Annotated in this window: 44 protein-coding genes (1 of these 44 only partly in view); 27 read left to right on the top strand and 17 right to left on the bottom strand. The window is 48.6% G+C overall.

Translation table 11 applies throughout. The features are described from left to right. Positions 1 to 3: 3 nt before the first annotated feature. From NG796_RS14460 to NG796_RS14450, 3 genes are all read right to left on the bottom strand, one after another. Positions 4 to 471 carry a VOC family protein gene (locus NG796_RS14460; RefSeq protein WP_261207540.1) on the bottom strand — a complete coding sequence of 156 codons (468 nt, stop codon included), beginning with the start codon at positions 469 to 471 and terminating at the stop codon, positions 4 to 6. A 169-nt stretch (positions 472 to 640) separates the two neighbouring features. Beyond that, positions 641 to 1,339: a Uma2 family endonuclease gene (locus NG796_RS14455; RefSeq protein ID WP_261207539.1), complete on the bottom strand. Its 699-nt coding sequence runs from the start codon at positions 1,337 to 1,339 to the stop codon at positions 641 to 643. A gap of 75 nt (positions 1,340 to 1,414) precedes the next feature. After that, positions 1,415 to 2,740, bottom strand: a complete 1,326-nt coding sequence (locus tag NG796_RS14450) for a hypothetical protein (protein ID WP_261207538.1) — start codon at positions 2,738 to 2,740, stop codon at positions 1,415 to 1,417. Positions 2,741 to 3,168: 428 nt separating this feature from the next. On the opposite strand from NG796_RS14450, the gene NG796_RS14445 reads away from it, so the two are divergent. Continuing rightward, the gene (locus NG796_RS14445; RefSeq protein ID WP_261207537.1) at positions 3,169 to 3,711 is read left to right on the top strand and encodes an SPFH domain-containing protein; all 543 of its coding nucleotides are present in this window, start codon (positions 3,169 to 3,171) and stop codon (positions 3,709 to 3,711) included. 58 nt (positions 3,712 to 3,769) lie between these two features. Then, complete coding sequence (locus tag NG796_RS14440) at positions 3,770 to 3,958, top strand: DDE transposase family protein (RefSeq protein ID WP_261207536.1); 189 nt, start codon at positions 3,770 to 3,772, stop codon at positions 3,956 to 3,958. 66 nt (positions 3,959 to 4,024) lie between these two features. Here NG796_RS14440 and NG796_RS14435 read toward each other — a convergent pair whose 3' ends face one another. Then, on the bottom strand, positions 4,025 to 7,165 hold the full coding sequence (locus NG796_RS14435) for a serine/threonine-protein kinase (protein WP_261207535.1): 3,141 nt from the start codon (positions 7,163 to 7,165) through the stop codon (positions 4,025 to 4,027). Positions 7,166 to 7,916: 751 nt separating this feature from the next. Here NG796_RS14435 and ispG point away from each other — a divergent pair. The 18 genes from ispG to NG796_RS14345 all read left to right on the top strand — a co-directional run bounded on the left by ispG (position 7,917) and on the right by NG796_RS14345 (position 28,522). Next, positions 7,917 to 9,143: a (E)-4-hydroxy-3-methylbut-2-enyl-diphosphate synthase gene (gene ispG / locus NG796_RS14430; protein WP_261207534.1), complete on the top strand. Its 1,227-nt coding sequence runs from the start codon at positions 7,917 to 7,919 to the stop codon at positions 9,141 to 9,143. A 470-nt stretch (positions 9,144 to 9,613) separates the two neighbouring features. Next, positions 9,614 to 10,921: a carboxyl-terminal processing protease CtpC gene (gene ctpC / locus NG796_RS14425; RefSeq protein WP_261207533.1), complete on the top strand. Its 1,308-nt coding sequence runs from the start codon at positions 9,614 to 9,616 to the stop codon at positions 10,919 to 10,921. 237 nt (positions 10,922 to 11,158) lie between these two features. Continuing rightward, positions 11,159 to 13,363 carry a hypothetical protein gene (locus NG796_RS14420; RefSeq protein WP_261207532.1) on the top strand — a complete coding sequence of 735 codons (2,205 nt, stop codon included), beginning with the start codon at positions 11,159 to 11,161 and terminating at the stop codon, positions 13,361 to 13,363. 167 nt (positions 13,364 to 13,530) lie between these two features. Then, positions 13,531 to 14,010 (top strand): ATP-binding protein, encoded by a 480-nt coding sequence (locus NG796_RS14415; RefSeq protein WP_261207531.1) that lies wholly within the window; start codon positions 13,531 to 13,533, stop codon positions 14,008 to 14,010. Positions 14,011 to 14,410: 400 nt separating this feature from the next. Beyond that, positions 14,411 to 15,352, top strand: a complete 942-nt coding sequence (locus NG796_RS14410; RefSeq protein WP_317619313.1) for a TRAFAC clade GTPase domain-containing protein — start codon at positions 14,411 to 14,413, stop codon at positions 15,350 to 15,352. Positions 15,353 to 15,361: 9 nt separating this feature from the next. Then, positions 15,362 to 16,150: a hypothetical protein gene (locus NG796_RS14405; protein WP_261207529.1), complete on the top strand. Its 789-nt coding sequence runs from the start codon at positions 15,362 to 15,364 to the stop codon at positions 16,148 to 16,150. A 225-nt stretch (positions 16,151 to 16,375) separates the two neighbouring features. Then, positions 16,376 to 17,215 carry a dienelactone hydrolase family protein gene (locus NG796_RS14400; protein WP_261207528.1) on the top strand — a complete coding sequence of 280 codons (840 nt, stop codon included), beginning with the start codon at positions 16,376 to 16,378 and terminating at the stop codon, positions 17,213 to 17,215. A gap of 130 nt (positions 17,216 to 17,345) precedes the next feature. After that, entirely contained in the window at positions 17,346 to 18,185 is an 840-nt protein-coding gene (locus NG796_RS14395) for a class I SAM-dependent methyltransferase (RefSeq protein ID WP_261207527.1), read from the top strand. Positions 18,186 to 18,335: 150 nt separating this feature from the next. After that, positions 18,336 to 19,571: an LL-diaminopimelate aminotransferase gene (locus NG796_RS14390; RefSeq protein ID WP_261207526.1), complete on the top strand. Its 1,236-nt coding sequence runs from the start codon at positions 18,336 to 18,338 to the stop codon at positions 19,569 to 19,571. Positions 19,572 to 19,757: 186 nt separating this feature from the next. Beyond that, positions 19,758 to 20,321 carry a Uma2 family endonuclease gene (locus tag NG796_RS14385; protein WP_261207525.1) on the top strand — a complete coding sequence of 188 codons (564 nt, stop codon included), beginning with the start codon at positions 19,758 to 19,760 and terminating at the stop codon, positions 20,319 to 20,321. A gap of 34 nt (positions 20,322 to 20,355) precedes the next feature. Then, the gene (locus NG796_RS14380) at positions 20,356 to 21,009 is read left to right on the top strand and encodes a Uma2 family endonuclease (RefSeq protein ID WP_261207524.1); all 654 of its coding nucleotides are present in this window, start codon (positions 20,356 to 20,358) and stop codon (positions 21,007 to 21,009) included. Positions 21,010 to 21,222: 213 nt separating this feature from the next. Next, entirely contained in the window at positions 21,223 to 21,507 is a 285-nt protein-coding gene (locus tag NG796_RS14375; protein ID WP_261207523.1) for a hypothetical protein, read from the top strand. Between the two features lie 2 nt (positions 21,508 to 21,509). Further along, positions 21,510 to 21,953, top strand: a complete 444-nt coding sequence (locus tag NG796_RS14370) for a type II toxin-antitoxin system VapC family toxin (RefSeq protein ID WP_261207522.1) — start codon at positions 21,510 to 21,512, stop codon at positions 21,951 to 21,953. A 531-nt stretch (positions 21,954 to 22,484) separates the two neighbouring features. Beyond that, a complete protein-coding gene (gene hflX / locus NG796_RS14365) occupies positions 22,485 to 24,008 on the top strand; it encodes a GTPase HflX (RefSeq protein ID WP_317619312.1) in 1,524 nt (507 codons plus the stop codon). A gap of 385 nt (positions 24,009 to 24,393) precedes the next feature. Beyond that, positions 24,394 to 25,305, top strand: coding sequence for a cistern family PEP-CTERM protein (locus tag NG796_RS14360; protein WP_261207521.1), 912 nt, complete (start codon positions 24,394 to 24,396; stop codon positions 25,303 to 25,305). A gap of 372 nt (positions 25,306 to 25,677) precedes the next feature. Continuing rightward, on the top strand, positions 25,678 to 25,947 hold the full coding sequence (grxC, locus tag NG796_RS14355) for a glutaredoxin 3 (protein ID WP_261207520.1): 270 nt from the start codon (positions 25,678 to 25,680) through the stop codon (positions 25,945 to 25,947). A 259-nt stretch (positions 25,948 to 26,206) separates the two neighbouring features. After that, positions 26,207 to 27,184 (top strand): glutathione synthase, encoded by a 978-nt coding sequence (gene gshB, locus NG796_RS14350; protein WP_261207519.1) that lies wholly within the window; start codon positions 26,207 to 26,209, stop codon positions 27,182 to 27,184. 195 nt (positions 27,185 to 27,379) lie between these two features. After that, entirely contained in the window at positions 27,380 to 28,522 is a 1,143-nt protein-coding gene (locus tag NG796_RS14345; protein ID WP_261207518.1) for a Gfo/Idh/MocA family protein, read from the top strand. A 131-nt stretch (positions 28,523 to 28,653) separates the two neighbouring features. On the opposite strand, the gene NG796_RS14340 is transcribed toward NG796_RS14345, so the two are convergent. Continuing rightward, positions 28,654 to 29,208 carry a hypothetical protein gene (locus tag NG796_RS14340; RefSeq protein WP_261207517.1) on the bottom strand — a complete coding sequence of 185 codons (555 nt, stop codon included), beginning with the start codon at positions 29,206 to 29,208 and terminating at the stop codon, positions 28,654 to 28,656. A 287-nt stretch (positions 29,209 to 29,495) separates the two neighbouring features. Here NG796_RS14340 and NG796_RS14335 point away from each other — a divergent pair, with 287 nt between their 5' ends. Continuing rightward, positions 29,496 to 29,807 (top strand): hypothetical protein, encoded by a 312-nt coding sequence (locus NG796_RS14335; protein WP_261207516.1) that lies wholly within the window; start codon positions 29,496 to 29,498, stop codon positions 29,805 to 29,807. 167 nt (positions 29,808 to 29,974) lie between these two features. Here NG796_RS14335 and NG796_RS14330 read toward each other — a convergent pair whose 3' ends face one another. From NG796_RS14330 to NG796_RS14290, 9 genes are all read right to left on the bottom strand, one after another. Continuing rightward, entirely contained in the window at positions 29,975 to 30,709 is a 735-nt protein-coding gene (locus NG796_RS14330; protein ID WP_261207515.1) for an MORN repeat-containing protein, read from the bottom strand. Between the two features lie 216 nt (positions 30,710 to 30,925). After that, entirely contained in the window at positions 30,926 to 32,227 is a 1,302-nt protein-coding gene (locus NG796_RS14325) for a hypothetical protein (RefSeq protein WP_261207514.1), read from the bottom strand. Positions 32,228 to 32,624: 397 nt separating this feature from the next. Then, on the bottom strand, positions 32,625 to 33,242 hold the full coding sequence (locus NG796_RS14320; RefSeq protein WP_261207513.1) for a class I SAM-dependent methyltransferase: 618 nt from the start codon (positions 33,240 to 33,242) through the stop codon (positions 32,625 to 32,627). A 317-nt stretch (positions 33,243 to 33,559) separates the two neighbouring features. Then, on the bottom strand, positions 33,560 to 34,132 hold the full coding sequence (locus NG796_RS14315) for a hypothetical protein (RefSeq protein WP_261207512.1): 573 nt from the start codon (positions 34,130 to 34,132) through the stop codon (positions 33,560 to 33,562). Between the two features lie 21 nt (positions 34,133 to 34,153). Next, entirely contained in the window at positions 34,154 to 37,630 is a 3,477-nt protein-coding gene (locus NG796_RS14310) for a DUF11 domain-containing protein (protein WP_261207511.1), read from the bottom strand. Beyond that, a complete protein-coding gene (locus NG796_RS14305) occupies positions 37,627 to 42,162 on the bottom strand; it encodes a hypothetical protein (protein WP_261207510.1) in 4,536 nt (1,511 codons plus the stop codon). The genes NG796_RS14310 and NG796_RS14305 overlap by 4 nt, the downstream gene beginning before the upstream one ends. A gap of 6 nt (positions 42,163 to 42,168) precedes the next feature. Beyond that, positions 42,169 to 44,874 carry a DUF11 domain-containing protein gene (locus NG796_RS14300; RefSeq protein ID WP_261207509.1) on the bottom strand — a complete coding sequence of 902 codons (2,706 nt, stop codon included), beginning with the start codon at positions 44,872 to 44,874 and terminating at the stop codon, positions 42,169 to 42,171. After that, the gene (locus tag NG796_RS14295) at positions 44,871 to 45,470 is read right to left on the bottom strand and encodes a hypothetical protein (RefSeq protein WP_261207508.1); all 600 of its coding nucleotides are present in this window, start codon (positions 45,468 to 45,470) and stop codon (positions 44,871 to 44,873) included. Before NG796_RS14295 ends, NG796_RS14300 begins: the two co-directional genes overlap by 4 nt. Positions 45,471 to 45,560: 90 nt before the next feature. Beyond that, a complete protein-coding gene (locus NG796_RS14290) occupies positions 45,561 to 48,023 on the bottom strand; it encodes a hypothetical protein (RefSeq protein WP_261207507.1) in 2,463 nt (820 codons plus the stop codon). 456 nt (positions 48,024 to 48,479) lie between these two features. On the opposite strand from NG796_RS14290, the gene cutA reads away from it, so the two are divergent. The 3 genes from cutA (at position 48,480) to NG796_RS14275 (ending at position 52,352) form a co-directional block, all read left to right on the top strand. After that, a complete protein-coding gene (gene cutA / locus NG796_RS14285; RefSeq protein WP_261207506.1) occupies positions 48,480 to 48,818 on the top strand; it encodes a divalent-cation tolerance protein CutA in 339 nt (112 codons plus the stop codon). A gap of 292 nt (positions 48,819 to 49,110) precedes the next feature. After that, positions 49,111 to 51,966 (top strand): CHAT domain-containing tetratricopeptide repeat protein, encoded by a 2,856-nt coding sequence (locus NG796_RS14280; RefSeq protein ID WP_261207505.1) that lies wholly within the window; start codon positions 49,111 to 49,113, stop codon positions 51,964 to 51,966. Between the two features lie 188 nt (positions 51,967 to 52,154). Continuing rightward, positions 52,155 to 52,352 (top strand): chlorophyll a/b-binding protein, encoded by a 198-nt coding sequence (locus NG796_RS14275; RefSeq protein ID WP_261207504.1) that lies wholly within the window; start codon positions 52,155 to 52,157, stop codon positions 52,350 to 52,352. A 265-nt stretch (positions 52,353 to 52,617) separates the two neighbouring features. On the opposite strand, the gene NG796_RS14270 is transcribed toward NG796_RS14275, so the two are convergent. After that, positions 52,618 to 53,277, bottom strand: a complete 660-nt coding sequence (locus NG796_RS14270; RefSeq protein ID WP_261207503.1) for a sigma-70 family RNA polymerase sigma factor — start codon at positions 53,275 to 53,277, stop codon at positions 52,618 to 52,620. Between the two features lie 384 nt (positions 53,278 to 53,661). Between NG796_RS14270 and NG796_RS14265 the strand changes: the two genes are divergently transcribed. Next, positions 53,662 to 54,240: a glyoxalase-like domain protein gene (locus tag NG796_RS14265; RefSeq protein ID WP_261207502.1), complete on the top strand. Its 579-nt coding sequence runs from the start codon at positions 53,662 to 53,664 to the stop codon at positions 54,238 to 54,240. A gap of 63 nt (positions 54,241 to 54,303) precedes the next feature. Here the strand turns inward: NG796_RS14265 and NG796_RS14260 are convergent, their stop codons facing one another. Together NG796_RS14260 and NG796_RS14255 are read right to left on the bottom strand one after the other, a co-directional pair. Continuing rightward, positions 54,304 to 55,236: a LysR family transcriptional regulator gene (locus NG796_RS14260; protein WP_261207501.1), complete on the bottom strand. Its 933-nt coding sequence runs from the start codon at positions 55,234 to 55,236 to the stop codon at positions 54,304 to 54,306. A gap of 454 nt (positions 55,237 to 55,690) precedes the next feature. Next, positions 55,691 to 56,251 (bottom strand): hypothetical protein, encoded by a 561-nt coding sequence (locus tag NG796_RS14255; protein ID WP_261207500.1) that lies wholly within the window; start codon positions 56,249 to 56,251, stop codon positions 55,691 to 55,693. Between the two features lie 683 nt (positions 56,252 to 56,934). On the opposite strand from NG796_RS14255, the gene NG796_RS14250 reads away from it, so the two are divergent. Both NG796_RS14250 and NG796_RS14245 read left to right on the top strand, forming a co-directional pair. Continuing rightward, the gene (locus tag NG796_RS14250) at positions 56,935 to 57,312 is read left to right on the top strand and encodes a PleD family two-component system response regulator (protein WP_261207499.1); all 378 of its coding nucleotides are present in this window, start codon (positions 56,935 to 56,937) and stop codon (positions 57,310 to 57,312) included. Further along, positions 57,309 to 57,671, top strand: the 5' portion of a protein-coding gene (locus tag NG796_RS14245; protein ID WP_261207498.1) for a chemotaxis protein CheC. Its footprint extends 252 nt past the window's final position; 363 of the gene's 615 nt are visible here — the first part of the coding sequence; it begins with the start codon at positions 57,309 to 57,311; the stop codon falls past the right edge of the window. The genes NG796_RS14250 and NG796_RS14245 overlap by 4 nt, the downstream gene beginning before the upstream one ends.

The following is a 57,671-nucleotide window of genomic DNA, read 5'->3' as shown; positions in this document are numbered from 1 at the left end:
CGGTCAACTGTCGAGAGGATTGCACCGGATCTCGATGATAAACCCATCCGGATCGTAAAAGTAGATCCCCCGTCCCGTGGGACGGGTAACGGGACCGCTATCGATCGCCACCTGCTGCGCTTTAAGTACCTCAACTGCGCCATCAAATAACTGCGGATCAATATCGAAGGCGAGATGATTGGCACGGGTAAAGGCACGTTTCGGGTCCGGGTCTGGGGGTAATAAATCGGGTTCGTAAAATAAATCGATAACCATCCCATCAGGAGTAACAAAATTGGCAACTTTCCCCGTTGCGACTAATTCCCGCAACGTGGTGGGAACTTCGTCCCCAGTTAGTTCATGTAACCCCAGGATCTGACCATAAAAATGGCGGGATGCGGCCAAATCCCTGACGTTAAATGCGATATGGTGTACTCGTCGTAAACGGCCAGGAGCGATCGCAAAAGTTGAAGATTCTAAATTGATTTGCATGATATGGACTCATTTGAGAGGGTAATCCGGGTTGAAATCTCTCAGGACATTTTGGAGAAATCCCCGATGGATTGGAAGGGTTTATCACCAGAATTTTTACCAGCAGTGGTGCGATCGCCCCGGGGATAAATGCGATCGCATCAGGGTCCAGATGAGCGATTAGATATCCCTACAACTCATCTGGATCAATTCCCATTTCCCGCAGGCGATCGGCGAGTACCTGGGATTTCTGACGTTCTCGTTCCAATTCAGATTCAGCTTCTCGTATCCGCTCCTGAGCAGTTCGCAACAGTTCCTCTAATTCCAACGTCGTGAGAAAGGGTTCGCCATCGGGACGGTACATTTGCAATCCAGTCTCCGCCATTTGAAAGCGCACCGCGAGGCGGGGACTCACCCAACCGTCCATTTGTTCGATCGGTTGTAAACTCCCCTCAGACTTGCACCATCCCGCTAAATCCAACAAATCGGGATGATATAGATAGTATTCTTCAACCCCGTAGTTCTGATAAAACGCCAATTTCTTCGCCATTTCCGAGGGACGGTTCCCGGGAGACCAAATTTCAAAGACTACTTGTGGGGGGATATTCTCTTCCTTCCACTGTTGGTAAGACCCCCGATAGCCTTTGGGTCGTCCGAATGCTACCATCACATCTGGCGCTTGTCTGAGCTTATTATTGCCTTCAACGGGATACCATAATAAATCTCCGGCAACGAAGACATTCGGATCTTGAGCATAGACCCGTTCTAAATTTTCTTTAATCCAGACGATCAGCGCAAATTGTTGGGTATTGTCTGCCATCGGTTGACCATCACTATCCGGGTAGATTAAAGTTGCCTGGGGTTCAGGCGATCGCACTTCTGTAACCATAGCCGTTTCTCCGTATGATTGTGCTAGACTTAATTTTAGCAGGAGAAACGTGCGATCGCTGGAGCAACCGCCCCATCACTTCCTGACTTTTTGCCAGAAAATCACGGTTACCCAAGTGACTAAACTCGCAATACCCCCGCAAATCACACTTAACAAAAAGACCCCGGGCAATCCTAAATTTGACCCCGTATTCACTGGAGAAACCTGATTTATCTGGGAAGGACGAGGGAAGGAAGCAACGGCTATTATACAACCTGTCACTACTCCGACCCCCACGATACCCACTGCGGTTTTAACCGTGCGATCGCGATCGGCCTGCCGAATTTCTACCAGACCCTGAATCATCTGAGTTAGATGTTGTATCCGTTCCAGATTTAAACGGAATGCATTGATATCCGCTTGAAGCCTCGGGAGGTAACTTTGTTTAATTAATGTGCTAAATAGGTTTAAAAAAGAGAGGTCGGTTGACCCTAAACCATCAGCATCTTGTTCTAACTGATGGCAATATTTATCATAATAGTCGAGCTGAATTTCCATCGAATTGAGATGCCTCTCTAAAGTCCTGAATCCGCTCAACAATCCAGAGAGAGTATGCATCGTAGTTTTAAGCGAATGGAGACTCCGAACCGAATAATCTGCGATCGCCTCAATCTGTTGATATTGGTCGATGAGTTGTTGTGTGAGCCTTTGGCTCTGGTGGTCCGCCCAAATAATCTGATGACGAGATAATAAAACTTGTTGCCATTGTTCATAAAATCCCCATCCCGCTTGAAACGTTTCGCGATCGGGATACAGAACCAGGAGTAAATAACTATTAGCTTCAATCATCTCCCCAATCTTGCCCCCAGATGTCCGCCAAAACTCATACAGTTTCACCCCTACATAGTCCCCACTCCCTCGATGATGCCATCCTTCGGGAGAGATTAAGGTTTTATAGCTTTCTTCTGCCAGCTTTTCGATTTGAGTGGAATTGCCATGTTCCCAAACTCCCGAAATCAGCCAAGTTTGTCCTAAATGCTCAGGGGAAGGGGGGTTAGGAGTGAGCAGTTTCAAGGTATTTAGTAAACTCTGAACCTGATGGGCGTTATATCGTTCCTGAACCGATCCATCAAAGATTAAAGCATAAGTCTGATGGAGACTTCGCCGCAGATAGCGTCCGAGAATGGTATGGTTATGGAGGATTCCTTTAAATTTTAAATCGGCAGTGGGTTGGGACTGGAGAGCGAGGAAAGTTTCTTGACCCTCTAGGGCGATCGCACCTGGTATTAATCGAGAAATATCTCCCACTATTTTTTCTAAAACTGAGTGATAATTCCGGTGAGTGCTATCTGGGTTGATGCCTAACCCTTCTTTGAGATGGTAACTAAATAAATATAAGTTAGGAGCGTTGATTTCTAGCATGAATTTGGGGGGGAGTCAGATCTAATCGAAAAGACGCATTTAATTGTAACCCATATTTGATGGAATCTTTAATATACTTTAGGAAAATTAACAGAATTTAGGGTGTAAATCTGCTTCGAGTTGCACGGTGATCGGTGTTGGAGAAGGAGACGCCATATTTTTGTGAGACATAAGATGCAGCAAAAAAAGTTAAAGACCTAATCTAGTCTAGTTTTGAATCACTTTGTATTATTAACTGGATTAAAAGAAACCAACGACTTCAGTCGTTACGAAAAAAGGGAAAAACCACTTCAGTCATCCCCCCCATCCTCCCCATCTCCCCCATCCTCCCCATCCTCCCCATCTCCCCCATCCCCCCATCGGTGTGGTATCCTAGCAAAATTGGTGCGGCAGATGTCCAGTTCATTACAGCAGTTTGAGGTAATTCCATGACCTTCATTGCTACCATCCTCACCCGTCTTCTCTCAACTCTGGTGGTTCTTGTCGGACCGAAGTTTTGCGATGAAAAATATCGGAATACCGTGCGTGCTGTTGCTCTTTTAATCGGTATTTTAGCCGCGAAAACTTCCCTGTTGCAAACCTTTACGATTATCCCATCGGGCAAAGTTGGGGTGATTGAAGTGTTTGGAAAGCTAAACCCCCAACCCCTGAATCCCAGGGTGCATTGGGTTAACCCTTTTGGAAGGGTTTTGAAGTTCTCTACGCGATCGCGGGATATGCCGGGAAGAAGTTTAGCCACCTCCCCCGAAGGGTTAAACCTGTTTGTAGAGGGAACAATTCAGTATCGATTAGACCCGAATAGTGCAGCGGATATGTATCAAAATGTGGGGGTTAATGAGGGAAAAATCGTGCGATCGCCCTTGCAAGGGATTACACAGGAAATTACATCCCGTTATCCCGCTAGAGATATTTATACTGCTAAACGAGAGGAAGTAACCCGGCGACTGCGGTTGGTGATTCTACAATCCTAGGCGATCGCCCATCCTGACTCTCTATCTCTCCTTGTGAACTCCTTATGAAGGTAAACCGATGACTGAATCCCCGAAATACTATATTAGAAAGAACACAAACGGAACTTGTGAAATTATCCCCAGCGATCGCCTAGAAGGGCCGGACCAACCGGAACTCGGGGAGAAATGGGGACCCTTTGAGTCCCGGGAGGAGGCGATCGCCCGTCGCGTGGGTTTGATTCGCGCCGGAAAGTGCCAGCCGCTATAACCCCGACGGGAGAACCCATCGGTGTCATACAGGACTTAGACACCGATTGATTCCCCTCAAACCAGACTAGCGGCCCATCTTGACTAAAACCCAGTCGCGAGACTCCGATGCCAGATAGAAATCCGGTTGAATTTCCAGGGCTTTTTCGTAGGAAGCCAGGGCTTCATCGTACCGTTCCATCGACTCTAAGGCGATTCCCCGTTGAGTCCAGACTAAGGCATCCTGAGTTTGAGCCGCGATCGCCTGATCAAACGATTCGATTGCCTCACTATAACGCCGGAGTTCATTGAGTGAGATTCCACGATTCGCCCAGGATCGGCCATCTTTTGGCTCAAACTTCACCGCTTGATCAAACGAGGTAACCGCCTCTGGATAACGGCGCAATTCCATTTGTGCGAGTCCGCGATCGCGCCAAGCCAGATGAAACCCCTCCTCAATTGCCAAGGCGCGATCAAACGCCTCGATCGCCTCAAAGTGGCGACCCAACCCCAGACTCAGCAAGACACCGCGATTATGCCAGCCTTTATAAAACTCCGGTTCGATCGCCAGAGCCTGATCGTAAGCGGCTAACCCCTCCGTAAATTGACCCGCACTATACAAAGTCGTTCCCTTGGCATTCCAGGCGAGATAAAACTCGGGGTTAATTTCCAAAGCGCGATCATACGACGAGATCGCCTCATCCAGACGTTGTAACTCATTGAGTAATCGACCCCGTTCTAACCAGGCATTCAAATCATCCGGGTTACTTTCAACCTGGCGATCGTAAGCCGCCAGGGCGCGTTCAAAAGCGCCATCAGCCTCCTCGGGACGTTGTAAATAGTCTAAAACCAACGCCTTGCGTTCCCAACCTTGCGGGTCATTCGGCTCAACTTCTAACGCTTGGTCCAGGTCCGTCAAGGCTTCATCGTAGCGCTGTAAACTGAGTAAAGCAAGACCCCGACCCTTCAGCGCATTTACGTCATTTTGGCGCAGTTCTAAAGCGCGATCGTGAGCGGCGATCGCCTCCTCATAGCGCTGTAATTGATACAAAGTTTCTCCGCGATTGTTCCAATAGCGGGCAGTTTTTGGCTCTAAACGGCTGGCATTGTCATAAGCGACGAGCGCTGACTCATAGCGATCGAGCAGATAGAGCGCATCCCCGCGACATTTCCAAGCTAACGCATGATCCGCCTTAATCCCGATCGCCTGATCGCACTGATCCAAGGCTTCCAGGTAGTCTTGGGACTCCAAAAGCAAGCTGGCTTTCTCAATCAATTGGTCCGAGTCCTGACGCGCTTGACGATCTTGCTGGGAGTTGCTCAAGGCGATCGCCACCCCTGCCGTTCCCATCAGGGCCACCACAGCCAGAATCGGCCAGGGTTTGGCAAAGGGTAACTTTTTAGAAAGTTGGGTTACCCCCGCCACCGCAGCAGCCCCAAGGGGAGCCTTCGCTGGACCGGAGGAACTCACCCCTGGATCGGCCTGGGGCTGCTCTGGGGGGACCTGGGGAGAGACCGGACCCTCTGCCCCCAGCGGCACCGGGACCGACTCGGGAAAGGGGGTGAGAACCGGGTCTTGGAGGGCGCGCAGATCCGCTAACACCTCTTGAGCCGATTCATAGCGCTCGCGGAAATAAGAGCGCACCATTTTATCCAGAATTGCCCCAAAGCGATCGCTCACCTGAACGTGCTTGCGCCAACTGAGCTCGCCGGTATGAGGTTCCGTCCCCAGATAATCGGGACGCACCCCGGTTAACGCTTGCAGGGCCACTGCCCCCAGGGCGTAGATATCACTATTCGGGCGGGGATTGCCCACCATTTGCTCCTTCGGCATATAGCCTGGAGTCCCGATCGCCGTCGAAGTCGTGAGCTGACCCTGGTCAATGGTTAAGGTACCAATTTGCTTCACCGAGCCAAAATTGGTCAGCATCAGCTTCCCGTCCGACTGACGCCGGAAGATACTCCAGGGGGTTAAATCCAAATGAATGGCATGATGTTCATGAACGAAGGCCAAAGTTTCTAGGACCTCTTGTAATAAGGCGACTGCCTCTTTTTCCTCATATTTTTTGCCCTGAAGTAATTCATGAGAAAGGGACTGTCCCTCAATCTGCTCCTGGACCAAATAAAAGGCTCCATTTTGTTCAAAATCGGCCAGCAATGTAGGGATACGGTCATGAGTGCCTAAACGGTGTAGCAGTTGCGCTTCTGCATCAAAAAAGCTTTTCGCTTCCCACCAAGGAAAGGTCTCTTGTTGAGCCGGTTTAATTTGTTCCACCGTACACCAGGGCATTTCCTGGCGTTGTAAATCCTCTCCTAAAAAGGTTTTACTAAATCGACGTTCCGCTAACAAACTCACCAATTGATAGCGACCATCAAGGACATTGCCAATTTCATGTAAAGACCGTAAATCCGCGATTACTTCCGTCGCCTGTTGGTAGCGGTCTTGATAGTCTGAGCGCACCATTTTATCCAGAATCTGCGCCAACTTAGGGTTAACCGGGGCCAGATGATGCCAGATAGTTTGACCTGTTTTGGGGTCTCGTTCTAACTCTCGGGGGGGGACGCCGGTTAAAGCTTGAATCGCAGTCATACCGAGGGCATAAATATCGCTATTAAAGCGAGGTTTCCCGCCGAGTTGTTCGATGGGGACGTAACCGGGAGTGCCGATCGCCGCTGTACCGACTTGTCCTTGAGGATTGATTGCTAAGGTTTCGATTTCTTTAAACGAGCCAAAATCAACCGGGATAATTTTGCGATCGCCGGTTCGACGGATTAAATTAGAAGGTTTAATATTGCGATGAATCACCGAGTGCTGATGAATGAACGCTAATACTTCCAGGACTTGATGCAACAGCGCCATGACCAAGCCTTCACTCCAGCGGTTACCTCGGATGATTTCTTGACTGAGGTCTTGACCCGGGATAAATTCTTCAACAATATAAAATTTTTGGTCCTCCTCAAACCCATCCAAAATTCCCGGAATCAGGGGATGAGCGCTTAATTTTTGCATCACTTTGATTTCCCGTTGCAAGCGCCCCCGGGCTTCTTCAACCAGGATGGGATTGGAGAGATTGGGTTGGAGTTGTTTAATCACACAGGGGCGCGGTTGGTCGGGCTGTTGTCGGTCTTCAGCTAGATAGAGTTTACCAAAAGCACCTCGTTTGAGGTCTTTAATGAGTTGATAGCGCCCTTGGATAAGCTGTCCGGTCATGGCGTTCATCAGTTGCATAGCTTTAGATCTGCGGCGGCGGTTGAGTGAATAGTTTTCCGGGACAAGAGTGCCCTTTTGTTCGGGAGTCTTGGGGGTGCGATCGCGAGGTTGAGATGATGATTTAGACGGGTGGCACCCATTCGCGGGTTGAGAAAATCTGAGCCGGGACAGGGAAAATCAAATCACCGATGCGATCGCCTAGGGGGGTTACGACCCCTACAATGGGTTGAATAGGGGCCTTCGTTCGAGCGCTCCTGGCATTTTGAAGCACTTGCATTCAGGATAAACAGCTCTGGCACTAACAACACATCGATTGATTTCCATGCAAGCAATCCGTATAACAACAAAGGTTTTTACAGCAAGAATCGCACCCTTTGAGAATTAGCGTGGCGCGATCGCAGGCGATCGGACTTGCCATCGGCGAAAATATCTTCCTATCTTATCGGTTTCTCGTCCCCTGTCATCCATGAAATCTAAAAATCTCTGGAATATTGGGTAAAACCCGGTGCATCACGGGAGGGGAAAATGCCTCAGTCTGGGGGTGACAAGAGATTGAGGAAATTGAGGGAAGTTTTCTGGGAGGATTTTCTGCCAAATTGACTCAATTTATGGCAACCTGAAAAACAGAACCCAGACTAGAACACTCTGGCGCATCTATTGGCTGATCAAGAAAACGGGGGATAAGCCCCAACCCTAGCAGCCTGAATGCGATCGCCCGAGGTTCAACCCAATCACCCTGCACAGCAACTATCGGATTGCGATCGTCAGTATGCAAACACTCCCAAACCCCACCACCGCCCAACCCACTGCCAATACCGCCCTGATAGACACCACCATCCACCGGCGCAAAACTCGCGCGGTTCCCGTGGGCAACATTACCATCGGAGGCGGTAACCCCGTGGTAGTACAGTCCATGATTAACGAAGACACCTTAGATATCGAGGGGTCCGTGGCGGGAATTCGTCGTCTCCATGAAATTGGCTGCGAAATTGTTCGAGTCACCGTCCCCAGTATGGCCCATGCCAAAGCCTTGGCCGAAATTAAGCAAAGACTGGCGCGGACTTATCAACTCGTTCCCTTGGTGGCGGATGTCCATCACAACGGCATGAAAATTGCCCTGGAAGTCGCCAAGCACGTGGATAAGGTTAGAATCAATCCCGGACTTTACGTCTTTGAAAAACCCAACCCCAACCGGACCGAATACACCCCCACCGAATTTGCAGAAATTGGGGAAAAAATCCGGGAAACCCTAGAACCTTTGGTCATTTCTCTACGAGACCAAGGTAAATCGATGCGCATTGGGGTCAATCACGGGTCCCTCGCTGAACGGATGCTGTTTAGTTATGGGGATACCCCCGAGGGAATGGTGGAATCTGCCCTCGAATTTATCAGAATTTGTGAATCATTAGACTTCCGCAACTTGGTCATTTCCATGAAAGCATCCCGCGTTCCGGTGATGCTGGCAGCCTATCGCCTGATGGTGCAGCGGATGGATGAGTTAGGGATGGATTATCCCCTGCACCTCGGGGTCACCGAAGCGGGGGATGGGGAATATGGTCGCATTAAATCCACCGCAGGCATTGGCACTTTATTAGCCGAAGGGATTGGAGACACCATTCGCGTTTCCCTGACTGAAGCCCCAGAAAAAGAAATTCCTGTCTGTTACAGTATCTTACAAGCCCTGGGTCTGCGAAAGACGATGGTTGAATATGTGGCCTGTCCCTCTTGTGGTCGCACCCTTTTTAATTTAGAAGAGGTCCTCCATCAGGTCCGAGAAGCGACTAAACACCTGACGGGACTTGATATTGCTGTAATGGGTTGCATTGTCAATGGACCCGGAGAAATGGCCGATGCCGATTATGGGTATGTGGGTAAGCAACCGGGGTATATTTCCCTCTATCGGGGTCGGGATGAGATTAAAAAGGTCCCGGAATCTCAAGGGGTTGATGAGTTAATTAAGTTGATTCAAGCTGATGGGCGATGGGTTGATCCCTAGGGGTGGAAAGGCCAGGATTGAACAGCACCCAAAACTGGGTTTCTAGTTTAGATTAAGGGCATCGGGGATCGGGAGGAGACCCGAAACCGGGTTTCTTCCGGAAAGTCTGGATATCCTAGGGAAATCCGGCCTGCGATCGCCCCCTGAACCGGGCTTTCACAGAATCAGGCCGGTCTGTTACCTCAGCAAAGCCTGTGTTATCGTAGGGCTAGGGACAAACCTTATAATCCTGACAATCCTCCCTTCCTTATTTGAGCTGTTCCTGGCTCACTGGGGAAGAGCAAATCAGGGCAGGCGCTTTCTCATCGGATTAGTCATCTATTGTTCAATATCAACCCTGTGCTTTCCCTTCATTAACCCCCATCCCTCTCGATAACTTTCATCGCATTACCTTACTTTGTCGAAAGATAGAAGAGTCAACCGGGGTCGATCGTGCTTAATCGTAGTTTTTCCTTCCTGATTGAATATTTATGGTGATTACAAAACGCGGACTTATAGTAGGTGCAACAGCAGTGGCCTTAACTGCTGTTACGGTCACGGGGGCGGGACTTCATCTCTCCCAAAGTCAAGCATTTTTTCAAGAGAGCCCCAAAGAACTGGTAGACGAAGTTTGGCAAATTATTAACCGCAATTATGTGGATGCCACGTTTAACCAAGTGGATTGGGAAACGGTTCGTCAAGAGTATCTGACCCGACCTTATACCAATAAGGAGGAAGCTTACACCGCGATTCAAGAAATGCTGGAAAAGCTGGGGGACCCTTACACCCGGTTTATGAATCCAGAAGAGTTCAAGAATATGCAGATTGATACCTCTGGAGAACTAACAGGGGTGGGGATTCAACTCTCCCAGGATGAAGAGACGAAGCAACTGATCGTGATTTCTCCCATTGAAGATACACCGGCTTTCTCGATGGGAATTCAAGCGAGAGATGCTATCCTCCAGATTGATGGACAAAGTACCGAGGGGATGGATATCAATGAGGCAGTATCCCTGATTCGCGGTCCTGTGGGTACGGAGGTAACTCTAACTATTGAACGGGTACTCGACGAAGAACGCGGGACGAAAGAGACGAAAGATTATACGATTCGGCGCGAACGCATTGAACTCCATCCGGTTCGCCACAGCTATGAGGAAAGCCCGATGGGTGGGGTCGGTTATATTCGTCTAACGAATTTTAATGCGATCGCCGCTGAAGAAATGCGCAATGCTATTGAGGACCTGGAAGGCCAAAATGTCTCCGGCTATATTCTGGATCTGCGGTCCAACCCGGGGGGTTTACTCCATTCCAGCATTGAAATCGCTCGGATGTGGCTTGATTCCGGCAGCATTGTCTCGACGGTGAACCGCGTGGGAGAAATGGCCCGTGAGACGGCCAACGGACGCGCCCTGACGAATAAACCGTTAGTGGTGTTAGTAGATGGAGGTTCCGCCAGTGCAAGTGAAATTCTCTCGGGGGCCTTGCGAGACAATGAACGGGCTATTCTCGTGGGAACCAAAACTTTCGGCAAGGGCTTAGTGCAGTCAGTACGCGGATTGGGAGATGGATCCGGACTGGCGGTGACGATCGCCAAGTATCTCACCCCGAATGGTACGGATATCAACCATGAAGGGATTACTCCGGATGTGGCGATCGAACTCACTGAGGACCAACAAAAACTTTTACGGGGCGATCGCACCTTAATTGGTTCCACCCAAGACCCGCAATACACGAAAGCGATGGAAGTTCTCCGCCAAGAAATTGCTACCGCCCGGGCTAGACGTATCCCGGCCAACTAACATCAAATCGGTGAATTTGTAAGGGTACTCTGTTTCAAAACCTACCTAGTTTTTACGGGTTTCCCTGAAATTAAAACGATTGAGAATGGTGTGATAAGACCCCCATCCCGTAAGATGAAAGGGTCTTATTTTTTTCTGGTATCCCTCAAAGCAGTTTTTTCAAGCCTTGACGGGGGATCAATCCTTCGCTGACCGCATCAAGAGAGGGAACGAAACCCGATAATTATATTACCGATCATGAATAATCACAGAACCGCACAAATTGCTCAGATTGTTGAAAAACGTCGCCCTTTAGCCGAAAATATGAGCCGGGTTGAGGACAATTTAAGGTCCCTCACGGCAGCCCTTCGGACTTTACAGGACCACCGCGATCGCCTCCTAAATTCCGTAGAAGATCAGGCGATCGTCGGACCTCTCCAAGACGTGGATTTTTGGAAAATTCAGGTGGAAATTGCCCGCGAATTAGAGGCAACGGCGAAACTAAAAGCCCGGTTTTCCCGGGATACCCTGAATATTGGCGTGGTTGGACGCGCTAGACAAGGGAAAAGCCGCCTCTTACAAAGTTTAACCGGATTGACTGCCTCGGAAATTCCCGATGGCGATCGCCAACATTGTACCGGCGTCCTCAGTACCATCTACCACAATCCCACCCTGGAAACTCACGGGGAAGTATTCTTTCATAGTGAGCGATCGTTTTTAGACGAGGCGATCGCCCCGTATTACGACCAACTCCAGTTAGGTCCGTCTCCCCAGTCCCTGGATGACTTTGCCAGACAGTCTCTTCCGCCCCTGCCTCGTGACCTCTACGGCGCACAAACCGGGGCAAAATACGAACATCTCCGACGATATCACACCCACCTGGACCAGTATCGGACTCTCCTCCAGCAACCCTCCCCACGGCGGATTTCTCAAGGGGAAATTCGCGAATATGTCGCACAAGATACCCCCGATGGTCAGCGCGTCTTTTTCAACTATCTCGCGGTGCGCCAAGTTAAAATTGTCTGCACCTTTCCCAATGGGGATGTGGGAACCATTGCGTTAGTGGATATGCCCGGATTGGGAGATACCGGCATTGGCGATGAAGTGAGGCTAATCAAAACCCTCGGTCATGAGGTGGATTTTGTACTGTTTGTGAGAATGCCGAAATCCTCGGGGGATTATTGGGCCGATGTTGATGTGAAGTTGTACGACACCGCTGCTGCGGCATTAACCGAACTACCGATCGCCCTCTGGTCCATGATGATTCTCAACCAAACCAGCGCCGGTTCTGGGAATGGGGATAATGCTAAAAACTGCCAAGATTTAGCCGAAACAATGGCCGAAAAACATCTGGAAGTGGTTAAAACCTTAACGGTGAATTGTGCCGATTCAGTTGCCGTAAATCAGCAGATTTTAGAGGGGGTTTTGGAGTATTTAATGGCTAAAATTACCGACCTGGACCGCCAGTATGCAGCAGCCTATCAAGACCGACTCTTGCACCTGCGCGATCGCCTCGCTGCGGAACTGGTTAAGGCAAGGCAAGTCCTAGGCCAATCGGCCCAACGCGAGAGCGATTTTCCCCTATTCCTGCGGTTATTTGATGCCCTTTGGAATAATTTAACCAGTGGCTTAGAGGGATTTTTGCGGGGTCTGTCTCAGCAACGAGAGGCGGAAGATTTAGAGTTCAAGAAGCAAGTTCAGATTGCGATTGCCAATTGTTACCAGGACCCGGGCATTCCCACCCTAGAAGAGATAGAAACCCGGCGCGATCGCGTGGGAGGCTATCCGAATGCGTACTATCAATATTTAAACGAAATTCGGGCCCATTTATCTCAGCATTTTTTGACGTTAGATGATGGATTGAAGCAGGCGATCGAACGTGTCAAGTCCCGAGTTGCCGATGTGCTAATAGAACAAGGACGATTAGAAAACCTCACCCCGGTTCGAGGCAGTGAATTTTTAGGCGTCATGGCGGAACTGTTACCGGAAGATTTACACAAACTCAAACTGGGGTTTAGAATTTTATCCGAATTTAATTTATCCTATCGCGGACTGATTCAACATCGGATTCGTCAGCAGTTGGATGGGTTAAATCCGGATAAGACGGGATTGAAATTATCCCATCAAGGGGTTTCGGCGTCTGAAGTTTTAGGAAACCTGAAAACTCTTCATGCTGAAGCGGTTTATAACTGTGAAACTGCCCTAGAAGATTTATTAATTGAACCGAATCAGGCAGCCTTTGCGATCGTGGAGGAATTTGTGGATCGCGTGTTGCGGGTGGAAGGAGTAAAAACCGAGTGGCAAATCTTTTTAGAACAAGTCCGGTCCGAGGTCTGGCAAGATGAATTTGACCGTTTCAGCAGTCGCGATCGGCTACGTCGAGAATGGTTAAATGCCGTGGATATGGTAGAAACGGCAAATCAATTGCAATTGATGCAATTTTTGCCTATCAATAGTGGTTGAAGGGAAATAAAATACAAGGGGAGGTTACACTTTTGGAAACCAGAAACCGGGCTTTTAAACCCCTTTATGACTTTTAAGCAAATATTTTCTTAAAAATCCGGTTTCTAAGCGATACGGTCAAAATATTTAATGGCAATTAGAAATTTTCTTGATTGAATGGCTAAATCATGATAGAAATTGTGATATTAATGGGATTACAAGGGGCGGGAAAAAGTACCTTTTATCGAACCTATTTCGCCCAAACCCATGCTTTAGTGAGTAAAGATTTAATGCGGAACAATAAAAGACCCGCCCGCAGACAAGCTTTTTTAATCGCAGAACACCTTAAATCTGGAACCTCCTTAGTGGTAGATAATACAAATCCTACCTTGGGCGATCGCCTTGCTATTATTGAAATAGGACAAGCCTATAAAACAACAATTATGGGCTATTACTTTGAATCCCAAATTACCGATTGCCTCACCCGCAATCAACAACGAGAAGGAAAAGCCCGAGTCCCGGACTACGCCCTCTATATGACTCGCAATAAATTAGTCCCCCCAACCTACTCGGAAGGATTTCATCAGTTATTTCACGTCAAAATAGGAGATCATCCCAGAACCTTTGAGATTTATCCTTGGACCCAGGAGGAAACCCTTGTAACTTGACTCAATTTGACCGCAAAACGAGGCAACTGGAATATTTCTATCATCCATCCGAGGTGGTAGATTACTTTCGGTGGAGACAAGCTGATGCCACTCGTTATAGGATAAACTTTAATGAATTGCCCTGATGGCAGCGTCGCGGGACGGGGTTATTTTGGGAAAATGACTCGCAAATCCGGTATAATCAGATTCTAGGTCAAGAAGTCGTTGCTACCCGACGGCGAATTAAAATTGATGCAGCCTTGCCAAGGAAGGCAGCTTATAGCGAGTTTATCGCCAGACTCTTAGAGAGTTAGGAGAAGTTAAAGAACACTTTCCTTTAACTTGGTGAACATAAAAGTACCTAAGAAAAAATCAGATCAACCCTCAACCCGAGAACATAATGCAGGAATTAAAAGTGACTATGCTGGGACCTAGTGGCGTCGGTAAAACCAGCCTTTTAACTGCCATGTATGAGCAATTTGAACGCAATATTGGACAAACCAATTTGCAACTAACGCCAGATTTAGAAAGTGCAGCCTTGCTACAAGAACGATTAGCCGAACTAAAAACCCTGCCCGACAGTTTTGAAACTAAAGGATGGATGCAGAGTACGGAAGACCATAAATCTTTTCTCTTTGAGTTGGGCAGAAGAGGGGCAATTCCCTCATTAACATTGCATTTTCAAGATTATCCCGGAGAATATCTCGCCGCCAAAAGTTCGCGAGAAGATAAGGAACGAGTTGAGACATTTGTGCGGGAATCGGCAGCGGTGGCGATCGCCATTGATACCCCTGCCTTAATGGAAAAAAACGGCCAATGGCATGATGCAGTCAATAAACCTCAACAAATTGCTAATTTGTTTCAACGAGTCTATCGCGAATTAGAGTCTCCCCGATTGGTGATTTTTGCCCCAGTACGCTGCGAAAAATACTTACAAGATGAGAAAAGTAGTGCGGAATTAGTCCGGCAGGTGCAAGCGGGATATGCGAGAGTATTAGATTTATTGCGATCGGAATCTTTACTCTCCAAAGTCGTCGTGATTATCACTCCAGTTCAAACCGTAGGAACTGTGGTATTTTCCCGTATTGAAATCCTGGATGGAAAACCGTTATTTATTTTCAGAAAAACGAGTCACGATGCCCAATATAATCCCCAAGATAGCGAACAGCCTTTACGCTATTTGTTGCGGTTTCTGCTAAGACTCCATTTGGACCGACGCAACTTAGGAGTATTTAATTTTATCCGCGATTGGTTAGGATTGGATAATCACCTGAAAGATGCAGTCCGGGAATTTGCCAAAGGTTGTAAAAATACGGGTGCTTATGCGGTGTTACAGGGTCAAAATTGGCTCAATATTGGATAGGAGGATGTCATGGAAATTTATGTAAAAAGTCGAGGATTTTCTCAGGAAGAGGGTTATTGCTGGCTACCAGAAACCCCTTCGATTCTCACCTTGAATCGGGTTATTGACTGCATTCAATCTGAATCTCCCTCTCTCCTCTTGGGACGATATAGCGGACGGTTGTTATTACTAATTACGGGATTAGAGGCGAAGGGGCGAACCGATTTTCGAGATCGCACCATTCGCAATTCCATCGCCTGGGTTGCCGAAGATTCCGCCATCCATGAACAACAATTACGGGCAATCGCTGTCCGCGCATTACGCACCTTTGTAGAGGAAAAACCAGACGGATTAGAGGGGGAAATTGACCAAGCAATTCCCGTGGGAGGACCCGATGGATTTAGCGTCAACTGGGAACTGTTAAAGGGATTATCCGCGAGTGCAACTCTCCCCAGTCACCCCCCAAAATCCGACCGAGAACGAGAAGAACAGTCCACGGATAAACTCGCCAAAAATTGCGATCGCACCAAAGAAACCCTCGCCACCCAACTCGAACACTATGGGTTACCCCAAAGAGAAGGCCCCCTGGTTGTCGTCACCGGAATTAAAAGCAAAGATGCCTTAATTCAGGCAGGAGTCTGGCGGGGTTTATCTAAAAGTGTAGAGGAGGAAGATTGGACGCCCATTCGGGAGAGACAAGACCCCCTCAGTTCTCAGAAAGAACCGTTTCAAGCCGAAAAAAAGTTCAATGAAACAGCCACTTTAGTGGCAGGGATTGTGGCGATCGGGATGTTATTTTTAGGGTTATTGTGGTTTTAAATAAGTATAAATTCCCGAATAAAAGCATCTTGTTTACTATTACAATTCCAGCAAAATTCTAATAAAGCCCCCCTTCTTAAGGGGGGTTGGGGGGATCGAACCGAAATTTTGTAAGAGGTTTATTCTAGGAGTGGAAGCCTCCTTGAACAGATAGGATAACAATCGGAAAGGTTATGGATTACAATAAAACCGAATCATTCCTTGAACCATTAGGATCCCTTGCCAATGAAACCTTTAACGCGCCGACAATTCATCAAAGTGAGTGCGATCGCCGCTGGATTTGCCCTTGCCGCCCATCCCATTTTCGCCCAACAAGTCATCACCACCGACAGCGAGGGATTAACCGCTGGTGAAGTTGCCATCCCCGTTGCCGATGGAGAAATTCCCGCCTATCGCGCCATGCCTGCCACGGGACAAAACTTCCCGATTGTGCTAGTCATCCAGGAAATTTTCGGGGTTCATGAACATATCCAGGATGTCTGCCGGAGATTTGCTAAACAGGGTTATCTGGCGATCGCCCCAGAAATGTTTGCTAGACAAGGAGATGTCTCCCAGATGGAAGATATCCAGAAAATCATCTCCGAAGTCGTATCTCAAGTACCCGATGAACAAGTGATGTCGGATCTCGATGCTACCGTTGCTTGGGCGCAAACCAGTAGTAAGGGCAACCCTGAAAAGCTGGGCATCACCGGATTTTGCTGGGGGGGACGAGTTGTCTGGTTGTATAGCGCACATAATCCCCAAGTCACCGCTGGAGTCGCCTGGTATGGGCGATTAGTCGGTGAATCCACCCCCCTGACTCCCCAACATCCGATCGATATCGCCGAAGAATTAACTGTCCCGATCCTTGGATTATACGGCGGCGAAGATGATTTAATTCCCAATGATACTGTCGAACAAATGCGCGATCGCCTCGCCTCCGGCAACAGCAAGTCCGAAATCATCCTCTATCCCGACACTCCCCACGGATTCTATGCCGACTACCGCCCCACCTATCGCCCAGAAGCAGCAGCAGACGCCTGGAATCGCCTTCTCACTTGGTTTGAAAAGTACGGCGTTGCCTAAATTGAAAAGCTGATTTACTTCTCGCAAAAGCCCCCCTTAAGAAGGGGGGTTTGGGGGATATTTCTTAGAATATTTTATGTTTTGAGTCCCCGAAAAACCCTTATCATAGAATAATAAAACAACAACCAAAATGAATGATTCTTTCCTGCCTAATGACTATAAACAACAAATTGCCGATTACTTTAATCGCCGGATAAACTATGATCAAGAAGGCGATTTTCATTCCATTGTTGCCCATCATCTTATCCAATGCGCGGATATTCAACCCCGACAGCACATCTTAGACATCGCCACAGGCACGGGTTTAGTTGCCATCGAAGCCGCCCAAATTGTGGGAAATCACGGATCAGTAATGGGAGTTGATTTATCCGAGGGAATGTTAAGGCGATCGCAAGCCAAAATCACGGCTGCTGGTTTAACGAATATCGAACTCAAACAAGCCGATATAGAAATTATTGATTTTCCAGACAACAGCTTTGACCGCATTTTCTGTTGTTGTGGTATTCCTTATATACCCAATATTCCTACCAACTTAAGCCGTTGGCAAAAATTTCTCAAACCTGGTGGAATCATCGCAATGACCGCAGTTGCTGAAACTGCTTATATGTTTCGACATATTTTAACAAAAATTGCCCAAAGTTACGACATCGAATTGCCAAATTGGAACGAAGCCATAGGAACTGTAGAAAAATGTAACCGCCTCTTACGAACATCGGGTTTTGAAGCGATTCAAGTCACCGAGGAGCAATTTGGAGAGTATTTGAGCTTAGAGTCTGCTCAAAAATTATGGGACATCATTATCCAAAATCCTCTTACCTCTTTCAATTTTGTTCAACCCCTGAATTCAGAACAATTACAGGCTGCTAAAGCCCAATATTTAGCGGAATTAGAAACCTTAGTTACGGATCAAGGCATCTGGAACGATATCACCCTATTTTATATTCTGGGACGCAAACCCATCAGCCCATAAAAACAAGATGAGAAATCCATCGTCCCAAATGAGGTTGACTGGGGTATCTACAGACTTGAAATTGCTCATAACCAAAATAGCAACGCCAACCTCTATCCGGGATGCCACCATTGGCAGTAAACTGTAATCCGATGTTTTTAATGATTGACGATGGCAACGATTAACGACAACTACCTCAAACTTAAAGCGGGTTACCTGTTTCCCGAAATTGCCCGTCGGGTGAATGCCTTTGCTGAGGCGAATCCGGACGCCCAAATCATCAAACTAGGTATTGGTGACGTGACAGAACCCCTCCCAGAAGCTTGCCGCAAAGCAATGGTAAAAGCGGTGGAAGACATGGGCGATCGCAGCAATTTCAAAGGGTACGGACCCGAACAAGGGTATGCCTGGTTGCGCGAAAAAATTGCCATCCACGATTTCCAATCCCGAGGATGCGCGATCGATGCATCAGAAATCTTCATTTCAGATGGATCTAAGTGCGATACTGGAAACATTCTTGACATTTTCGGCAACACCAACAAAATCGCTGTTACCGATCCAGTTTATCCCGTGTATGTTGATACAAACGTCATGGCAGGACATACCGGACCCGTCAATGATAAAGGCGAGTATGAGGGATTAGTCTATCTCCCCATTAGTGCAGAAAATAATTTCATCGCCGAACTTCCCACGGAGAAAGTCGATTTAATTTACCTCTGTTTCCCCAATAATCCTACGGGTGCAACGGCTACCAAAGACTACTTAAAAAAATGGGTAGACTATGCCAAAGCGAATGGTTCGATTATTTTCTTTGATGCGGCATACGAAGCCTTTATCACTGACCCTAATTTGCCTCACTCCATCTATGAAATAGAAGGCGCAAAAGATTGTGCGATCGAGTTTCGTTCCTTCTCCAAAAATGCGGGATTTACCGGCACGCGTTGCGCCTTAACGGTAGTTCCCAAAAACCTCATGGCAAAAGCCTCCGATGGGTCCGATGTCGAAGTCTGGAAACTCTGGAATCGCCGCCAATCCACCAAATTTAATGGCGTCTCCTACATTGTCCAACGCGGCGCAGAAGCGGTGTACTCCGAAGAAGGACAAGCACAAGTTAAAGAATTGGTCAGTTTTTATTTAGAAAATGCCAAAATTATCCGAGAGAAACTAACCGCTGCCGGATTGTCAGTTTACGGAGGCGTGAATGCACCTTACGTCTGGGTTAAAACCCCCAATGGATTATCCAGTTGGGATTTCTTTGATAAATTGCTACAAGTGGTGAATGTAGTCGGAACCCCCGGTTCTGGATTTGGCGCTGCTGGCGAAGGATACTTCCGCATTTCTGCGTTTAATAGCCGAAAAAATGTTGAAGAAGCGATGCAGCGGATTACGGAAAATCTGAAACTTTAGTTGAGTTTACAGTAAAAGTTAGAAACTGGGTTTCTAAACAACAATTAGGGAGAATACCTTAACTTGTTTAGAAACCCGGTTTTTTTGTGAAGAAACCGGATAGGCTTTAGAGTTTAGCGCTATAATAGTATGAAGTTGAAAGGGGCGATCGCCCCCCAAGCCCACTCATTTTAAAGGTCCCTAAACATGGTCCAAACCCCATCTAAATCGTTAACCTTGGCAGAATTTCTCCAACTCCCCGAAACCAAACCTGCCAGTGAATATATTGAAGGCCAAATTATTCAAAAGCCAATGCCTAAAGGAAAACATAGTTCAATTCAAACCGAATTTGCAGCTACAGTCAATGGCACTCTTCGAGGTCCTAAAATTGCCCGAGCCTTTTCTGAACTAAGATGTAGTTTTGCTGGACAATCAATTGTCCCTGATGTATCAGTCTTTATCTGGGAAAGAATTCCCCGGGATGAAAACGGCGAAATCGCTAATATTTTCACATCGTCACCGGACTGGCTTATAGAGATTTTATCACCGGACCAAAGTCAAACAAAAGTCACTAAAAAAATTCTATATGCTCTGAAATATGGGACTCAAATGGGTTGGCTGATTGACCCCCAAGAAAAGACGATTTTTGTATATCATTCTCAGCAACAAATCGAAGTCTTTGATGAACCGGAACAGCAAATCCCCGTTCCTTCATTTGCCAGGGAATTGCGGCTAACGGTGGCGGAGATATTTGGCTGGCTGTTAGAATAGATGTTAATTTGCTAACAATTTACTGTTTTTGATTATGACCCTGATCACCGGCATTGTTAAACCCGTTAGTGAAATCCAGCTCGAACCCGGTAGCACCGTTACCATTTCCAACATCAGTTGGCAGGAATTTCAGACCCTATTGCAAGAATTAGGGGAAAAAAGAGCTTCCCGCATTGCTTACAGTCATAACACTTTACAAATGATGGTTCCCTTACCTGAACATGAAATCCCTAGCGATCTGATTTCTGATATTGTCAAAACTTTGCTAAAAGCAAAAGGCATAAGATATCAGCCTTTTAGATCGACCACCTTTAAACGGGAAGGAATGGCAGGAATTGAACCGGATGCTAGTTTTTATATCCAGAACTGTCAACGGATGATCGGACGTCGCCGCTTGGAACCGGATGATCCACCGCCGGATTTGGCAATAGAAACCGATGTCACTTCTAAAACTACCATAGAAGCCTATAAAGCGATTGAATGCCCAGAAGTTTGGGTGTATAATCAGTCAAAGCTAACTATCTATCTGTTACAAGAGGGAGAGTATGTCACGGCTGAGAAGAGTCCGATTTTTCCGGAACAGGCGATCGCCCAAATTATTCCCAGGGTAGTCGAACGCGCTTGGCAAGTGGGAACGTCTCAGGCATTGGCCGAATTTGAAGCGGCGATCGCTGAAAGGGGCAGTTAAAGGATAATAGCAATAATCACCTCCCTCATATCCTGACAATCTATTGATATTCATGCTCGTCAAGCTCTATAAAATACGATAGTTATGATAGAAGTGCAAATCAGTTTAACTAAAACAGGCTGTGTGAGTACCTACAGTCCTGGGGAGAGAGTGATCTAACTCAATAAACGGTAAACCGTTTAACATAAGGGTAGAAAACGAGGAGGAAAAGCGATGATTAGCATTACCTTGAACTTGTCGCCGGAAGTTGAGGCAAAATGCCGAAAAAGTATCGCGAGGGGAGATATGATCGCCCTTCAGCAACTGTTGGCGGAGGCTTTTGCACCGACGGTAGAGGCATTGCTACAACCCTCACCGAACCCCATTGAACAGGAGGATGAATTTGAGGCGATCGCCAATCAGTTAGCCGATGAGCTGACAGATTCTCTGGGGCCAGATGTCCCTACCCTAACCGATTATGCCGTCAGTCGTGCAGGAATCTATGAGGAGCATCCCTAATCGTGATTTATCTGGTGGATACGAACGTCTTGCTTAGAGTGGCCGATCGCAGGAATCCCCAGCACGAAATCGCTCGAACTGCTGTGCGAAAGCTGAAACAGGATCAGCATCAATTGCAAGTTCTCCCACAAAACTGCGTTGAGTTTTGGAATGTGATGACGCGACCTCTTGAGAAAAATGGATTGGGTTTAACCCCCATCGAAGCCGATCGCTTATTATGTTTGATCGAACGCCTTTTTCCGGTCTGTTCTGATCCGCCAACCCTCTACTCAGAATGGCGCAGACTCGTCGTTACATTCCAGGTATCAGGAGTTCAAGTCCATGATGCTCGTTTGGTCGCCGCGATGAAAGTCATTGGCATGACTCACATTCTGACGTTTAATACAAAAGATTTTACCCGCTATGCACAAGAAAAAATTGTACCCGTACATCCAGCAACAGTTTAACAATCACCATACCACAGTCTGAAAGTATCAATTGAACGCTCAACTTAACCTAAAATCATGTAGCTTGTAGCGATTTCAAACATGAACAAAAAAATTGAAAAGAAGCTGACTTGATACTTGAGAATGAATTGTAAAAGATAGGCTTCTCTCAGCTTGGCAGTAACCTCGCTGGATGTTTGACTATCGTCTCCCCTCCGTTACTTCCCTCCCCATCTCTCTATTCCCACCTTAAATTATCCAGCCCCCTTTAACCCAGCTAAACTCCCTAACATCCCTTTAACTCACGATAAAATAAAGAGATAAAGAGTTCGGAGGGCCAGTTTCCTGGTCAATACGCCTATCGAAACGATATACGGACAACTACAAGGACTTAAATCCAGTCAGCTTAAGCAACTTAATCGCCTGTACCACCAAAAACTCCCCGTGGATGCAATTACCACCTCGGAATTTGCCCAGCGACTGGCGGCAATTAGTACCGAAATTGGTGATTCGCTTTGTGTTTATATCAATCGCCGGGGGCAGGTGATCCGGGTGGGGGTGGGTTCACCGCGTCAAACCCAAATTCCGGCAATGGAATTACCCCGGTATGGGGAGGGTCGTTTGAGTGGGATTCGCTGTCTTACGACTCAGTTAAAGGGGGAGGGTCCGAGTGAGTCTTCTCTAACCGCAATGGCGATTCAACGGTTAGATGCGTTAGTCGTCTTGAATTTAACTGGGGAGGGGTTTGAACGGCGTGGGGGTGGGGCTACGGGTTATGTCAGTCAAGCTTATTTAGCACATTTAATTCCCCAAACGGGAATAGAAGAGGGTGAGGGCAAAGGACCGATCGCCTCTTGGACCGTTTCCCCCCCCATGAGTCTGGATGCCCTCTCCCTACAGGACTTCCTAGAACTCGTCGAAGGACTAGAAGCGGAGTTCCAGCGCGAATTTATCGCCCGGGATGTGGATGCGGACCACGATCGCGCCCTATTAGTTGGGGTAATGACCAATAATCTTAAAGATGAGCAATTTGAAGATGGACTCACGGAACTGGCCCGTCTAGTCGATACTGCCGGGGGAACCGTTCTGCAAACCATGCGCCAGAAACGTCCCCGTCTCCATCCTCAAACTGTGGTTGGAAAGGGTAAGGTCGAAGAAATTGCCCTCACGGCACAAACCCTCGGCAGCAATCTAATTGTCTTTGATCGCGAACTCTCTCCGGCACAAGTCCGCAATCTGGAAGTCCAAATTGGGGTCCGCGTGGTCGATCGCACTGAAGTGATTCTGGATATCTTTGCTCAACGCGCCCAATCTGGGGCCGGTAAACTGCAAGTTGAATTAGCTCAACTGGAATATATGCTGCCCCGCCTCACGGGTCGCGGTCAAGCTATGTCCCGATTAGGGGGAGGAATTGGTACCCGAGGGCCTGGAGAAACCAAACTGGAAACTGAACGCCGCGCCATTCAAAGACGAATTGCCCGTCTGCAACAGGAAGTAAACGAGTTGCAGGCGCATCGATCGCGGATGCGTCTGCGACGGCAACATCAAGATGTCCCTTCCGTGGCGATCGTCGGTTATACCAATGCCGGTAAATCCACCCTGCTCAATGCCTTGACCAATGCGGAAATTTATACGGCAGATCAACTATTTGCCACCTTGGACCCCACGACGCGCCGGTTAGTGATTCCTACGGTGATGGGGGATACCCAGACCATCGTTGTCACCGATACTGTAGGATTCATTCATGAACTGCCCCCTTCCTTGATGGATGCCTTCCGCGCCACCTTAGAAGAAGTCACCGAAGCTGATGCCTTGCTGCACGTTGTCGATTTATCCCATCCAGCATGGCAAAGTCAAATTCGTTCCGTGATGAAGATTTTGGGGGAAATGCCCGTTACTCCCGGGCCCGCCTTGGTTGCTTTTAATAAGATTGATGCGGTAGATGGGGATACCCTGGCGATCGCCAAGGAAGAGTTTCCCTTGGCCGTCTTCATCTGTGCCAGCGAGCGTCTCGGACTGGAAACCCTGCGTCAACGACTCGCTCAACTCATCGATTATGCAGTGGCCCCTGAGTAATCTCTTTATTGATCTTTGTCTAAGTTACGCGATTTTGCTGACGACAATTCCAGTGGCAGGATGCCAGAATAGATAGAGCACTTCTAGTCAACAAGTCTGCAATTAATTAATTGAGGACTTGTTGATCCGTAAAATCTCGTACTTTATCAAAACTTTGTATTTGTGCCGAGCCAAACTTTCGGCAAATTCTAGCATTAAGTTTATTTATATAAAGATTTTACAAAGCTGGGAGAAAACTATGGACAGACATAGACCCCTATGGATACAGTTGAATGGAGTACCGGCGATACCCTCCGCAAAATGGGAGTTTGGCCTACTTTTTGAAGAGGGCAGGGATTAACGAATTCAGTCGCTTAGTGCAATTGCCTAATAGGGTGGCATAAAGATGCTGAGTAAAACAGCCAAGCAAGAGTGCAACAACCGTCGGTTCAATTTCACCCATTATGCTGGTAGGATTCAGGAAAGAGATATGTTTAGATTACTCAAACCACTTACTTTAGGACTATCAGTCATTGGCTCCATAGGGGTTTATTCCTTGACTGTCGCTGCATCTGCCTCCGCGTTTACTCTGGTTGACGGCAGTAAAACCGTGGGCATTTCTGCCAGCGATATTGGCAAAGAATTTACCGTAGATTTTAACGGAAGTATTGATGAAAAAGACGTTACCGGACTTTCATCCGAAGCGATCTTTAAATTTCTGGGGTTTAACAGCGTTAGCGGCAACACCGAGGCAATTTTTGATGTCTTCCTGACGAACAACTCTAGCAATGGCATCACCTCTCGCACCTCAGCGTTAGGGTTTGATGTTTGGAATTTTAACGGCACCAGTCTCGGGTCAGGGATGAACTTGGTGGGGGTTGGATCGGCCTCGGGTTCCGGTAACACCCGGGTTGAAGGACTGTTTTCCAACGACAGAAGTGGTTCCTTTCCCAATGGGTTTGGAGAAATTGATGTTTGCTTTACCAAGGGAACAACCTGTCAGGGTGGCCGAGGTGAAGGCAATGATGGGGGCGTCACCACTGGGAATACCGGAAACTTTAAGGCAACTCTCGCTTTCTCCGGTGAGGTCCAAACCTTTGCAGTGAACAACTTTGGTGTTCGCTATCAAAGCATTAACGGACAGGGTTTTGTTGGGGACAGTGGCACGGGTCGGGGTACAATTGATATCGGGATTCCCTCAGAAAGTCCCAAGCAAGTTCCGGAACCTACAGCGACTACGGCGCTGTTACTGATTGGATTTGGAACCCTTAAATATGGAAAAAAAAAGCCGCAAACTTTGATTCAAACTGAAGGTTAAACCCTTGAATCATGATTTCCGATGAAGGAATAAATTAATTGTAAATAAGGGGAGCTGTTTGAAGCTCTATAAATTTCAAATTGGGTGCTTTTGCGCTCCCCCGCATCGTGGGGAGTTTTTTTGTTTAATTCGGCCCAGTCCGTGGAGTTTAATTCTATTTTATATAAATTACTTTATAGCTATTAATTGATATATTAGGCAGCTTTTATCAACAAGGCGGGGGAATAAACCCTCTAAAAGGGGTTCTCTTGGGATGAATTTTAATAATTTGAATTACTGATTAACAATTAGTCTGAGTCAGAAAACTAACGAGGGTGAGCCGTCCCGTTACAATGGAGTAAACATCAGATTGCTTAGGCTTGTGAACCAATTATGAAAGCTAAGGTAGAAATCTACACATGGAGTCATTGTCCCTACTGTCGGAGGGCGAAAGCGCTGTTAGATCGCAAAGGTGTAGAGTATGCGGAATACGGGATTGATGGAGATGAAGGCGCAAGGGATCAGATGGCAACCCGTGCAAATGGGCGTCGATCAGTGCCTCAGATTTTTATTAACGATCGCCATATTGGGGGTTGCGACGATTTGCACGCCCTCGATGCCAAAAATGAGTTAGATCCCCTGCTGCAACCGGAATCGGTTTAGTCCGGGGATACAGCAAAGGGAAGACAACTAAGGTTTTGCGACCAAATTTCTGCAAACCAAAGCACCTTTCTGTGAGGCAACACCCCGGTTTGGTGGTCCGGGGAATCTCATTCGGTCCCAATACTCTAGGGGGATTTGGGCAGACGCAGCACTCAAAAAAGCGATCGCCTCCGAGGGGCGATCGCTTTTTTGTCCCGTTTAGCGCTTAAATAAAATAGGTAAAGCTCCACCCAGGGAACCATTCACAAGGGAAATCAACGTGAAATTTGCCTTCATCATCGATCCGATCCAAAAACTAGATCCCACCCACGATACCAGCGTTGCGCTGATGGAATCCGCCCAAGCGAAAGGACATGAGGTTTGGATAACTGAGGCGCATCAACTTAGCGTCGTGAATGGCAAAGCTTGGGCAATCCTCGACCGAGTGACCCTCAAACCCATAGAACGCGCAGGCGATCGCTGGATAGCAGCAAACCCCTGGCATCAAATCCAACCGGACGGTTCCCATCCCCTGGAAACAATGGATGTCGTCTTCATGCGAACCGACCCTCCCGTTACCATTCCCTATCTCTACGCCACCTACATTCTGGATTACATCGACCCCGAGAAAACCCTCGTCGTCAACTCTCCAAAAGGACTGCGATCGGCTAATGAAAAAATGTATGCCCTCCAGTTTACCTCAGTCATTCCTGAAACCATCGTCAGTCAAAGTAAAGCCGTCATTCGCGATTTTTTAGACCAAAAAGGTGCAGCAGTTCTTAAACCCTTGGGAGGAAAAGCTGGGGAAGGTATTTTATTCCTGGACCCGGAGGATAAAAATTTCAATTCGCTGATTGAAATTAGTACCAAACAAGGCAAAGAACCTGTCATGGTCCAAACCTATCTCCCGGAAGCAAAACTAGGAGATAAACGGATTATTCTCCTCAATGGCGAACCCATTGGTGCAGTCAATCGGGTTCCCAGTGGGAGTGAATTTCGCGGGAATATGGCCGTGGGAGGTCTAGCAGTCAAAACTGAGATTACCGATCGCGAACGACAAATTTGCACGGAAGTCGGTCCGAAACTCCGAGAAGATGGCCTATATTTCGTCGGACTAGATGTGATTGGAGGCTATTTAACCGAAGTGAATGTCACCAGTCCCACAGGGATTCGAGAAATTGATAAATATCTCCCCAATGATGAACGCTTAGGGCATCAAGTGATTGACTGGGTGGAGAGTTTTGTGAAGCAGAGATAGGGGAGATGGGGGAGATGGGGGAGATAGGGGAGAATTGGGGGATGGGGGAGAATTGGGGGATGGGGGAGATGGGGAGGATGGGGGAGAATTGGAGGATGGGGGAGAATTGGGGGATGGGGGAGATGGGGGAGAGGTTTGTAATAACGACTGAAATCGTTAAATGACCAATGACCAACCACAAAGGACAAACAACAAATGACTAATTTCTCAACAGCCTCCTCTTATCCGACAGGACCAATTGGTGTCGCGATTGTGGGGACGGGGTTTGGACAAAAAGTGCATATTCCCGGATTGAAAGAATATCCTCAGACGGAACCGATCGCCGTTTATCATCGGGATATTGATCAGGCGGAGGCGATCGCGGCGACTCATCATATCCCCCTGGCAACCGATGCGATCGCCGATATCGCCAAAATGCCCGAAGTGCAGGCTGTGAGTCTGTCTACGCCGCCTTTTTTGCATTATGAAATGGCAAAACCCTTGTTAGAAGCGGGCAAACATTTATTACTCGAAAAACCTACCACTTTATCAGCATCGGAAGCGAAAGAACTCTATCGAATTGCCAATGCTAACGGTGTCGTTACTGCGATGGATTTTGAATTTCGGTTTGTTCCAGCATGGCAGCGGTTTAAAGAATTGTTAGATGATGGATATTGTGGACAAATCCGGTTTATTAAAATCGATTGGTTAGTCTCCTCTCGCGCTGATGCCAGTCGGCCTTGGAATTGGTACTCTCAAAAACAGCAAGGCGGTGGTGCCCTAGGGGCGATCGGGTCTCATTGTTTTGATTATATTTCCTGGTTATTTGGACCCGTCAAACGCTTGTGTGCTTCCCTGAGTACAGCAGTGACTGAACGTCCAGACCCGAAGGCAGGGGGACAACTGAAACCTGTAGATGCAGATGATACTTGTCTGCTGATGTTGGAATTGATTGATGGAACTCCCATCCAAGTCAGTTTGAGTTCCGCAACTTACCAAGGGCGAGGACATTGGGTAGAAGTGTATGGCGATCGCGGCACTTTAGTCCTCGGCAGTGACAATCAGAAAGATTATGTACATGGGTTTAAATTGTGGGGTGCACCGGCAGGGGAATCTTTATCAGAATTAAGCATTCCCAACCGTCTGGAGTTTTCTAAAACCTATCCAGATGGACGCATCGCCCCTTTTATTCGCGTGGTAGATAATTGGGTCCGAGGGATTGAGGCGAGACGGGCGATCGCCCCTTCCTTACGCGAAGGCGTCTATTCTCAACTCCTCATGGACCTCACCCATGAATCCCACGAAACCGGAACTTGGGTGACAGTCCCTAATTTGGATGACTATCTTGCCCGCAGTTGAGCAAAGATACCGTTCAACCTCGCGACTTCAAGCGTTATTTTCCCCCAGTTTGTAGTAACGACTTTAGTCGTTTCCTCATTAAATTTATAACGCCTGAAGGCGTTACTACAAACATGAAACCGAATCATTTTTTAACATTCTTTCAAACTCGAAGGCGGATAAGACGGTAACATTTCGACCGGGCGATCGCCAGGGAGTTCTTCAATCCACACCTGAACCCCTACTTTGCGAACCCGTCCCATTCGACCCGCTTTGGGACCCTCTAAAATTTCCACCTTAGACCCCACCTGGGGCAGTTCCGTACAACTCGCCGAAGTTGCTAGGGCCAATTCCACCAACCTATCGATCGCCTGGGATGCTGGAATCGGTTGGTCTTGCAACCATTCCACTGTTTCCGGGGCCAGGGAAAACAACTTGCGAACTCGGTTTTTTTTGCGACTCTTTGGCCCTTTCTTCAAATTTGCCTTGGAGTTAGGGTGATGGCCCCGCTTACTCGGTGACCCGACTGCCTCAATCTCTTCCGTCCCTAAAACTCGGTTGCAGGTGGTCCGGATGTAGCACTCTTCATCGGTTTCACAAACCTCCGCAATCTCTAAAACCTGACACTCATACCAGTCGGACTGTTGGGGATCCGTGCGACAGACGACCTTCTGACCGGGGTGAAATTGTTTTTTGTCATCAAACATTGACATTTCTCCACTCAGTATATACGATTAGAATATAACCTAAAGGATTCCACCAGGATTAAGAAAACCTTTAAGTTTTCCACTCCCACATCTAGCGGGGGAATAGGGCAGCTTTACCCTACGGGTGGAGTAGAGTGCAACTATTGTGGAGAATTTGAGGGCTGGAATCTGGACAAAACGGTTACAGCACAATCACTCTAGGATATTGATCCAGTGCAAGACCGAGGAAGAGTGACCCCAGACTGAGGGATTCAATCCATAGCATATAGACAATTGGAGATGGGACAATGAACAAGCAAGCTTATGACGCCTTAAATCGCCTCGCGATGAGATTGCATCAAACCCAGGGGACTGATGGCCCTGCAACGGAAACGGAAGTAGCGCAAATTGCCGCCGCCTATTTGAACACTTTAGTGGAAAATTTATCCGATCGCGAATTGGTTCAAGCGATCGATGAATATCGGTCGGGGCACACTCGAATTAAACAAGTCCAAGAGTCTGTGCAAAAGTGGTTAGAAACCGATTTAGGTCAAAGTCGCGAGCAAGAGTTCAAAGAATTTATTGCCCAATTAAACAGCAGAATGGGCAATGTAATGTAGGGTTGATTGAATATCACCAAAGGGACAAGTTACCATAATGATAGGAGCTAGAATCAAGAAAACCCCAGGCGATCGCTTGGGGTTTTCGGTATTAATGCTCTAGTTTTAATCGGCGATCGCGCCCGTTGACTTTCTCCCCAGGAGAATCGGGCCGATGAGGGGTCCAATTAAATCCGTTTGCCTTCGCGGAACTGTCCGGGGAAGCGTCTGCCAGCGCTATCAATCAGGACGCCTTGACCGTGGGGAAGACCTTGACGTAACTCTCCCTCATACCTTGTGCCATTGGGGAAGGTACAACTCCCATTCGCATCTAAGTTTTCATTAAAAAACCGGCCTTGACAGCGGGTTCCATCCACGCGGTTGAGGGTACCCTGACCAAAGGGCTGTCCAGCAAAGAATTCTCCTACATAGCGATCGCCATTACTGAAGACAAATTGTCCTTGTCCAGCAGGTTGAGAGCTAACATCACCGCTCTGCACATCCTGAACGAGGCGGAAAGTCCCTTCATAGCGGGAGCCATCAGGAAAAATAGCCTTTCCTCTCACAATATTACCATTTTCAAATGTCCCTTCATAGCGGGCATCATCCGCAAAGATAAAGGTTCCCTCTCCGTTGGGACGACCTCCGCTAAAGAGTCCTTCATAGCGATCGCCATTGGCATATACATAGACCCCTCTCCCATTGGGAACACCATTGGAAAATGAGCCCGCATAGTTATCCCCATTGTCGTAATTACACTTAATTGGGCCAGCGGAAGCGTCTCCCGTGCAAAAAGGAGGGTTATACTCCTCGCCCTCTTCTTGTGCATTGGAGGTCGATATAGGCCCGATTGAACTGGCAATTTGCATCACACCGACGATGAACATCGTCATTCCTATCTTTTTGAGAGAGTCAGTGATCATCCTAACGTTCTCCTATGTGCATGGTTATTATCTATTCTAAGTTTTGGAAACCGAAACGTTCTTCTGCAATTGGGTAGATTCTCCCAAGAGAATGAGGCGATCGCGTTCATGATTTTGTCCATGAACGCGATCAGGACAACAGAGTACCATTGCCTCGTAAATCCCCGCTCTGGCAATCTCTGCTCACGGGTTAGCTAGATTTCTTTGATAACCCTACTAACGTCCTAATCCAGCATTAGCCAAGTTAACCCCACCCGGAGTAGCCTCCGGAGGTTCTTGTTCTCCGAGAGCCTTACCGACTTCAATCCCGTTTTGCTCCAAAATTACAATGGGGTCAGCGGTATCTAAATTTTGGACCTCTTTAACTAGGACCTCGCCTAGGGCAATGCGATCGCCTACCTTCACATAACGCGAAGTGGCCTCATTCGGAGCCTTAACAATAATTTGTACTTGACCCCCCGCTCGAATCACCCCCGTTACTTCGGTGCCTTGAGCTAAATCCGTAGAAGGAGGCGGGAGGGGGACTGGCGGTGGTGGTGGGGGAGGAAGTTTTTCAGGACCAATTCCTACAGGGAGTTCCGGAAGACCTGGGACCCCTCGCGCCACTAGGGGGGGAAGGGGTGGCGGGGTAGGTGGACCTGCCGGTGCCTGGGCAACCACCGGAGGAAGTTGTTCCGGACCAATTCCTACGGGCAGTTCCGGAAGACTTGGCACCCCTCGCGCCACTAAAGGCGGAAGCGTGGGGGGTTGAGGGGGACCCGGTGGACCAGCCGCTACTTGCTTTGCGGGGGGTCGAGGTTTTGGAGGGAGTTGTTCGGGGCCGATTCCCACGGGCAACTCAGGAAGGAAGGGAATCCCTTGTCCAACTAGGTCAGGAATTTGAGGCCCTTGAGGACCAGCTGTTCCGGGTTTGACTCCCGGTCCAGTTCCATTTCCCGTTCCATTTCCAGTTCCATTTCCCGTTCCATTTCCTCCGCCTGGTCCGGGTCTGGCTCCCGGGCCAGATCCATTTCCTCTGCCCGATCCTGGTCCTGGGAAGGGTTGAAAGGGTTGAGCTTGAGCGACGGCTTGACCAGGGGGTAATTGTGGACCGATCGCCACGGGCAAATCTGGAAGATCCGGAACTGCACGGCCTGGAAATTCTGGAACTCTAGGAGTCGGTACTTCTGCCCCCGGTTTTGGGGTGACTGGCACCGGCTGGACATCGAGTACCCCAAAGGGATTTTCCTTCGCCTGTCGGGCCTTTTCTTGTTCCAGTTGTCGCACCCTTGCATCTGGACTGGTTGGCGGAATTAAATTCCCAATAGACGTGGGATCCGGGCGCTGAGGCACGACAGGTTTTTCAAATTCCGGAGATTTGGTTTCTTCGGCTGCTTCTGGGGACTCCGGTGGAGTCTCCGTTGCCGTGGGAGGGGGCTCGACGGGGGCGACGACTTCCGGAGTCTCCGGTTCACCACCACACGCACTCAAGATGAGGACGAGCATCCCAATTGACACCTTTAATAAAAGTTGACGCATGGCCGCTGATTATTAGGATTTAGTACAAAGATAGCCGATTAACTCAAAATTGCTTCATCACCCTAGGAGTAATTCCGCAGGGTCGGCTCCATTTTTTATCGATCGCCCGGTCTGTTAAGCCAACTTAATCTTGACAAAAACAGGTAATTAGGATAATACCAGCGATCGGTCATTCTATCGTCCATTCTAGGGTGAGGGCTGCTTTGGGGTCCGGAACCGGAAAATAGGCAGCCAGTTGCTAGAAAAGAGCTTGTTGCAGGGGTGCAGCGCTGGGATTATGGCGCTTAGACCTCGGGCAAAAAGACCTCAACTTACTCTGTTCATTTGCCTATTGTACTCTAATTCTTCAACCTGAGAAATGTAAGGAAGTCAAAACCTTTTGCTCGGAGAAATGCCGCTATATTTTAGTAAAAATAGTCAGCCAGACGGGCCCGAGAAGGGAGTAATGTCCCCGGCATTGGAGTCCAGCTTCTCTCCCCAGTTGTTCACGCCTTTCCAGGGAGTAGAGGTAAATATTGGCGGGAGAGACTCCTAATGCCTGAGAAAATTTTTGTCCTAGGGGGGTGAAATCAACTAAGTAGTAGTTTCCTCCAGGGGACAATACCCGGGTGACTTCCGATAAAATGCGATTGGGATTGGGGTAATGTAAAAAACTAATGGTATTAAAAACGGTATTAAATTGTTGGTCCGTGAAGGGGAGTTGTTCGGCATTTCCTTGAATGAAAATCAGGCGGGGACGATGGCGATCGCACTTTTTTTGTCTCGCTTGGCAAATCATCTCGGGGGAAAGGTCAAATCCGGTTCCGCGTAAAGTGGGAAATTCATTTGCAAGGCGATCGAGCAATCGACCCGTTCCGCATCCGAGGTCTAGCACATTAGGAGAGTCGGGCAATTGCAGATAGTCCAGTAATCGTTTATGAAGGGCTTGATAAAAGATAGTCGTAAACAGGATATCGTAAGTCGATGCCCAGCGATCAAACAGTTTTTGTTTTTTAGTGATTTCCGGGTGAGTCACAGTTCAGTTCTCCTAAAGTTGAGGATAATAGACCTCTGGCAAAATTCTAAAAAGCCCCCCAGTAACTAAACATTTATTCCGCTGGCTTCCCCCTTCTTAAGGGGGACGGGAGGGGGATAATCAGGGGAGTTGGGGGGATCTCTCCAGTATTTTGCAAGAGATCTATAGCGGTTTTCACGCTAATGAACTCCGAGCGATCCCCCTAAATCCCCCTTGAAAAGGGGGACTTTGACCCTTATAGCGTACCTCAATAGCTTGAGAAACGCTATATATATTTTAATGGGTTCAATTTACACCAAGTGCGAAGCAGGGCTATTCTAGGGCGTGAGGCGATAATTTTGGGCGATCGCATAAAACAAAGAGTAATACTCCCCAAAACGGTCTTTGGGCGATCGCCCTTGCCAAGTATAAATCACATCTCCCGATTCCAGGGTCATCCGCATCACACTTTCTTGGGTCCCAACCTCCACCTCTAACCAGGCCGGTAATCCCTGTTCTGTAGTGAAGTTAGACTCGGGAACCGTTGGAGTCTCCTCTGCCTCCTCTAATCCGGTGAGTTTCAAGGTTCCCCATCCTCTAATTTCGATATTGGGGTAATCTGGAGCATGAAAAGCACGTCCATCCTGATTCGTGGGGGGAGGAAGTGCGACCCAATCTGGGGGATAGGGGAACTCGAACCCAAAGCGCTGATTTTGATACGTCTTCCATTGGGTAGGAACGCTGGGATTGGTGGGAGTGCAAGCGGAAACCAGGACAGCGATCGCCATGACCGATGCGATTCGGGGGAACAGTGTTCTGGGGATGGGATGAGGAAAAGAAGTCATAACTACACCGGCGATCGCCTGGGATAACAGGGAAGGGTCCGAATGCCGGGACAACGCCCGAGGCAACTAACCCTCCCCAACACTCGCTCAATCTATTTTAACGCGGAAGCGGATAAACCCGTATTCACCTACCCCCAGGTTACCAATATCCACTACCACTGCCCCTCTCACATTAGGCTCACTACAGAAGACTGAAGGTGCTGGAGTTCCCGAGGGATAAAACCGGCCTCGGTTACTGGCACTGTTCGCACTTCGGAGATAAGCCGTTGGTAAATCCGGGTTGGGAGGATTTAACGCAAACGCAATCCCCACCTCAGCCCCGAAGTCTCCTTCCGTCGGAGTTTGACCGTTAAAGGTATTGGTCTGAAATGTCTGATAGTTTTGCAACGGGTCACAGACCACCGCATTCTCTAACGGTCCACTCCCCGCCGAGAGGAAATAGATTGTATATTCTACTTCATCTCCCGGTTGAATGGTATTGGAACCGGACAGACCTCGCACAAAGTTAGCAGGCCAATCCACAAGGTTCTCACTCTGACCCACAACCGTGCCATTCACCCGAGTAATCCGCTTTTCTAATTCCAGATTCGGATTCCCGCTTAGGGTGACGGGGGTAATTTCATTACTCTGGGTTGGGCCCCCGGTATCATTATTTCCACGGGGATTTGAGCCATTGGTAGACAAATCGCTAACCCCTGTACCCCCGGGAGTGACGCCAGAAGCAGTCACCTGATTATTAAAAGGACCGAGATTGTTGCCAGGGGTAACACGCACGGCAAAATTAATCGTGGCCCGAGCATCAACGGCTAAAGTATTGCCTGCTGCCAGGAGAGTGGTATTTGTCTTCCCATCAAATTGGGAATTCACCGTCAGGGAACTGGTCAGGGAACCCGGAACTACAGTATAAGTGAGATTGGGAAAAGTCTCATTGAGATTTTCCGTCACTTGCAAAGTATTCAGCGGAACATCGCCGTAATTTCGGACAATCAGGGTATAGGGAATGGTAAAGGTGCGATCGCCATTATCAATAGGCGTTCCCGCTGCCTTCGCCACCCCAATCAGCGGCATCTCGCCGAACGTAACCGTAGTCGGGGTATTGGTATCCCTCGGGTCACCATCGCCACCGGCGAGTGGATCTAGATTTTCGTCATCGGTGGAGTCATCACTTACCACAGTCCCCCCAGGAGAAGTTCCTGTTGCCGTAGCGGTGTTCTCGTAAGGCCCCAGTTGCGAACCGGGAGTCACTCGCACCGTGAAAGTGATATTGATACTTTCTCGAACGGGTAAGGTTTGGGTTTCTGCAAGTAAATCTTTGGTCGGATCCCCAGTATTCCCATTCCCATTAAAGTTAGGGTTAACCTCGGTCAAAGTCCCCGCCACAATTTGGGGGGCGGTAACAATTTGCGGTGCAGCAACCGCACTGGCAAAGGTACTCTCAGCAGTGCCATACAAATCTTCCGTAACTTGCAGGTTGAGAATATCCAGGTTACCCAAGTTTTCGACTCGAATGGTATAGGTCGCATCATAAGTGCCGTCCCCATTATTCACCACCGTGTTCAATTGCTTGGCAACTCCAAGTAGCGGATTTCCGGGGGTTAAAGGGACGGTTACCGTAGCCGTTTCTGTGCGATTGTTATTATTGTTTTGGTCAGTATCATCATTAACTGGATCTGCCACATCATTCGGTCGAGTAACAACGGCATCGTTCACAATGTTCTGTGTTGCCGTAGGGATGATCGTCCCCGTCAGGGTATATTGTGCACTAGCCCCTGCATCTAGGGCTAATCTAGCATTGGACAAATTCCCCGTACCCGTTTCATCCATACAAGTTCCCCCGGCATCGGTTGTCGTAATGGCACAGGTCCAATTCAGGTTGATAACCGTATCGCCATTGGCAGTAAAGATATCTGAGACAGTCGCAGGGGAAGCTGTAGTAATATTACTCGGACCAGCATTGGTAACGGTAATCGTATAAGTAATATTTCCCCCCACGATCGCCGGGTCTGGGGTCCGAGTTTTGGTAATTTTCAAGTCAGCCGCAGCGATCAGAATTCCCCCTGTTAGTTCTAAAGGTGGAGGGGTGAAAAAAGTCCAGCGATCAATGCCTTTCAGGTCACCACTGGAATTACTAAAGCTGTGGGGTCGGGGCGCACTCGAACTATTATTTTGACCGGCATTGATCGGGCCGGGAGCGATCGTCATCGTGTCATCATTGAAATAGAGGGTAAAATCAGACGTAGGATTCAGACGTTCAATAATAATTCCGTTACTATCATTTTCCGGGTCAATGAGGGGGAAGTGAACTTCCCCAAACGGGAACGTTAGTTGCACTCTATAGGGGATGTTACGAGGAGGCACCACATTTCCCTCTCCATCCCTTCCATCCCAAAATATCTGGGCCTCTATACCCTCTCCGACGTATTGTGTCAGTTGCACATCTTCTAGCTCGTTGAAAATGTTATTGCCATTCGCATCAATGTTCAGAACTGCAGTCCCCGTTGAGGGAGGTGTAAATTTGAAAGCACCGCCCAGGGGTGATGTCCCCGCCTGACCCAGGGTATTGCCCTCCGAACCTTCAAATCGAAAGTTATTGATATCACCAGTATCGAGGGTGGGAATGAGAACGGCTGTATCCGGGGGGTTAAAGAAAATTTGATGGGTGAAGTCTCCAGTCGCTGGATTATTGGCAGTGGTGGGTAGGTGCAAGGTAACATCGGGTGGAAGACCAAAAGTAGCACTGAGGTTAACAGAACGATATAGTGGATTCCGGGTTGACGCTTCTAAAAATCCTTTGTTATTGGCAAAGAAGACAAATCCGTTAGGATCGAGACCATTGAGATCTACCCGATATCGATACCCGTCGGTAGTTTGGACGAACAGCTCGGAGTGGATCGGTCTGGGATTTGCTCCCGTGATCAGTGCTAAGGAGTTTGTAAATGCTCGACCCGGAATGGCGACGCCACTGCTATTTCGCACGGTTACATCCCAAGCAGCGACATAGGGAACGTTGTTAGGTTGACTCCATACTGCATTCGTTGCGGTGTTGGGAGGACTGGCAGCAATAGTAGACCTGGGACTGACAAAATCGATTTCCCACACACCGGTTTGAGTAACATTAATTAAGCAAGGAGTATAAGCATTCGGATTAGTATTCTGAGTGGGATGGAAAGGCCCTGCCAACTCTCTAGCTAAACTATTAATTAAACCTGTTCCAGGCTGTAAAGTTCTACAACTAATTTCCGCAGGGCTGTTCGGAAGAACGCCGGGGGCGCGAACTTTGATATCTCCAGTTAGACCTAGGTTAACCGCGCTAGATCCCAGATTGAGAGTCTCACCAGCTTGAGCGTAGACTTTAATGGTGGTGCTAAAGGGTATTCCACTCAGGAGAGTTCCAGGCAAAAATTCTAAGTAAGGTCGGTTTCCCGCTCTGTAGCCAGTACCATTGTGTACCAACTGCAAACTTCCTTCTGCATGAGCGGGTAAAGAAGGCAAGACGCAGGAGGATAGGGCAACGATGAAATATTGCAGCCAAAAGAGGCGTTGGGTTATGGCAATTCGTTTCATTCTGCTTCCCCTCCCGTCGCTTCAATGTCAGTTTGCTCGGATGCTGCGGGGGGAATGACTTGACCGAATCCGGGCCATAGTTCGTTTAATTTGACGGTTAATCCTAAGTAGGGACCGGAGGCGGACCGATCGCCATTGAAGTCGCGATCGCTGACTTTGCCGAAGACGTATCCTAACCCTAATCTCAAATCCGGAGTCAAATAATATCCCACCTCTGCCACTACTCCCCATTCATCATAATTCGCGTTAGTTTGATGTATCCATCTGCCTTCGCCCATAATGTCCCAGCCATAGGCTAATCGATAGGTTGCCCTTAATTGATTTAACGACACTAAACTGGTGCCTGCTAAATCATTGGCGAGGTACGAGGTACTTTGCCTTAAGGCCGTTTTTCCATAAAATTCCCATCGCCAACTGGGGGCATAAATGGTTTCTAAAGCAAAGGTATGGTCTCGCGATCGCGTCCCGGACTCAAATAATATCGAATCTGGGATTAAGGCTGGATTCTGGCGATAATCATACCGCAATAAGGCATTAAATTTATCACTGTTGGGATTGCGATAGGCTAACCCCATGCGCAAATTCACTGTATCCCCCATTTCATCAAATAATTGATTGGATGACGATGCCTGTTGATAGCGGGTGAGGACAGACAAGGAATCGGTAAGTTTACCCGATGCTGCTGCGGAAATTACCGTATTGTTGCCACTACTGGAAAACCGATGTTCATATCGGGCACTGGCAGCAAAGTCGGGATTTCCGGTATAGTCAAACCCCACACTGTAACTGTCACCGCTGAGAATTCCTAATGCCGCTGCACTCTGTCCTGGTGCATAAGGTTGAGCAAATTCACTGCCGGAACCTGTGCGACTGAATAAGGAACCAAAAACGTGTTCATAGGCCAAATTTACACGAAATCCCGGGAAGACTGTCCACCCATGTTGTAATCCTAATGCCGCCCCCATTGTCTGCCCATTAATAAAGGAATAGCGTCCGGTGACGATGGTATCTTCCGTAACGTTATAATCCCCGTTGAGGTTGACACTGGTGATGGAATTATCTTCATATTGTCCCCCGGTAAACCAGACTTGATTCAATTCCAGGGTGACTCCGGGAACTAAGCGCCAATCTAATCCTAAGATGGTGCGATCGGGATAAACGACATCTTCTTCTTTTAAGAGGTTAAATTCATTTTGCGCCCGAATAGTAATCGTATCGGTAATCGGCATAGAGAAGCGCGATCGCAACTGAGAAGAGGTTGCATCTAACGGACTGCTGACTGCCTCATCTTTGCGGTTTCTCCACACCCAATCTAATCCGACATTTGCCCGTCCAATGGTCTGCTGTAATCCGGCAGAAATAGTCGTTAACGAGTTATTAAGACTACTTCCTGGTATCGGTTCTTGTCTGGGGGTTAGAAAATCCTCTAAAACACTAATCGGACGGGGAGAATTGCCAAAGTTTTTCTCATGGTCATACGCAAACTGTAATAGAGTCGTATTCGTTAACCGACTATTTAATAAAGCCCCGTATCGCGTTTGTCCTGGAACAAAACTCACGGTGGCATCGTTGGCAAAGCCTTCATCCGTCGTCCGATAATATAAGCGACTCGAAAAAGGTCCGCCAATGGCATTTAATTCCAATCGGTACGCCTCCCCTGTGACGAGTCCTAAAAGTTCAGAATCGTTGGTGGAATGGGCATATTCCGCAATCAATTGACCACTCACTGGGGTTTTGAAATTGGGTACTTCTTCTTCTCGATAATCAGTCACCTCTTGGGGTGCTGCTTTACCAAAAGTAAGCATGAAATCCGCCCCGTAAAGTTCAAAATCTCGAATGCCTTGATTTTGGCGAAGGTAGGTGGCCCCCAACCATCCGGGGGTGTTTAAATCGCGGGAAAAGTTATAGCGAACTCGTCCTCCCCACAGGTTAGTATTTCCATCTAAGTCTTCATGTTGATAGGTGGCAACGATGCGTCTGGCAACGACAGTTTCTACTCCATTAACGGTTACCACATCGGTTCGCAGGAGGGGACGACGAAACAAGATTGAACCGCGATCATAGTCAATTTCATAATCCGACCCTCGGTTCAGTTGCTGTCGGCGGACAATATTTCCCGGACGTCCTAATTCTTCCAGTTCTAAAAAGAGATTTTCACTGCCCGGGATGACTAATCGGTGAGAGAGGAAGTAAAATCCACTGGTGCCATCGGGGGCGATCGCATCCCGTTGGAATCCTTGGACATCATTAGCAAATAAGGCGCTGACTTGCCATTGTCCCCAGTTATAATTCCCTTTAAATCCCTGTAATGCGCGGGTTAAGGCGGTGAACTGTTGGGACTCATTAGCAAATTCTGAAGTGCCATAATTGCCCCACATAAAGTAATCTAATCCGGCATTTTCTTCCGCTGAGGACCGTTCAAATCTTAGGAAAACACTATCACTAGAAGGTGCAGTTGCCTGAACGGTTGAAGCATCTCCATAAAGGGGATAATTTTGCTCGGTAAATTGGGTATCTGAAAATAATCGGGGACGGTTCCCACTACAATCACAATTGAGCGATCGCTCGCTATTATATGCCCCAGTAAATAACCATCCGCCTAACTCCCCAGTCGCAAACGCTGCCCCTGTAACATCTAATTTAAACTCGTTATTTTCATCCGGGGGTAAAAAGTCCCGCAACCGTCCCCAATAGTCCAATCCTCTGCGTCCAAATCGCAGGTTAATTCCCCCAGTGACTAAACTCGGACGGAGGTAGGTATCAAACTGCATCTGAGTAAATGCTTCTAGCGATCGCCCTGCAATGGTTTCTGTATCTGTTGCCGCCCGAATTCTCACGGTTTGAGCATCTAACGGCGACTGTAACTGTGCGGTAAATTCCCCGGCAATCACGGACACTTGAAACCCTGCGAGTTCCAGATTTAGGTCTTCCCCAATAAATTCTCCAGCACTCGCACTGAGGGTAATCTCTGTATCGCGTTGGGCTAATTTCCCATTTTCATCTAATAATCGTCCTTGAATATTAACAATAGACCGTCCATCGGCAGGCACTCTTTTCTCAACCGTTTCCAGGGCAATTTCTGCCGCTCCTCCTGAGACAAATACAGTGACTAATGATTCATTGACCGTTGCGCCAACCACCCGAATTGCGATCGCATTTTCCCCAGATTGTAAGGGAATCCCCACCCAGGTTTGCGTCACCATCCCGGTATTACTATCCCGTTCCGTTTGTCCTACAGCTTCTGGAGATACCGGATTCCCGTTTACCAGGAGTTCGATTTCCGTCCCTTCCGGAAATTGCACCACCACCGAGGTTGCTGGAACCCCCAAGATTTCCCCTGGGGTTGGGGAGAGGATCCCGATGCCAGTCTCCGATTGTGCGATCGCCTCTGTGGCAGTTTCCAAATTTTCCCCAGTCCCTCTTGACCCGGGATTGCTTTTTGCTATAATGGGGGAAAGGGGGTTTTCTGTCTTAAATTCAGAATTTTGCGAAGTTTCTCCCTCCGCCAAATTTATCTCTAAATTCAATAACTCTTCACTACTGACTGTTGCCACATTTGTTAATCGATCAACAATGTCTGTAATCCTTGTTAATTCAGTATTTTCAACCCATATTGCCGATTTTAATGGATAGACATCTTGCGCTTCAATTGTGTTCTCATTCGTAGACACACTGGAGGGGGCAATTTGGAGTGAATTGTTGGCTAAAACTGCTACATTTGTCACAACAGTTGTCATGACATCACCCCCCGGGCGATCGGGGCAAAAACCCCCTACTTTGCACAATTTTTCCGCTGTGGTAACAGAAAAGTTTACATTTGTCGCGCTTTCTGTGGCTACAATATTGGGTTCTTTTATATCTGAAAGTTTAGATATATTCGAGGATTCATCAAAATTCCAAAAATTTCTTGTTGTTTCCAGCAACCCTAAATTTTGAATGCTTTCCGGGGACAAAAACATCCCAGGGACACTGGATGCGATCGGGAAGATTGGCCCTAATTCAGGATCCGTTGTCTCAATTTTGGACAAGGTTTCCTCGGAAGTTGTTGCAGATTGCAGATGCTCTGTTAACAACAGTATCTGAGGTGGAGTTTCCCCGGAGGCAATTCCCAAATTAGCGGCATCTGCGACTGTTTCAGGGAAACCATTTCCCGAAGTTGTCTCATTTTCGGACAACTTTTCATCGGAATCTGTTACAGATTGCAGATGCTCTGTTAACAACAGTATCTGAGGTGGAGTTTCCCCCGAGGCAATTCCCAAATTAGCAGCATCCGCGACTGTTTCAGGGAAACCATTTCCCGAAGTTGTCTCAATTTCGGACAACTTTTTATCAGACCCGGCAAATTGCAGATTCTCTGTTAACAACAGTATCTGAGGTTGCTCCTGGGAAGAGGCCAGACCCGACCCTGGGCCAAAAGTTACCTGAGTGGGAGACAACTGGGCGAATCCCGGTAACGGGAAGAGAAAGGCGGCAACAGGTAAAACGAGGGAACCATTAAAACTGAGATGGGAAAATTTAGATTGAAAGTGCATTTTAAATTAACCTCCTTCTTGACCGACGGTGGAGGCAGGATCTTCCTCCGCAGCGGGGGTTACAGCAAAGTTCACCCGTGCCATACCCCCGGGTTCCAGGCGCACGAGACGGGATAGACTATTCCGTTCACTCACAAACTCGTTGGGTGCGAGGGTGTATCCAGGAACGCTAGAGAGGTCTAATGTTGCGGTGCGATAGCCACCGAGGACATTAGAAACGGAGTACAACCCTTGTTCATCGGTGATGATGCGGTTGCCGTCATCGAGGAAAATCACCGCATTGGGGATACCGGGTTCATCGGGTTGTTGTTCGCCATCACTGTTGAAGTCCTCGAAGACGCGTCCAATTAAGGTGCCGCAGTCGGTTAGAATTCCCGGTGCGATGCGCAGGGAGTGAATCGCCGGACCATCTTGAACCTGGATGCCGGTATCGACCCGCTGACCATTGGCAAAGGCAGAGTTACGACCATTACCCCGCAAGGCATCGGGGGTGATGCGTGCAGCGTAAGCAATATTCAGGACTTCCGTAGGAGGAATGGTGACATTGGAGACATCGAAGGTGATGGAACGGCCCTCATGAGTCGAGGTGATGCCGACACCCTGACCAGAGATTTCCGCACGGACGGAATCCTCGCGGAATTGGAATCCGAGGGGGAGGAAGTCGGCGGCGATAATGCCGGTAATGGGAGTATTCGCCAGGTTGCGGATGGCGAGACGATAAATAACGGTATCGCCTGGTTCAGCAGCAATGCGATCGCCGGTTTTTTCGATTTGGATTTCCTGCGCTTCGCACAAACTAGCGCTTAAGTCAAACGTGCCTAAACTCAACCCGACTTGATCGCGATCGCGAATATCAATGGTGCCCGTAGCGGAGGTACTGTTGGTGACCACATTCAGCGGACGTCCATCAAGGGCAGTAGCAGTATAGGAAACCACCCCATTATTGTTGGCACCGATATCCAGGCGGATGCGACGTTCAGCGTAGTTACTACCCGATGGAGGAGTGACTAAGAAAATGTATTGCTGTCCGGGGTCTAGTTGACCTCGGGTGACATCCAGAAGGAAATTGTAAGTACCTTGTTCTCCACTCGTTAGGAAGAAGGGGTTAGCATTTTCTAAGTTAGGGGAGAGTCCTTCACGAATATCCGTAGGTGTGAGGGGGACAACCCCTTGAATTCCGCCGGTGGGGTCTGTAGGGTTGGGTTGGTAGAGTCCCACTCTAAATCCGGTGTAGTCCGGTAAGAGTTCTCCAGCACATCCGGTAATGCGTCCCAGTCCTTCATTGCGGGGAGTACCCGGCAGGGTGGGGGTAATAATGACCGTTTGTGGCGTGGGTGGTTGTTCCGGCGTCTCTACCGGAGTGGGAATGTTGACGGTTACCCCACCGCCATCGGAGGGAATCGGTCCAACTTCCACCTCAACGACAATTTGGACACCGCCACCGGGTGGGACAATCACATCTGTCGGGGTGGTGATGGGTTGGGGTTGCGGTTGGGGGGTTGGGGGAGTAGTTGGGGTCGGAATGGGTTCAGGTTCGATATCCGGTGCCGGAATAATCGGGGGTGGGGGTCCGGGTTGGGGTTGTTCTCCCGGTTGGGGTTGTGTTCCCGGTTGCGGTTGTGTTCCCGGTTGGGGTTGTGTTCCCGGTTGCGGTAAAGGGTCAATATCCGGTGCCGGAGTGATAACGACAGGTCCAGGTTCTTCCGGTTCGGGTTCGGGGAAGCAATCGCGAACGAGGAAGACATCGCTGCCATTGCCAATCATCGAATAGCTGACCCCACGGACGATGCCGTTCGTGGTTTCTCGTTGCACCGCGTTAGCGTCTGGAATTTGGAAGCGCAGAGCGCTATCCGTCGGGTTACTCAGGGTGAAATCAAAATAAAGCACATCTCCTTGTTCGATGCCACTGCGAACGCCGTTGCGGATGTTGCGAATTTCTTCCTCAAAGTCATCGGCAAGGTCCCGGAGGAGGGTTTCGCGATCGGGGACGGCATTGACCATCGCCTGAAATGCAGCGCGGAAGGTATCATCGATCGCGGCGTTATCTCCCGCCGAGACAATAGTAGAAATCAGTTGTTCAGTAGCGCTTTCTGCTTCAGCAGGAGTGAGCCCATCCCGGACAAGGATGGATTTCGAGAGTTCGGCAGTCAGGGCGATCGCCGTTTCTTGTGCTTCAGGGCGTTGCAATTGGGCGATCACCGATGCTTTGCTAGGAACTGCTTGGAAAATTGCAGTCCGCGTGGCGATCGCCACCTGTCGGAAACTTGAATCAATGGGCATCTGCGCCAAGGTAACCGTTGCCGCAATTACCGCCCGCGTTGCCTCAGCTTGAGTAAATCCTAATTTAGTTAACTCATCTGCCAACACCCCAGCAAAGGCACCCGAGACCCGATTATTTCCCCCATCGCGAATTCCATTGGGATTGATGGTGACGGGTCCTCCCCCGACCACAGCATCTGTAATTTTGTTGGTAACGGATTCAATCTGATTAATGCCATCGCTGCTGTAACTGTAGGATGCTTCATTTTGTAGCAAGTATCCCGGAATCACACATTGGGGCTTATCCTGAGCAGAGGCTGAGGAAAAACCGCCGGTTTTTAGAAATAGCGTCCCCCCTGTTCCCGCTAAGAGAGTGGCAGTCATGGCCCAAAACAGGGAACGAGTCCTAAATTTAGAGGGGGAATGACTCACCCCAGAATTTTGATGCTTCATTGCACCCGTACCTCAAACTGTCCGGTTACAATTGCCGTCGGTGGCAGGGGATTGGTCAAAGTCCATCGGAGGTGGGTATAAGTCTCCGGGGGTGCGGGTTGGGTTTCCACCTGTCCATTCTCTAAAGTAACTTCCACCGTAGGAGTCGTGACAAAGGTTTCACCATCATCGATGCTGTACGTGATGACCGCCTCCGTATCGATACGAGCGGAGTTTTCCTGGTAAACCACCGGGTCAGGGATGGGTTGGGTGAGGATGAAGTTGGGGATATCCTCAGCAGTTCGGTTTTCTGCGGCGATCGTATAACGGAGGATATCCCCAGGTTGCACCGATGCAGCAGCAGGCAGTTCTACCCATTCAGTCTGGACATTCCCTTGCTCATCTTCAACCGTCTTGAGGTGATAGAGTTGGAGACGAATCTGTACCCGATTGCCTTGGGTCAGCAGAACTGGACAGGACCCGTTGGAACCACAGGACCCGATGACCGTGGCATTCTCCCCTAACGGTTGAACCGATGCCATTGCCAAACCTGGAAAGGACAGATTCCCTATCAGTCCCAACGTTATCATTAAAATTCTGAACGGGTTTTCCGGCATTTCCTTCCCCCCTGATTACTGAGATAATTGAAAATTAAGAATTTAAAATGGATAATTATCGTTTGCCATGAAAATAACCAATGACCATTGTCAATTCACCCGGCGGCGAAATGTAAACGTTCCTGATGCTCCCGGTGCAACTTCCTGAGTGACACGGATGACATATCGGGTGACATCCGTCTCCACCGTCGTTCCACTTTGTTCTCCTGTAGATGTCGTTCCCGGTCTTCCCCGGAATAATTGAATTTCTCCCCCGGTTGAATCCACAGCGGACCCCACCACATGAGAGGTATCAATTCCCGTGGTCGGATTGTTATCCTCATCGAGGTTATCCGTATCTAACGCCCAATTATTCCCCCCAGGGTTGGTCACCGGGTCGTAGGTTGTGCCATCTTCAGTAATCACCAAATTGCTGGCCGTTAAAGTAACATTCCCCGGACCCCCAGCAGTGGAAAAGTTATTGTAAGTCAAGCGATATTCGATGATGTTGCCTGGAGAGGGAGTTTTTACCTCGGTACTAAAGGTTTCTTGTCCGGGAAGCACATCAGGTCCCGTCCCTTTAAGGACACGAGATTCTTTAGTGGTCTTGATAAACCCGGTATAAACCTGGTTTAGCGTGATATTCCCTTGTTCCCCTTCATCCAAAGTTCCGTTGCTATTCGTATCAATAAAAGCAGCGATCGGAACAGAATATTCCGTATTCACTTCCCCACTGGGCAATCGAATCTGAACTTGATAGTCTGCCGGAGAGACTTCGGCAGGAATGATAATCGGCGGATCCGAGGTGGTAAATCCGGTGACTGGATCGTAAACATGGGTGACGGTTTCTCCTCCATAGGTGATGGTGACGATAGTACCTGGGGGTAACGAATTGCGATCGCTGGGATTAACCGGGGCGATCGTCACGGGTTGACCTGTGGGATTGACTACCGTATTCCCAAAATTGGCCGGAGGCGGGGTAATCGCTTCTCCCGGTGGCAGGTTTGGTGGCACCGGAACCACTACATTGGAGAAATCATTATCATCATCCGTCGGACCTACGGCACCTGGAGAGTCTGTTGGCCCATTTTGAATCGTTGTGGGAGCAAACGGTAGAGTGAGGACATTCGCTTCCCCACCTGGTCCAACGCCGGTATTATTATTGTTAGGGTCAACCCCATCGGTTGGAGGATTCACCACCCCAGAGGAAACCACGGGATTTCCGTCCGCATCGAGCACGGGTAATGTCCCATCGTCATTCAAGTTACTGGGATTTTGGTCCCCGGATTCGTCATACACCAGTCGGTCCGGATTCCCCGCAGTCCCCCCAAATACCTGGGCAATATTGGCGATCGCGGTTGTCCCCGGCGCAATATTGCGTGTCACAACTTTAAACTCAAATCCGCTCACCTGAGTTCCCCGGGCGATGGTAGTTTCGGAGATAAATCCCACGCGTCGCACATTAGCAACACCCCCGACTGCGGCAACATCCGTCCGCCACGTTGCTTGCAAGGGATTGGCACTATTCGGATCATCTGCCGTAAACACCACTTGCCATCCTGGGGGGGGAACTGCCGAATCTAGCACAAACTGAGTCCCTACCGGCATCGCATCAGAAATCAGAATCCGATTAACCAGATTCCCATCCACACTAATCGGGAAACGTTCATTCGGCGCTAAATCTCCCGGCACAAATCCCGTTACTCCCGGGGGCAGTTCTGCGCGGACATCTAACGCCAATTGATAAGTAATCACATCATCGGACGGATCTGAGGGATTATTCACTTCCACCGGCGTTCCGTGGGTTTTATACAGGGCCGCCAACGCCAAAGGCACCGCTTGCACCGTCACTCTTTGGGTTGCACTCGCCCCCCGAGTCCCATTCACCGGCGGTCCGTCCACTTCCCCAGGGGCCGCTCCATTGGAGTTATCTACTGTATAAACATCTCCGACCCCGGGGTCTTGGGAGACATTTTGTTCATCTCCTGGGGTATTTCCCAGTTGTACCGCAATTTCGCTGCCTACCCCCGCATCAGAACTGACTGTTATCGGCACTCGTACCAGGATACTCCCACCTGCCGGGACCGATTCCGTGATCAGTTCCGTTCCCGTCACCTGAATCCAAGTTTGACCCCCATCGGTACTAATCTCTACATTACCTGTAAGGGTTCCGGGTCCGGTGATATTGGCGGAATTCGGGATGCGAAAGCGGGTGGGGTCATTTCCCACATTGGTGACTTCATATTGAAAGTAAAGCAGGTCCCCCACGTCGATGCGATCGTCCCCATCGTCGTCCGTAATCCCTGTTGCTTGGACTGTAATTCCAGCAACTTCCGCCACCGTAATTGTGACGGTGTTGGATTCAACTTGAATCGGTATCCCCGGATTTTGCGGGTCTTCAAAACTTCCCGTCGCCCGGTTTTCTATGGGGGTTCCTGCTGGAGTTTGTTGAGCAAAAACGGGCAAGGTCACGGCTAAAAATAGCGGCCCAATTCCCATCCCGCCCAGCAACAATATCTTAATTAAATAGGGGTGCTTGGCCCGGTGCTTTCCAGCGTATTGAGTGGATTCCACAATAAAAATGACCCTGGAGTAACTGGTAGATGCTGTTAGATGCCCCTGACTCTGATGCTGCCAACCCGAGTCAAAATAATTCCCTGATTAGTGGAGTTTGAAATGGCTTAGTCTGGCAAAGAATAAACGATAAACTAAAAAAAGATAGGAGGATTTCTGTTTTAAAAACCCTTTATATCATCTGTCTGGATTAATTGTATTTTAAACGGTCTGTAAGTGGTTGAATTGAAATTAATCTTTGATTGACATTGACCTATATTTAACCGAAGCAGTCTCAGTAATGTCAAGCACTTTTAATATTTCTTTACAAAAATTTTATAATTTTCATCCGGATGAGTGAATAAAGTAATGAATTTAAGACTCTAAAACTTTTAATAGGTTCCTTAACCCGATAAAATAGCCCCAATGACAGGCTAACCGTCTAGGAAATCCAGCAAACCCAAGGAAAAAAGCCCTATGAAAAACCCGATTGATGAACCGGAATATGTGATTGTCTGGGTCACGGCCCCCACGCGAATCGAAGCCGAGGCGATCGCAGAATCTCTCGTGGAATCACGGTTAGCCGCCTGTGTGAGCCTGAACCCTATCTACTCCATTTATACTTGGAGCGATAAAATTAATAAAGAAGAAGAATGGCAACTCACAATTAAAACCGATTTGCGTCAATTTGCCCGATTAGAATCAATAATTAAATCCTTACATTCTTATGAAGTTCCTGAAATAATTGCCATTCCAATTATTGCAGGTTCTACGCCTTACTTAAACTGGATGAGTGCGTCAATTGTGAGAGACTAAGCCTTTTCTCCCCATCGAGATTCCCAAAATTAAGCCCAAGAATCGGTGCTTGAGGGTAAAAATCCTCTTTGATCCCATTCAAACCCCCAAGAGAGAATAGGAACACCTGTGGGCAATCGTTCTCAGTCTTGAAAACAGGGACTATAATACCCCCATAGGCTACAGCTATCTATCCTTGTAGGGGGTATAAACCGAGGATAGCCCACCCTGGTAACTCTTAGGGGAACGAAAAAATAACGCCCCCCTTCATACCCAACAGTTCACCCTCAATCCTGGTCAAACCCAACCTCTTATGAGCGATCGAGGAGACAAAACCAAGAACAATCCATCCCAGGACCGCCTCCCCCGGGCGATCCTGAAGCTAATCCTGGGGTTAAGCCTCCTCATCTCCCCTGGAATCGCCACCGCTGCACCGGATGCTGTCACCCTACCCGAATCTACGGAAAGCACTACTCCAGATGCCTTACAAGAACAAGCCGATCGCGCCTTTGATGAAGGGGGGCAACTCTTCCAAGAAGGCACCCCAGAGGCCCTCACCGCTGCCCAAGCCAAACTCCAAGAAGCCCGGACCCTCTATCAACAACTCGGAGATCGCTCCTTAGAAGCCGAAACCCTCATCGGACTTGCCTTCGTTGCCAAAGCCACCCGTGACCCTCAAGCCGCCCTCGACTACCTCCAAGAAGCCCTCACCCTTAAAGAAGCCGTAAAAGACCTTCCCGGCGTCGCCGACGTCCTGTTTAATCTAGGCCGCAGTTATGCGGAACTGGGAACCTTTACCCCCGCCCTGGATGCCTACAATCGGGCGCGAGACCTATATCGAGAACTTGTACTCCCCAGTGCAGAAGCCTTTGCCCTCATAGAACAGGGGGCGGTTTATGATGCCCTAGGGGAATATCAACAAGCCCTGGATGCTTATAACGAAGCCCTTCCCCTGTGGAAAGAAGCAGGCGATCGCTCTGGAGTGGCGGTCACCCTCAATAATATTGGTAAAATCTACGACGACTTAGGACAATATCGAGAAGCCTTGGATTATTACAATCAAGCCCTCCCCCTCTATCGAGAACTCGATGACCCTTATGGAGTTGCCCTTACCCTCAACAACATCGGCAACGTTTACGAAGCATTAGGAGACAAACAAACCGCCCTCGATCGCTATAACGAAGCCCTTCCCCTGTGGCAAGCAGCGGGCGATCGCCGAGGAGAAGCCACCACCCTGAATAACATCGGCTTCGTCTATGCCAAAGAGGGAGACTATCCCCTTGCCTTAGAAACCTATAACCAGGGATTACCCTTGTGGGAAAGCGCAGGCGATCGCCGGGGAGAAGCCAGTACCCTCAACAACATCGGCTTTGTCTATGCCTCCCTCGGCGACAATTCCCAAGCCCTGGAATACTATCAACAAGCCTTACCCCTACGCCAATCCGTCGGCGATCGCCCCAAAGAAGCCCTCACCCGCTACCGGATTGCGATCGCCCTGCGTCAGCAAGGACAACTCGAAAACGCCCTCACGGAAATCGAAACAGCGATCGCGATCGCCGAGGATCTGCGCACCAACGTTGCCAGCCAAGACTCCCGTGCCTCCTTCTTTGCCAAAGTCCAGGACTACTACGAATTCTACATCGACCTGCTGATGCAACTGCACCAACAGCAGCCCAGCGCAGGCTTTGACGCTAAAGCCCTCCAAGCCAGCGAACAGGGCCGCGCCCGTAGTCTCCTAGAAATCCTCAACGAAGCCAACGCTGATATCCGCCAAGGGGCCGACCCCCAACTTCTTGATCGCGAACGTAGCATCCAACAACAACTCAGCGCCCTAGAAGAACGCCGCATCCAACTCCTCTCCGGACCCCATACCCCCGAACAAGCCGCCGCCCTCGCCGCTGAAATTGACGCCCTACTCACCCAATACCGACGAGTCCAAACCCTGCTACGGGTCACCAGTCCCCGTTACGCCGCCCTCACCCAACCCCAACCCCTCACCCTCACCCAAATTCAAGAACAAGTCCTTGATGATGACACCATCCTCCTAGAATATTCCCTCGGCAAAGAACGGAGTTATCTGTGGGTGGTCACCAAAACCAGCCTCACCAGCTACACCCTACCCCCCCGAGAAGAAATCGAACAAGCTGCCAAACAGTTTAGAAATGCCCTCACCATTCCCAGTCTGCGGATCCGGCGATCGATTTTTACCCAAACCTCTGCCGCCCTTAGCGAGAAAGTCCTCGGACCCGCCGCCGACTTTCTCGGCGATGACAAACGCCTGCTGATTGTCAGTGATGGGGCCTTGCAATACATCCCCTTCGCCGCCCTCGCCGTCCCCAATCCCCCAGACGATAGCGAGGGTTATCTCCCCTTAATCGTTAAACATGAAGTCGTTAGCTTGCCCTCTGCCTCTACAATGGCCGTCTTGCGTCAAGAAATTGCCGGACGCACCCCCGCCAGTAAAACCCTAGCGGTCCTTGCCGATCCGGTATTTACCCCCTATGATGAGCGTCTGCAACCGAATGCCGTCGATGAGTCCCTCACCCTCGGGATTAAATCTGAACCCCTAACGGGTCCCTCGCAAGTTGAATTTAGCCGACTCCCCTATACCAAACTCGAAGCCGAAGAAATTCTCGCCCTGGTTCCCGAATCCGAACGCCGAAAAGCTTTCGGGTTTGAAGCCAGTCGCGAAGCGGCGACTAATCCCGAACTAAGTCAATATCGGATCGTTCATTTTGCCACCCACGGACTGCTGAATAGTGTGAATCCGGAGTTATCGGGGTTAGTGTTTTCTCTGTTAAATCCACAGGGGGAACCGTTAAATGGGTTTTTGCGCCTGCATGAAATTTTCAACCTCAACTTACCCGCAGAATTAATCGTGTTGAGTGCCTGTGAAACTGGGTTAGGGCAGGAAATCCGAGGGGAGGGCCTGGTGGGGTTAACCCGGGGGTTTATGTATGCCGGTGCACCTCGGGTCCTCGTTAGTCTGTGGAGTGTGGATGATGAAGCCACCGCAAGGCTGATGGTGAATTTTTACCAGAAAATGCTCCAACAAGGGTTAACGCCAGCGGCTGCGCTGCGATCGGCCCAAATCGAACTTTGGGAACAACAACGATGGCAGGCCCCTTTTTATTGGGCAGCCTTTACCTTACAAGGCGAGTGGCAGTAGGCTTTTCCGGGGATTCGCGTTGTTGTTAATCCTCCTATTTTTTATCCAAAAAGTTGCCAGTTGTCAACAAGAGTTTATGAATTTTAATGAATTTCCGAAATATTGTTGCAAAACTTCATAATCTCTGTTACATTTATTTACAGAAGCAACCAAGGGGTTCACCAAACCAACTTAAGGAGCCAATAACCATGAACACCACAAAGGGAGTCGTGATCAGCGAAAGCGATAAACTCAACAACTTTGCGATCGAGCCGAAAATGTACGTTGATGACACCCCGCGCACGGGTTTTACCCCCTACGCCGAACGACTCAACGGAAGGCTGGCAATGATTGGTTTTGTTTCATTACTCGCCTTTGAAGTTTTAACCAAAAATGGAGTAATCTAATTTTTTCAAAATTTATAAAATAACGAGCTAAAGCTCGATATCTCAAAATCAACTTTCTCATAGACAAGCCTTTGTAACGCACGAGTCCTCTCAACTCGTGCGTTTTTGTTTGATAAGCGATGGGCGAGAATCGGGGATAGCCTGGAACTTCCTAAAATTGCTAAACTAAAAACACCATAAAATCCACCTAATTACGGGCGTTAGGGGTCGATCCCGACGCATAAAATATGATTTAGGACAAGGCATCTGCCTTGTCCTGATGAGATTAGGTCGCGTTTTGTAAAGCGGGGGCAGAATTGGAATGAGGGGGAAAAGCCTCCAAATAGATGATTCTAATATCCTTCGGTAAGGCTGATTCTAAGCGTTGATACCCTTCTTCGAGTAATGCCTTAACCTCCCCTGGGGCGATCGTTTCTCCTTCTGCTTGCAGATAAGCCGAAATGCGAGTTTCACTCCAGTGAAAAGTCTGTGCCATTAATACCGTAATCCGCAACAGGGGAGAGAGTAAATCTAAAGCTTGTTCCACATAACACCATAACGGAGGTGGGGAAGTCTGCAAGGAATAGTGGATGGATTCGACGGGGGGTAATTCCGCGTGTTCGATACACCAAGCGGTCATATTAATCAGCCAAGTTTGCAAGGTAAAGGGGGTAGAAGCACCTTCTTCAAAGCGTAAATCCAACCCCCGGAGTTCGTGGTAGATATGCCGCCAAGTCATGGCAAAGAGATAGTCTCCTTGCACTGGGGATTTAGCTTGATGTTGAATTAGGGTATAGACAATGGAGCTATAGCGTCCAAAAATGGCGGTGAAGTATTTGCCTTCATCAGGATGGCGCTGAAACAGGGTCAGCAGTTCGCGATCGCTTCTTTGAAACAAAGACTGCACCAGAGGGTGTTGACATTCCGAAAAAACAGGCGGTTGCATAAGCTCGAACTCACGAATCAAAACGGGTCAGTTGCATCACCCACAAGGGGGGTTGAAGTCCCTAAACGACTCCAGATCTCTCCGATGGATGTCTGTAATATATCCACAGTTGTGGGGAATTTGCATCCCTAACCTCAACCGAATGAGAACGAACGCCTAGAAACTGGGTTTTGAGGAAAATGGGTCGATAAAAGAGCGAAATATCGATTCAGAAACCGGGTTTCTAGGGTAGGGGACCGAAGTCCAAAAGAATGCGGTGATGAGTTCTGTCCCCCTTTGTTACAATTAATTACAATCAGATTGACCTACAATAAAGGGGGGCATCACCCCGACTGTGCAAGCGATCGCTCGATCTCAACCTCGGTTTACCCTATTGAAACGTACATGGCTCTAACTGTTAGCGTTCCTCCGACATTAAGCTCGTTGCTGCCATCCCTGCCTCTGGATAGCCTCTTTTCTACCCAGGGGATTATGGTGATGCTACTCGCCGCCTATGGTGTGGCGATGTGGATGTTCCTCACCAGCGCCCCGAAAGTTTACACCATCATGGTTTCTGATTTAGAGACTGCCCGACAGCTTTATGAAGGGTTGCTGGAATTACCTGCGGCGGAAGTCCCTTTACATTATTACTATAATTACGAGCAAACCCTGGGCGGCACTGGCATCGACCCCCTTTATATGTCCTCTCCAATGGGGTCTTCGGCGACTCAAACCCTGGCTGGACCCGATGGACTGTGGTATCAATTACAGAAAAACACTCAACTGCACGTTATTTCTGGGGCGAGTTTAGGTAGCAAGAACCGACAACGCCATGTAGGGTTTGACCATGACTGCCTCGAACAGTTGCTATTACGGGTGCAGATGAGCGGAGTTAAGTACAAAATCCGTCGAGAAAAGCCCCTAAATTTCTTGGTGAAAGACCGCCAAGGGCGGGTCATTGAAATGACTGAGGTTTCCAATTAAGGTCAAGAATAATCCGGCGATCGCCCTGGGATGGGTTCGCCGGATTTTGCTGCAACAGGAGATTCATTCCATCTGCTGGTGTAGTCTCGTTGAACTTTCAATCGCCTGTTTCCCTTCATTCAGGAGATATTCAAAAAAGGTCCGCGCCACCACAGACAGTTGTTTACCACTGGGATAAATGGCATACCACTGTCGCGGAATGGGAAAACCCTCCACATCCAGAATTGTCAGTTGATTTTGCCAACCATCCAGGGTCAAAACATGACGAGAAAGCACAGAAATTCCTAATCCTCCAGCGATCGCCTGTTTGATCGCTTCATTACTTCCCAGATCCAGGCGTACCTTCACCGCCACCCCCCGATCTTCAAACATTTTTTGCACCGCTTGTCTCGTTCCCGAACCCGGTTCGCGCATAATAAATGGCTCTCCATTCAAGCGTTCAATCGGGATATTTTTCTGGGATGCCAAGGGATGACTCATCGGTGCCAACACCACCAGGGGATTGTCCAGAAACTCATGACAGAAGACATCCGGAGTTGCCGGAGGTTGGCTTAAAATATACAGATCATCGAGATTATCATTGAGGCGTTCTTGCAATCCTTCATGGTTTGTCACCTTGAGGGAGACATCAATTCCCGGATAGCGTTGACAAAATGGCCCGAGTAATCGGGGAATGACATATTTAGCAGTTGTAATCACGCTCAGTTTTAATTGTCCCTGTTTGAGACCTTGGAGATCCGCCACCGTCATTTCAAATTGGGAAAGGCGATCAAAAATGTCTCGACAAGTCCCTAATAATTCTTCTCCCGCTTCAGTCAAATACAGCCGTTTCCCGACTTGTTCAAACAGTGCCATTCCCACCGACTTCGCCAACTGTTTCACTTGCATCGAAACCGAGGGTTGCGTTAAAAATAGTTCTTCAGCAGCACGAGTAAAGCTCTTGTGACGAGCTACGGCTTCAAAGACTCTAAGCTGGTGCAGGGTTGACTGCTTCAATGCCCTTTCTCCTCAGAATAACCCTTTAATATAGCGCGTCTAAATCAGTTTGACCTAGAGATAGCGAAGCTTGATGCAAAGCTATAGCGCTTACGCGCAGGCTGTGCCAACGGCATAGCTTCCAGGTGCAGCACTCTAAGGGTATGGGGCTTAGATCCAGTGTCAAATTCATTTAGGGTCGCTATATAGACTTGAGTCTATTATATTCATAAATAATTATTCTTTTGACTTATGGTTTTTGGAGTTAATATAAATTTACATACAAAAAAACTGTATTACTCCCTTCCTGTAGCGTTGCACGGGGAGTCGGTCCTCGGTTGGTTCTTGCTGTAGCCATTATCTCGTATTTTTGACAGCCAGCGATCGCCTGTTTTCGTGCAACGCTTTTTCTTCCTGCGGCTAACCCTTCCTACTCCTTACTGACGGCCAAAATTTCCCCTTCATTCCGCTGGGTTCACCCTCTTGCGATCGCCCACCTTACAAATTCTACCGCTGTGGTTCGGTGGGGTGACGAGATAGAACCGTCAGGGGGAATACACCGACCGATCGCAGACTCGGGGGAGTTCCACAACGCCAAATGGTCCACCGGGGGATCCGCATAGAAACTCTCGCATCCTCGTCCCAAGAGGGCGGAACTCCAGTGGGTAAAATAATCGTGACTGACTCGGTGAATCGGAAAGGGAGCAAATAAGGGCACCCCCCAGCCATCAATGGCAATAAAGGCTTTAACCGGACATTGAAGAGAATGTAATCCCCAGGCAGCCCCGATCGCCCCCACGACTCCAGCGCTGAATCCAATCCAGATCAGGGGTTCAGGGGATGCCAGGTTAGACAAGTTGATCGCCCCCCTTTGGTGCAAAAACTGCCAGATTTCCAGGGGAAAGTAAGGGCGATCGCAAGGGGGGAGAATCCAAACCTGGGGAGTTGCACCCGACGAGTCTCCGTTCGGCAGCAACCTTGCTACAAAACTTTCCGTCAGCTTCTGATCATGAATTCCCGGACAAATAATGATCACCAGACCCTAGCCTTAATCAAACTAATAAATTTTTCTTTGCGCTTTTCTGCCATGATAGTCAAATCAGTTCCCAGCAGAAAGAATTGAATCGGGTAGGAATCCGAAAAATCGGGGTGCAGATTCTTTCATCTCAGGCTGGGGTTGCTCTGGAAGCAACGCGGTGTCCCAATGGGTAAGGGTATTGACCGGATGAGCTTTGTATCCGTTGTCACCCCAATTCTAGGGCATTCAGACAAGATTAAGTCAGTAGGACCAGAAACCGGGCTTTTGTTCCTAATTTGTTGCTAATTAGCGAAGCTATTTGCAGACCAACCCGGTTGTCTTCATGGCACTGAACCGATGCTTGAGGATTGGGATCATTAACTCGCGTGATTGACTTAGGGGGGATGGCGGGAATACAACGATGGATTCCGAAGAGGTCCCCAAGCTATGAAGAATAGTTTAAGGTTGATAGAGGAAATTACCTTACACTGCGATCGGAGTGATTCAATCGGCAGATGTAGCGCTTGATCTGTCTGAGACTAAGAGAGGCGATCGCCTAACGATTGCGCTACTCTAATGAATGTAATGGGTGCTCGTAGGAGGGATCGTCTCAATGCACCGATGTTTCATACCTTGTATTCAAAAAGGACCTCAAAAAAGGATATAAACCTTGCCGTTACTCTGGTGTAAATAATAGAACGATGCCGTTAATTTTGATTGTAGATGATGCACAATTTACCCGTCGGGTTATCTGTAAATCCTTACAGAAACAGGGATACCTTACCCGAGAAGCCTCCAATGGACGCGAGGCGATCGGCCTGTTAGATGAAGAAATGCCCGATTGTATTTTATTAGATTTATTGATGCCGGAATTTGACGGATGGGATGTTTTAACCTTTTTAAAAGAGCATGAATATACCATTCCTGTGATTGTCATAACAGCGGATATTCAAGAAACCTCCCGTCAACACTGTTTTGAATTGGGAGCAAAGGCAGTGATTAATAAGCCGCCTAAACCAGATGAATTGAATAATACCCTGAAAAAAATATTGGGTTTTACAGAGGAGAATGCGCGATGAATTTAACCGTTGACCAACTGGATACCTTGCAGGAATTGGTCAACATTGGTGTTGGCAGAGCAGCAAGTGTCCTCAATGAAATGATTGAGTGCCACATCCGCTTGCAGGTTCCATTTATCCGCGTGTTTTCCCCCGGGCAAATGAAGCAGGAACTGGAAAATCGTCTGGGAGTTTCTCTAGTTTCAGCGGTACGCCTTGGCTTTAGTGGCTCATTCAGTGGTCTAGCCCAGCTTGTTTTTCCTACAGATAGCGCCTCTAAATTAGTGGCTTTGTTGACCAATGAGGAAGTTGGAACCCCTGACTTGGATGCTGTCAAAATTGGCACCTTAACGGAAATAGGCAATATTGTAATCAATGGG

This window comes from Laspinema sp. D2d (assembly GCF_025370755.1).
Classification (GTDB): Bacteria; Cyanobacteriota; Cyanobacteriia; order Cyanobacteriales; family Laspinemataceae; genus Laspinema.
The sequence above is the reverse complement of the archived record's forward strand: the minus strand, read 5'-3'. Positions and strand labels throughout refer to the sequence as shown.

Bases quoted from the DNA above. Each gene is read 5' to 3' on its own strand.
- NG796_RS14460 (WP_261207540.1), bottom strand. From the start codon at position 471: ATGCAAATCAATTTAGAATCTTCAACTTTTGCGATCGCTCCTGGCCGT.
- NG796_RS14455 (WP_261207539.1), bottom strand. From the start codon at position 1,339: ATGGTTACAGAAGTGCGATCGCCTGAACCCCAGGCAACTTTAATCTAC.
- NG796_RS14450 (WP_261207538.1), bottom strand. From the start codon at position 2,740: ATGCTAGAAATCAACGCTCCTAACTTATATTTATTTAGTTACCATCTC.
- NG796_RS14445 (WP_261207537.1), top strand. From the start codon at position 3,169: ATGACCTTCATTGCTACCATCCTCACCCGTCTTCTCTCAACTCTGGTG.
- NG796_RS14440 (WP_261207536.1), top strand. From the start codon at position 3,770: ATGACTGAATCCCCGAAATACTATATTAGAAAGAACACAAACGGAACT.
- NG796_RS14435 (WP_261207535.1), bottom strand. From the start codon at position 7,165: ATGCAACTGATGAACGCCATGACCGGACAGCTTATCCAAGGGCGCTAT.
- ispG (WP_261207534.1), top strand. From the start codon at position 7,917: ATGCAAACACTCCCAAACCCCACCACCGCCCAACCCACTGCCAATACC.
- ctpC (WP_261207533.1), top strand. From the start codon at position 9,614: ATGGTGATTACAAAACGCGGACTTATAGTAGGTGCAACAGCAGTGGCC.
- NG796_RS14420 (WP_261207532.1), top strand. From the start codon at position 11,159: ATGAATAATCACAGAACCGCACAAATTGCTCAGATTGTTGAAAAACGT.
- NG796_RS14415 (WP_261207531.1), top strand. From the start codon at position 13,531: ATGATAGAAATTGTGATATTAATGGGATTACAAGGGGCGGGAAAAAGT.
- NG796_RS14410 (WP_317619313.1), top strand. From the start codon at position 14,411: ATGCTGGGACCTAGTGGCGTCGGTAAAACCAGCCTTTTAACTGCCATG.
- NG796_RS14405 (WP_261207529.1), top strand. From the start codon at position 15,362: ATGGAAATTTATGTAAAAAGTCGAGGATTTTCTCAGGAAGAGGGTTAT.
- NG796_RS14400 (WP_261207528.1), top strand. From the start codon at position 16,376: ATGAAACCTTTAACGCGCCGACAATTCATCAAAGTGAGTGCGATCGCC.
- NG796_RS14395 (WP_261207527.1), top strand. From the start codon at position 17,346: ATGAATGATTCTTTCCTGCCTAATGACTATAAACAACAAATTGCCGAT.
- NG796_RS14390 (WP_261207526.1), top strand. From the start codon at position 18,336: ATGGCAACGATTAACGACAACTACCTCAAACTTAAAGCGGGTTACCTG.
- NG796_RS14385 (WP_261207525.1), top strand. From the start codon at position 19,758: ATGGTCCAAACCCCATCTAAATCGTTAACCTTGGCAGAATTTCTCCAA.
- NG796_RS14380 (WP_261207524.1), top strand. From the start codon at position 20,356: ATGACCCTGATCACCGGCATTGTTAAACCCGTTAGTGAAATCCAGCTC.
- NG796_RS14375 (WP_261207523.1), top strand. From the start codon at position 21,223: ATGATTAGCATTACCTTGAACTTGTCGCCGGAAGTTGAGGCAAAATGC.
- NG796_RS14360 (WP_261207521.1), top strand. From the start codon at position 24,394: ATGCTGAGTAAAACAGCCAAGCAAGAGTGCAACAACCGTCGGTTCAAT.
- grxC (WP_261207520.1), top strand. From the start codon at position 25,678: ATGAAAGCTAAGGTAGAAATCTACACATGGAGTCATTGTCCCTACTGT.
- NG796_RS14345 (WP_261207518.1), top strand. From the start codon at position 27,380: ATGACTAATTTCTCAACAGCCTCCTCTTATCCGACAGGACCAATTGGT.
- NG796_RS14340 (WP_261207517.1), bottom strand. From the start codon at position 29,208: ATGTTTGATGACAAAAAACAATTTCACCCCGGTCAGAAGGTCGTCTGT.
- NG796_RS14335 (WP_261207516.1), top strand. From the start codon at position 29,496: ATGAACAAGCAAGCTTATGACGCCTTAAATCGCCTCGCGATGAGATTG.
- NG796_RS14330 (WP_261207515.1), bottom strand. From the start codon at position 30,709: ATGATCACTGACTCTCTCAAAAAGATAGGAATGACGATGTTCATCGTC.
- NG796_RS14325 (WP_261207514.1), bottom strand. From the start codon at position 32,227: ATGCGTCAACTTTTATTAAAGGTGTCAATTGGGATGCTCGTCCTCATC.
- NG796_RS14310 (WP_261207511.1), bottom strand. From the start codon at position 37,630: ATGAAACGAATTGCCATAACCCAACGCCTCTTTTGGCTGCAATATTTC.
- NG796_RS14305 (WP_261207510.1), bottom strand. From the start codon at position 42,162: ATGCACTTTCAATCTAAATTTTCCCATCTCAGTTTTAATGGTTCCCTC.
- NG796_RS14300 (WP_261207509.1), bottom strand. From the start codon at position 44,874: ATGAAGCATCAAAATTCTGGGGTGAGTCATTCCCCCTCTAAATTTAGG.
- NG796_RS14295 (WP_261207508.1), bottom strand. From the start codon at position 45,470: ATGCCGGAAAACCCGTTCAGAATTTTAATGATAACGTTGGGACTGATA.
- cutA (WP_261207506.1), top strand. From the start codon at position 48,480: ATGAAAAACCCGATTGATGAACCGGAATATGTGATTGTCTGGGTCACG.
- NG796_RS14280 (WP_261207505.1), top strand. From the start codon at position 49,111: ATGAGCGATCGAGGAGACAAAACCAAGAACAATCCATCCCAGGACCGC.
- NG796_RS14275 (WP_261207504.1), top strand. From the start codon at position 52,155: ATGAACACCACAAAGGGAGTCGTGATCAGCGAAAGCGATAAACTCAAC.
- NG796_RS14270 (WP_261207503.1), bottom strand. From the start codon at position 53,277: ATGCAACCGCCTGTTTTTTCGGAATGTCAACACCCTCTGGTGCAGTCT.
- NG796_RS14265 (WP_261207502.1), top strand. From the start codon at position 53,662: ATGGCTCTAACTGTTAGCGTTCCTCCGACATTAAGCTCGTTGCTGCCA.
- NG796_RS14250 (WP_261207499.1), top strand. From the start codon at position 56,935: ATGCCGTTAATTTTGATTGTAGATGATGCACAATTTACCCGTCGGGTT.